Origin of the sequence: Brenneria sp. L4-2C, from assembly GCF_040240335.1 — a bacterium.
GTDB lineage: Bacteria > Pseudomonadota > Gammaproteobacteria > Enterobacterales > Enterobacteriaceae > Brenneria.
The window spans coordinates 1-57671 of record NZ_JBEIAC010000022.1; the positions used below are offsets into that span (position 1 = coordinate 1).

A 57671-nucleotide genomic window follows, 5' to 3' on the forward strand; every position below is an offset into this window, starting at 1 on the left:
TTCTTCCCGCTGCCGCTCGACTTGCATGTGTTAGGCCTGCCGCCAGCGTTCAATCTGAGCCATGATCAAACTCTTCAATTTAAGATTTGTTTGATTCGCTAAGTTAATAGCTGTGCTCAAAGAATTAATAACTGTTCATTCGTAATGAATTTACTGCTAGTCACTCTTCAAGACTTTTTTATATCGTTAGCCGATAGGTCTTGTGAGTGCCCACACAGATTGTCTGATTAAATTGTTAAAGAGCAGTGCCACATTATCCCGTGGCGCGGGCCGCATATACTATGCTTTTCCGCTGTGAAGTCAAGTGATTATTGCCTGGCTTCTTACTGTCGTCACAACCGCGTAATCGCCGTTGCCGTGTCAGTGGGAGCGCATTATAGGGACTTCTGCGCAGGCCGCAACTGGTAATTTGCATAAAAATGATTGAGTGCGTTTTTTTTCGGCGATCCGCCGGGAAAGGCAGCGTTATGTGGTCTTTTTAAGCGTTAAATAGCTCGAATTATGGGTAAAGCTCGCTATTTAACAGAGTTACGCACTATTAATTCCGGCGTCAACATCAGAACATTCGGCTCAGTATCGGGATGTTCCAAACGATACAATAATGCATCGACCGCCAGTTCGCCGAGTTCATCTTTAGGCTGATGGATTGTGGTAAGAGGTGGGGACATAAAGCGGGCCAGTTCAATATCATCATAACCGATAACGGCCATATCCTGAGGTACAGAGAGTCCGACCTGATATAGCGCATGATAAACGCCAACCGCCATCGCATCATTACCGGCAAACACCGCGTCGGGTTTCTCTGCCAACGATAATAACCGCTGCATCGCCCGGTAACCGGTTTCAAACTCAAAATCACCGAAAATTTCATATCCATCAGGAATCGGTAACCCAGCCTGTTGCATCGCCTGACGATACCCTTCAAGGCGATTATAGGCGGTGGTTTTATCTTTAGGCCCGGCGATACAGGCTATTTTTCGATAGCCGCGGGAAATAAGGTAGTTCGTTGCAAGCTCACCACCCAGCAGGGAATTATCTTTAATAACGTCAATTCCGACATCAAACGGCGCCCAATCCATCATGACCATAGGTATAGAAGGATAGCGGCTTATCATATCGGGCAAAGGACGATGGCTTTCGGTACACATCAGCAGCACGCCGTCGACTCGTTTTTGCAGCAATGTTTCCAGACTGCGGCTCATGCGATCGCTGTCACCCTCAGTATTACACAGGATCAGACTGTAGCCGCGTTCATAACAACTTCGTTCAACGCCACGAACCACCTCGGCGTAAAAAGGGTTGCTGCTGGCCGTCAGCAGCATGCCGATCGTTTGAGTTTGGTTTATTTTGAGGCTTCTGGCCAACGCCGAAGGCGCATAGTTAAGCTGTTCCACGGCCGCCATCACTTTGTCGCGAACCGCATCGCTGACGAAGCGATCATTGTTGATGACGTGGGACACCGTAGAAGTGGAAACACCCGCTAAGCGGGCGACGTCTTTCATGGTTGTCAAAGCTCACCCCTGCGCTTGCAAGAAAGCATCAATCTCTTCACGCCACGGGACGGAAGGCTGAGCGCCGGGACGAGTCACGGCGATTGCGGCGGCGGCATGCGCGAATTTAATCGCTGCCAGCATCGGCTGCCCTTCCAGCAACGCCGTCGCCAGCGCGCCATTGAACGTATCTCCCGCGGCGATCGTATCCACCGCGTGAACCGGATAGCCGGGAATACGTCGCCCCTCGCCCTTGTCACTCAACCACACGCCACGACGGCCTAATGTAATCAACACGGTTGCAATGCCTTTATCATGCAATACTTGAGCAGCGCGGGCAGCATCCTCTTCCGTGCTGACGCTAACGCCCGTCAGGCGTTGAGCTTCCGTTTCATTCGGCGTAATGATATCGACCAGAGACAGCAATTCATCGGGCAGTTCACAGGCCGGCGCGGGATTAAGAATAACCAGGGTATCATTTTCATGCGCGACTCTGGCGGCCATCGTCACGGTTGCCAACGGCGACTCCAACTGCATAAGCAAGGCGGAAGCATCAATGATTTTTTGCTGATGGCGGCGGAGGTAATCGGGCGTAACGGCCGCGTTCGCGCCGGCGTTTACCGCGATCATATTCTCGGCCTCGTCATTAACAAAAATTAAGGCCACGCCGGTCGTTTGATCGGGAACCGCCTCAACCGCCGCGACATCGATACGGTCTTCGCTTAACTGCCGACGAATTCTGGCGCCGATATCGTCATCGCCAAGGCAGGCGATAAAAGAAATATCCGCGCCGCTACGGCCGGCCGCCACCGCCTGATTCGCCCCTTTACCGCCAAACGCGACGCGATATTGCTTACCGATCACCGTTTCCCCGGGAGAAGGGAATTGCGCCAGATTAAGAATATGATCAGCATTTATACTGCCCAGAACCACCAGCTTACCCGTTTTCATCATGCTGAATCCCGATATGTTTATCATGCGCCGTCGTTAATTCGGCGGCGCTCGCCCCGCAGTTATTTACTTCGATTCTTTTGTTACCAGCGTCAGATCAACCGGAATAACGGCCTGTACTTTTTCGCCTTTCAGCGTTTTATCCGCGGTTTCAACGCCAATCACCCCAATCTGCTCAGGACGTTGCGCAACCGTTGCCGCCAGTTTGCCGGACTCAACGGCTTTCACGCCGTCCTCGGTGCCGTCAAATCCGACCACCAGCACATCGGTTTTACCTGCGGTTTGCAACGCCCGCAGCGCGCCGAGCGCCATTTCGTCATTCTGAGCAAACACCGCCTGCACATTGGGATGCGCCGTCAACAGGTTCTGCATAACGTTCAACCCCTTAGTGCGATCGAAGTCGGCCGGCTGACTGGCCAGAACGGCGAATTTATTATTTTCGGCCGATTGCATAAAGCCCGCGCCGCGCTCACGCGCCGCGGAGGTGCCGGCAATCCCTTCCAACTGAATGATTTTGGCGCCTTCACCCACTTTTTTCGCAATAAAATCGCCCGCGCTCTTACCGCCAAAGGCGTTATCGGACGCAACGTGACTGACGACCTCGCCACTGTTGGCCACGCGATCAAGCGTAATGACCGGAATTTTCGCCTGATTGGCCAGTTTAATCGCATTACCTACCGCATCGGAATCCGTCGGATTAATCAATAACACCTTGGCGCCGCGCACCGTCAGATCCTGAACATTAGCCAGCTCTTTCGCCGGATTATTCTGGGAATCCAGCACCACCAGTTGATATCCCAGTTTATCGGCCTCTTTTTGCGCTCCGTCTTTCATTGACACAAAGAACGGATTATTCAATGTCGATACCACCAGAGCAATCGTATCTTTGGCTAATGCATTCGTACTGACCGCCGCACTCAGCGCAACGGCAGAAACCAGAGTCGCCAGTTTTTTCATATTCATAGCTCAATTCCTGTGTGAATAAGGGTTATTTACCGCTTTTGTTATCTACCAAAACCGCCAGTAAAATGACGACAGCCTTGACGATCATCTGGTAGTAAGAGGAAACGCCTAATAAATTCAGTCCGTTGTTAAGAAATCCGAGGATCAGCGCGCCAATCAGCGTGCCGACGATCCGACCTTTACCGCCGGCCAGGCTCGTTCCGCCCAGCACCACCGCGGCGATGGCGTCCAGTTCATAGCCCGTTCCGGCGGTAGGCTGAGCCGACGATAAACGCGCCACTTCGATAATTCCCGCCAGGGCGGACAGCAGCCCGCACAGGGAATAGACGATGATTTTGATTTTATCCACGCTGATGCCCGACAGCCGGGTAGCGGCCTCATTGCCGCCAAGCGCATAGATGTAACGGCCTAACCGGGTGTGATGCAGCATGTACCAGGCCGCGGCAAAAACGATGGCCATAATCCAGATCGGCGTGGGGATACCTAACGGGCGGCCAATGCCAAACCAGCCAAAGGTATCGGCGGCCTCGGAAAAACCGGTATTGACCGGGCTGCCGTTGGTATAAACCATGGTGACGCCGCGCAGCAGCAGCATCATCACCAGCGTGGCGATGAACGCCTGAACCTTTCCTTTCGATACGATGACGCCCGTGCCGGCGCCGATCGCCGCACCTAACGCCAGCGCTCCGACGACCGCGAACAGCGCATTAACCTCAAGACCGACAATCGACGCGGCGACTGCGCCGGTCAACGCCAGTAAAGAGCCGACGGAAAGATCGATGCCTGAGGTGAGAATAACCAGCGTCATTCCCACCGCCATAATGGCATTCACCGAGGTTTGCTGGAGAATATTGAACAAATTGTTCAGGGTGAAAAAATTAGGGCTCATGGCGGAAACCACGGCAATAAGGATCAGCAAAGCAATCAGCGATTTTTGCTCTAACAGCCACTCTTTGCTGAACCAGCGTTTTGCCGTGATGGATTGGGTACTCATATCTGACTTACTCCTGCTCTACGCCGTATCGCTTACCAACGGCCGCGGCCATCAGCGCTTCCTGGGTTGCCTGCTCTGTCGAAAACTCGCCGCTTAAACGACCTTCATGCATGACAATAACGCGGTCGCTCATCCCCAATACTTCGGGCATTTCGGACGACACCAAAATGATGCTCAGTCCTTCTTGTTTGAACTGATTGATTAATTGATAGATCTCTTTCTTCGCCCCCACATCGACCCCGCGCGTCGGCTCATCCAGGATCAACACATTCGGACGAGTCATTAAACCGCGAGCGATGGCGACTTTTTGCTGATTGCCGCCGGACAGCAGCCCGATAGGCTGCTCCATTGACGGCGTTTTAATATTGAATAAGCGGATAAAATCGCTGACGGCCAGTTGCTCTTCGGGATGTTTGATTTGTCCGCCGCGACGACTGAAATAACGCAACGCGGTTAACGACATGTTCTCTTTAACCGACATGCCTAATATCAGCCCGTCACGTTTTCGGTCTTCGGAAATATAAACAATGCCGTTCGCCAGGCCATCCTGCGGCGTACGGGCCGCCACTTCCCGGCCATCCAGCTCTACATAGCCGCCGGTGCGCGGCAGCGCGCCATAGAGAAGCTTCATTAATTCGGTGCGCCCGGCGCCCATTAAGCCCGCCACGCCAAGAATTTCGCCTTTGCGCACGCTAAAGCTGACATCATCGACGCCCGGCCCGGAAAGGTTTTTCACCAGCAGGCGAACCGCTCCCGGCGCCTGATTCAGTCGAGGGTATTGTTCTTCAAGCTTGCGTCCCACCATCATTTCGATGAGCCGTTCTTCCTGCAACTCGCCGACCGGACGTTCACCGATAAACTGACCGTCGCGGAATACGGTGACGTCGTCGCATATTTCGAAAATTTCTTTCAGACGATGGGAAATATAAACAATGCCGCGCCCCTGAGCCTGTAGCTCTTTAATTACGCTGAATAACGACGCGGTTTCGGTATCGGTCAGGGCATCGGTAGGCTCATCCATAATGATGACTTTCGATTCAAAGCTCAGCACCTTGGCGATCTCCACCATTTGCTGATCGCCAATGGACAGGTCGCCCACGGCGCGTCGACTGTCGTAACGCAGATTCAGGCGTTTGAGAAGTTTATCCGCTTCCTGGTACATCTTTTTCCAGTCAATGCGGCCAAAGCGGTTGGTAAATTCACGGCCGAGGAAAATGTTTTCCGCGATAGTAAGCTGAGGAATCAGGTTAAGTTCCTGATGAATAATGCCAATCCCGGCTTCCTGCGAAGACCTGGGGCCGTTGAAGTCCACTTCCTTTCCCAGAAAATGTACGCTGCCGGCATCTTTGCTGTAGATACCGGTCAGCACTTTCATCATGGTGGACTTGCCGGCGCCATTTTCTCCCACCAGCGCCATCACCTTCCCCGGATAGACGTTTAATGCCGCGCCGGAAAGCGCCTTAACGCCGGGAAACGATTTGTTAATGCCTTGAAGTTGCAATAAAGGTTGCATTGAAGCCTCAGAACGTTACGCCGGCGCAAAGGATGACATTGGCATAGGGGGAACATTCCCCGCTGCGAATGACGGCCCGACTTTTTCCGCTTTGGATTTTAAAATCTTCATGGCTGACATAATGCAATTCAATTAAGTTTCCCTGGTGTCGCTCAAGTTGTTTTAACTGTTCAAGTAACGCGTTGTGGAGTCGCGGATTTTTTTCGACCATCTCTTTTGCAAGAATCGCGGCCTCAACCTGCATCTCGCTGGTGACGACCGCCACGACCTGCAAAAACGCGGGAACGTTGTGCGTCAACGCCAGATCGACACGAACTGTCGTATCAGGAATCGGCAAGCCCGCATCACAAATAACAACCCGATCGGTATGTCCCAAACGGGAAATTACGGAAGAAATATCAGCATTCAGCAATACGGCTTTTTTCATTTTTCACTCCACAGCGAAACGTTTCGCTGATGGTTATTTTAGGAAGAGAGCCTCAAGGAAGGCAAAGAGGAAATAACAAAAATGTGATCGTTATCGAAACGTTTCGTTAGCGGAATGGTAAAACGGCGAATGGCGGAGGGTTACATCAAATGAAAAGGCTTGGCTAAATATCACGGAAAACTGGGGATAAGGGAGCCCATCCCCAGTCTTCCGATCCTTAAACGATGGGCATCAGCGTTCGCTTACTGAATTTTCTTTACCTGTTTGACATCCAGCTCGGCCGAATTGAAGCCCTTATCGAGCTCGCCTTGCAGTTCAACCTTGTCCTGCGGCGTGATGGTTTGTCCGTTCCAGTATTTATCATCGATTTCAACCGTGATGGTGCCGGTATCATCGCGGAACAGATAATCCTCATCGCCGACGCGCTGCTCGATGTTGCCTCGCAACGTCACCCAGCTGTCGTCTTTCAGATCTTTCGCTTTCGCGACCGTGGTTACACTGCCGTTAGGGCCTGAAAACCCGCCCTGGGCAGGCTGATGTTGCGCCGTTTTAGCATTCGGATCCAGAAATCCGCCGCCGCTCTGGGCGGCGAAAACCGGCGCGGAACATAACGCAGCGATAGCGAATACAGCGGCTGTCTTTTTCATAGTATCGTTTCCTCATTTCTCGCTTGTCGTCGTGCAGTAAAACTGCGCGTTGTTTGTCTGACGCGACGAGTAAAACAAAATGTTCTTAACAGAATCTTAAGGATAGTTCAGTTTCTCTTATATTTATCAATCCTGTGGATCGCCGCCCGTTTATGGCTTTTTCGGTTGTCAATCCGGCGCGTTAAACCGTATAACATCACCCTATGCAAATAGGGTGGGCGGTGATGAGAATACTGTTGATAGAAGACGATCGTCTGATTGGCGACGGCATCAAGGCCGGACTGATTAAGCTGGGCTTTAGCGTCGACTGGTTTATGCAGGGCAACGCCGGACGGAGCGCGCTGCAAGCCGCGCCCTATGACGCGGTGATCCTTGATTTGAGTCTGCCGGAAATAGACGGGCTGGATATCCTGCGCCAGTGGCGTCAGTCCGGACACGATGAGCCGGTATTGATCCTCACCGCGCGGGACGCGCTGGAACAGCGCGTTACCGGCCTGCAATCGGGCGCCGACGACTATCTGTGCAAGCCTTTTGCCCTGGCGGAGGTCGCCGCGCGCTTGCAGGCGTTAATCCGCCGCCGGCACGGTCAATTACAGCCCACGCTGACCCACGGCGCGGTATCCCTTGAACCGGGTTCCCGCACCGTTACCTGCAATAATCAACCGGTGGCGCTTAAATCCCGCGAGCTGGCGCTGCTTGAGCTGTTCTTAATGAATCCCCAACGGGTGCTGACTCGTTCGCAGTTGGAAGAAAAGCTCTACGGATGGGACGACGACGTTTCCAGCAACGCCGTGGAAGTGCATATTCACCACCTGCGCAAAAAACTGGGCGGCGAATTTATCCGCACGGTACACGGCGTCGGCTATATTCTGGGGGCGGCGCCATGACGCGCCTCAGCCTGCGTTTACGCCTGATCGCCGGTTTTGTCCTGCTGACGCTGCTTTGCTGGGGCGCCGCCGGGATCCTGTCGTGGCATCAAACCCGCGAGCATATCAACGAGCTGTTCGATACCCAGCAGATGCTGTTCGCCAAGCGGCTGGCTACCATGCATCCGGATGAAATCGTGGTGGATTCTCCCGCCCTGCCGAAAACCAAGAGTCTGGCGCGCGAAAGGCGCGGGGAACAGGAGGACGACGCGCTGGCTTTCGCCATTTTTACCCGCGACGGGCGAATGGCGCTGAATGACGGCGAGAACGGCAAAGATTTTATCTTCGACTACACGCAAAACGGCTTCACCAACGGCAAGCTGCGCGATGATAACGACCGCTGGCGCATGGTATGGCTGGCGACGGCGGATAATCGTTATGTGGTGGTGGTCGGCCAGGAGTGGGAGTACCGTCAGGATATGGCGCTGGGGCTCGTCAAGACCAACCTCCTGCCCTGGCTGTTTGCCCTGCCGGTTATGTTGCTGTTGATGTTCTGGCTGGTTTCCCGCGAACTGTCGCCGCTAAAACGCCTTGCCACGCAGCTTCGCCGGCGTCCGCCGGAAGATGACGCTCCGCTGGATACCCATGCCGTTCCGCAGGAAGTGCGCCCGCTGGTGAATGAACTGAATAGCCTGTTCGTGCGCATCGGCGAGATGCTGCTGCGCGAGCGCCGCTTTACCGCGGACGCCGCGCATGAATTACGCAGCCCGCTGGCCGCGCTGAAGGTACAGACGGAATTGGCGCAGTTGGCGCACGATGACGAACCCGTGCGTCGCCATGCGCTGAATAATCTGGACGAGGGAATCGATCGCGCCACGCGGCTGGTGGATCAGTTGTTAACGCTGTCGCGGCTTGACTCGGAATCGTTCGCCGATGGGCAGCAGCCGGTGGAACTTCAGGCGTTGCTGCAACAAATGGTTATCGACCATTACCATAAAGCGCAAGCGGCAGGCATTGAACTGAAGCTGGAAGTCCCGAAAGCGTCTATTATCCGCCAGGGACACCCGCTGCTGTTGACGCTGCTGATCCGCAATCTGCTTGATAACGCCATTCGCTACAGCCACCAGGGCGGAACGGTAACGCTGACGCTCACGACGCAAAGTATTCTGGTTAACGATGAGGGGCCAGGCATCGACGATGCGATATTGGCGCGGGTCGGCGAGCGCTTTTTTCGTCCTCCGGGACAGGAGAAGTCCGGCAGCGGTTTGGGATTATCCATTGTAAAAAATATCGCCCGTCTGCATGGCATGCAGGTTCATCTGATCAACCGCCCGCAAGGCGGCCTGACGGCGTCGGTGAGCTGGTAAAAGCCGGGCAACACGGGGATGGACGTTCCCGCCCCCGTTTTCCCGACATCGCCGCAATGAATCAGGCTAAATTTCCACCTGAATACCCAGTTCAATCAGCCGGTTAGGCGGAATTTCGAATTGATCGGCCGCTCGCAGCGCATTACGGCTAAGCATCATAAACAGCTTGCCGCGTAATCGCAGATACCAGGGACGTTTCCCCATCGTCAGCGACTCGTTGGACATAAAAAATGAGGTTTCCAGCATTTCGCAGGTTAATCCATCCAGCCAACAGCGATGAAACACCTCTTCCACGTTCGGCGTTTCGCGCCAGCCATAGTTGGCGACAACGCGCCAGAATGTCGGCGAAAGCTGCTCCACCGCAACCCGACGCGCATTCAGCACATAAGGCGCATCTTCGGTTTTCATGGTCAGCAGTACCACCCGCTCATGCAATATCTTGTTATGTTTAAGATTATGCAGCAACGCAAACGGAATGACGTGCGTGGCGCGCGACAGATAAACCGCCGTACCCGGCACTTTCAACGGGGGACTTTTCTCCAGCGAAGCGATCATGGCATCCAGTGAATTGCCATGTTCATTCAGGCGACGCAATAGTCTGAAACGCTCGCTTTTCCAGGTCGTCATGATGATGAACATCACCATCCCCAGCGTCAGCGGCAGCCAGCCGCCGGAGAAAATTTTCATCACGTTGGCCAAAAACATCGGTACATCAATAAGCAGTAATCCAATCAGCAATACCCATACCAGATAGCGATGCCAGTGCCAGTTATGTATTGCCACGGTGCAGGACAGGATACTGGTCAGCACCATGGTGCCGGTTACCGCGATGCCATACGCCGCCGCCAGATTGCTCGAATGCTCGAAGCTGATAATCACGATCACGACGGCAACGTATAACAGCCAGTTAATCGCCGGGATATAAATCTGTCCGGACTCCATGTCGGAAGTATGAACAATGCGCATGGGCGGAAGATACCCCAGGCGCACCGCCTGACGAGTCAGTGAAAATACGCCTGAAATGACCGCCTGAGAGGCGATAATCGTCGCCAGGGTCGCCAGAACCAATAAGGGAATCAAGGCCCAGTTGGGCGCCAACAGAAAGAAGGGGTTTTTTATCGCTTCCGGGTTTTTAAGCAATAAGGCGCCCTGACCGAAATAATTCAGCACCAGCGAGGGAAGGACAACGGTAAACCAGGCCAGACGGATGGGGAATTTACCGAAATGCCCCATGTCCGCATAGAGCGCCTCTACGCCGGTAATGGCCAACACCACCGCCCCCAGTGCAAAAAACGCCACCATTTTATATTCAATAAAGAAGTGAATGGCCCACAGGGGGTTCAGCGCATGCAATACCTGCGGGTTATCCATGATGCTGCGTACGCCCAAAACCGCCAGCGTAAGAAACCAGATCATCATTACCGGCGCAAACAGCTTGCCGACGCTGCCGGTGCCATGCTTTTGAATAATAAAAAGCAAAGTCAGAACAACGATGGATACCGGAACGATATAGTGTTCCATCGACGGCGCGGCGATCTCGATCCCTTCTATTGCGGACATCACCGATATTGCCGGGGTGATCACCACCTCGCCGTAGAAGAAACTGCCGCCAATCAGTCCCATAATCACCAGCACCGAGGTGATTCGATAGGAGGTGTTTCGCCCGGCCAGCGACATCAGGGTGAGTATTCCGCCTTCGCCGGCATTATCGGCTCGCATGACATAGGTCAGATACTTGAGGGAAACAACAATGATCAACAACCAAAATATCAAGGAAAGAAAGCCAAAGACGGCGTCCGGTTCAACACCAAAACCAAACTGCCCGGATAAGCACTCCCTGAGCGTATAAAGAGGACTGGTCCCGATATCGCCATAAACCACCCCTATCGCAGCCAGCGTAACCGCCGGCAGCGAACGTTTATGTTCTGAGCTCATAAAACTTATCTTCTTTTATCAATCCGTTAGCGAATACAGTTTTGCTGCATCAGGCTCGCCCAAAAACGCACAGTATGCACAAATAGCAGCAAAATCCCATTTTTATATTGTTTAAGAAACATCCTGAAAAAGGTCGTTTATTGATTAACCAGCCCAGAGGTGTCAATAATCAGTCTCTTTCCGCTAACAAAATTCTGTGATCTTCCGTTTATTATTAGTATTGTTTTTACGCCAACAAAACCTTGGGAACAATCGATTAATTATGGTTCAATCCGCCACTTTGGCTGAAAGAATTTCACGCCTCAGCAACGCGCTAGAGCATGGCCTGTATGAACGGCAACATGCCATTCGCCTGTGTCTGCTGGCCGCGCTCAGCGGAGAAAGCGTTTTTTTGCTGGGGCCGCCGGGCATCGCCAAAAGCATGATCGCCCGGCGTCTAAAATTCGCCTTTCGCCATGCGAATGCGTTTGAATACCTGATGACGCGTTTTTCCACGCCCGAAGAAGTGTTCGGCCCCTTGTCTATTCAGGCATTGAAAGATGAAGGCCGTTACCAGCGATTAACCGAGGGATACCTGCCGGAAGCAGAGATTGTCTTTCTGGATGAGATCTGGAAAGCGGGTCCCGCCATCTTGAACACCTTGCTGACCGCCATTAACGAGCGTCGTTTCCGTAACGGCAATAGCGAAGACCCGATACCAATGCGTCTGTTGGTTACCGCGTCCAATGAATTACCCGAAGCTGACGGCAGTCTGGAAGCCTTATATGACAGGATGCTTATTCGCCTGTGGCTGGATCGCGTCCAGGAGAAACATAATTTCCGCGCCCTGTTGGTGAATAACGGCGGCGCGCATGAAAACCCGGTCAGCCCGTCCGTCAGCGTCACGGATGAAGAATACCAGCAGTGGCAGAAGGAAATTGACCATGTCGCCTTGCCGGAAAACTGCTTTGAACTGATTTATCAATTACGCCAGAAGCTTGATGCCACGGAGCAGGCGCCTTATATCTCTGATCGACGCTGGAAAAAAGCGCTGCGTTTACTCCAGGCCTGCGCGTTTTTCAGCGGTCGGGAAAGCATCGCCCCGGTTGATATTATCCTGCTGAAAGATTGCCTTTGGCACGACAGGGACTCCCTGGTATTGATCGCGCAGCAGCTCGAACAGGTGGTGACCGAGCAAGCCTATCAACAGAAAAGCCTGCTATTTCGTTTACAGCAGCTAAACATGAAACGTCAGCAATATCAGATGCGGCAGAGTGAATTACAGGCGCTGACGCTGGAAAAACACGGTCATATACTGGGCCGGAAATTCCACTACTCTTTGCCGGAAACGCTGACGACGGATGCGATCAGTCTGGTTTTGCAGCGGCCGTTAGTGCTCAACGACATTGACGTCACGCATCTGGTTATTGATAAAAACGCCCTGCAAAGCTGGCTGCAAAAAGGGGGAGAAATACGCGGAAAACTGAACGGCATCGGTTTTACCCGACATCTGGATCTGGTGGTGGACGATCGTTGCCATCTGACCATCCGCGATATCAGTCTGCAATCGTCCATCCTTTCGCTGCCGGAAAAACGCGACAGCGCCTTACCGGCCGAAATCGTTGATGAATATGACAATCTGACGATTCAATTACGCGAACAACGGCGTTTATTTAACCAGCATCAGCCTTGCCTGTTCGTACCCGCGGAGTGGCTGGCGAAAATCGAAGCCAGTTTGCAGCATGTTGCCGAACAAATTCAGCAATCAGTGCAGGACTAAACGCCGATGATCACGCTGGAATCACTGGAGATACTGCTGGCGATAGACGAAAACGAGCTATTGGACGATATGATAGTGACGCTTTTGGCTACCCCGCAGTTGGCGGTTTTTTTTGAAAAATCCCCCAGTCTGAAATCCGCGCTGCTTAACGATATTCCCAACTGGAAAGAAACCTTGAAGCAGCGCCTGCGCACGACCCAGGCGCCGCCGGAACTGGAAACGGAATTCAACTGCTTTCAACGCGCCCAGGCGGCGGATGATCAGGCGTTTCAGACGCGTCTGCCGCGGATCATGGAGATGCTGAGCACCGTTGAATCGCCGTTTCTGACGCAGGCCGATCGGCTGATACACCAACCAGAACTCTCGCCGGGACAAAAAATCAGTCGCGGATTACATACGCTGTTTCTGCAACGCTGGCGGCTGAGCCTGACGCTGCAAACCGTTTCCCTCCACCACCAGATTATGGAGCAGGAGCGGGAGATCCTGCTGGATGAACTACAGCAACGACTGACGCTGAGCGGTAAACTGGAACCCGTCCTGGCGGAGAATGAACATGCGGCAGGACGCTTATGGGATCTCAGCGCCGGGCGGCTGATCCGCACCGATCGGCAAATCCTGCTGGATTTTGCCGCATTTCTGCAACGCCAACCCACATTACAACGTCTGGCCGAACGGTTGGGGCGCAGTCGGGAGACGAAATCGATACTGAGTCAGGATGCGCCAAAGGAAACGTTCAGGGTGATGATCCGCGAACCGGAAACCGTGCCGGAGCAAGTCAGCGGCATACACCAAAGCGACGATATCCTGCGCCTGTTGCCGGTGGAAATGGCGTCAATGAATATCGTTGAACTGGAATACGAGTTCTATCGCCGGCTGCTGGAACATCGTCTGTTAACCTACCGCTTGCAGGGCGATAGCTGGCGCGAAAAGCTCAGCGAGCGACCGGTTATTCATCAACAAAACGAGCAACAACCGCGCGGGCCGTTTATTGTTTGCGTGGATACTTCCGGCTCCATGGGCGGGTTTAACGAACGCTGCGCGAAGGCCTTCTGTTTGGCGCTACTGCGCGTCGCGCTGGCTGACGGACGTCGTTGCTACATCATGCTGTTTTCAACCGGTATTGTGCAATATGAGCTGACCGGCGAAAACGGACTCGAACAGGCGGTTCGCTTCCTGAGCCAGACCTTTCGCGGCGGCACCGATTTAAGCGCCTGTTTATCCACGCTGTTGCGCAAGATGGAGGACAAGCAGTGGCGCGATGCCGATGCGGTGGTGATTTCAGACTTCATTGCTCAGCGTCTGCCCGATGAGGTGATCAATAAAGTAAAACTTCGCCAGCGGCTGCTACAGCACCGCTTTCATGCCGTTGCGATGTCCGATCACGGCAAACCCGGCATTATGCGCATTTTCGACCACATCTGGCGTTTTGATACCGGGTTAAAAAGCCGCTTAATACGACGCTGGCGGCGCGGATAACCGTTTCCTTCCCATACCAGGCTGAAAGATGGCGGGGATGGCTGATTCAGCGTATAAATAAAGCGTATCCTTGATTGAAATTCTTCTATATAAATGACCTTTTCAAGGTTAATCCATTACTTTAAAACGGTATTAAATGAAAATTTCTGGAGAAAACGTGTCGGACACCTATCAGATCGACAATCTCGATCGCGGCATACTCTCAGCGTTAATGGACAATGCCCGAACGCCTTATGCCGAACTGGCGAAACAGTTTTCCGTCAGTCCGGGGACAATCCACGTCCGGGTGGAAAAAATGAAACAGGCGGGGATCATCAAGGGTACGCGACTGGATATCAGCCCGAAACAGCTGGGCTATGACGTTTGCTGTTTTATCGGCATCATTTTGAAAAGCGCGAAAGACTACCCATCAGCGTTGGAAAGGCTGAATAACCTGGAAGAAGTGGTGGAAGCTTATTACACCACGGGTCATTACAGCGTTTTTATTAAAGTCATGTGTCGTGATATCGACGCCCTGCAACATGTACTTATCAACAAGATCCAAACAATTGATGAAATACAATCCACTGAGACGCTGATCTCCCTGCAAAACCCCATCATGCGGACGATCGCGCCTTAACGCCCTTTTTCTATACCCCTATTATCCACAGGTAGATCCCAGCCAGATCACAGCGTACAATGTCCCGTCTTTTATCAGATGGGATCCGGTATGGCAGACATTACGCTAATCAGCGGCAGTACTTTGGGCAGCGCCGAATATGTGGCGGAACATTTAGCTGAATGCCTGGAAAAGGATGATTTCTCGAGCGAAATACTGCATGGCCCACAGCTGGATGAGCTGCCGGATAGCGGATTATGGCTGGTGGTGACCTCAACCCATGGCGCAGGTGAACTCCCGGACAATCTGCAACCTTTATTTGAGCAGTTGGAGCAGCGTAAACCCGATCTCTCCCAGGTGAGTTTCGGCGCAATCGGCATCGGCAGTAAAGAGTACGATACGTTTTGCGGCGCGATCCTGACCGCGGATCGAATTCTTACCCAACTCGGCGCTAAAAGGATCGGCGATATACTGCGGATCGACATCACTCAGCATGAGATTCCTGAGGATCCCGCCGAAGAATGGTTGGGATCCTGGGTTAATTTACTCAAATAAGGTGAAATAATCAGCAGTTGAATGTGGATAACTATGCTTATTTCAGGTGTGAAAGCGGTAGTTATCCCAATAACAACTGCTGATCGTTTTTTGTCCTGTGCATAACCGGCCATTAAGATCCCAGCTTATACGGTGCAGGATCACCGATCATTCACAGCTAATGATCTTCATTAATTCCTTGATCCTTAATGTGAATAATCACTTATCCACACGAATGGACGATCCTAATAAGAGATCTAATAAAGAGATCTTTAAATAAAAAGATCTTTCTTTAATTAGCGACGATCCAACGCGCTTGGTCGTTTGCTTAAAGTTGAGTAGAATCCACCTCCCCAGAGCTAGTAACGATCGTTCGCAACTATTCATTCGCAACAATGCGAGGAGCAGTACCATGTTTTATCCAGATCCTTTTGACGTCATCGTGATCGGCGGCGGTCATGCAGGTACCGAAGCGGCAATGGCTTCCGCCCGCATGGGACGACAAACCCTTCTGCTGACGCATAATATTGATACGCTGGGACAAATGTCTTGTAATCCGGCGGTCGGCGGTATTGGGAAAGGCCATCTGGTTAAAGAGATCGATGCCATGGGCGGCTTGATGGCGCGCGCCGTCGATCAAGCCGGTATTCAGTTTAGGATACTAAACATCAGTAAAGGTCCCGCCGTGCGCGCCACACGCGCTCAGGCGGATCGCGTTCTTTACCGTCAGGCGATCCGCACGGCGCTGGAGAACCAACCTAACCTGATGATCTTTCAGCAGGCGGTGGACGATCTTATCGTTGAAAACGATCGCGTGGTCGGCGCGGTCACCCAGATGGGGTTGAAGTTCCGCGCCAAAGCCGTCGTCCTGACCGTCGGCACTTTCCTTGACGGCAAGATTCATATCGGGCTGGATAATTACAGCGGCGGACGCGCCGGCGATCCGCCGTCCATTCCGCTGGCTCGGCGTTTGCGTGAATTGCCTCTGCGGGTTAATCGCCTGAAAACCGGCACGCCGCCGCGCATTGACGCCAGAACCATTGATTTCAGCGTACTGCAACAGCAACACGGCGACGATCCCATGCCGGTGTTTTCATTCCTGGGGCAGGCAAGCCAGCATCCGGCGCAGATGCCTTGTTATATCACCCATACCAATGAAAAAACTCATGAGGCGATCCGCAATAATCTGGATCGCAGCCCGATGTATGCCGGGATCATTGAAGGGATCGGCCCGCGTTACTGTCCTTCCATCGAAGATAAAGTCATGCGTTTCGCCGATCGCAATTCCCACCAGATCTTTCTGGAGCCGGAAGGGTTGACCAGCAATGAGATCTATCCCAACGGAATTTCAACCAGCCTGCCGTTCGACGTGCAGTGGCAAATCGTCCGCTCCATGACCGGAATGGAAAATGCGCGCATTGTTCGCCCCGGCTATGCCATCGAGTATGATTTCTTCGATCCGCGTGATTTGAAAACCACGCTGGAGAACAAATTTATCCATGGGTTGTTCTTCGCGGGTCAGATTAACGGCACCACCGGTTATGAGGAAGCGGCGGCGCAGGGGATGCTGGCCGGCTTGAATGCCGCCCGTCTGGCGTTTGATCAGGAAGGATGGTCGCCACGCCGCGATCAGGCCTATCTGGGCGTGCTGGTGGACGACCTTTGTACGCTGGGAACCAAAGAACCCTACCGCATGTTCACTTCCCGCGCCGAATATCGCCTGATGTTGCGCGAAGATAATGCCGACCTGCGTTTAACCGAAATTGGCCGTGAACTGGGCATGGTGGACGATTATCGCTGGGCCCGCTTTAACGAGAAGCTGGAGCGCATTGAAAAAGAGCGTCAACGGTTACGTGATATCCGGATCCATCCGCAATCAGCGCAGCTGGAGCAGGTCAATGCGTTGCTGAAAACGCCGCTTTCACGCGAATCGAACGGCGAGGAACTGCTGCGTCGTCCCGAAGTGGACTATGAGATGCTCACCAAACTGCCGTTGTTCGCCCCGTCGTTGACGGACGAACAAGCGGCCGAACAGGTTGAAATCCAGGTTAAATACGAAGGCTATATCGCCCGTCAGCAGGACGAAATCGAGAAACAACTGCGTAACGAGAACACGCTGCTGCCTGCGGATCTGGATTATCGTCAGGTCAACGGTCTGTCCAATGAAGTGATCGCCAAACTTAACGATCACAAACCCGGTTCGATCGGTCAGGCGTCCCGTATTTCCGGTATTACGCCCGCCGCGATCTCTATTCTGCTGGTGTGGTTGAAAAAACAAGGTCTGCTGCGTCGCAGCGCTTGAGACTAGGTTATCTTCAGGACTGGCGATAAAAGGCTATCGCCCGCGTATGCTTTCCGCTGGCCGTTTGCGCTCCGTTACCCCGCGCGGCGGCCGGCCGCCATCACGTGAGCGTTGTCGCCAGTCTGCTATTCACATAAATAATTCCAGGATCTTATTGTGCATAACATACTCGATCATCTGCTGAACGCTGCCGGTATTGTGGTTTCTGATAAGCAAAAAGACTTATTAATACAGTATGTTGAGATGCTGAATAAGTGGAATAAGGCCTATAACCTGACCTCCGTGCGCGAGCCTGGGCAAATGCTTGTCAGGCACATTATGGACAGTATCGTGGTCGAGCCTCATTTGCAGGGGCAACGTTTTATTGATGTGGGAACCGGGCCAGGATTGCCGGGCATACCGTTGGCGATCGTGCGTCCCGGGGCGCATTTCACCCTGCTCGACAGCCTGGGAAAACGCATTCGCTTTTTACGTCAGGTGCAGCACGAATTACAGCTTGAAAATATTTCGCCGGTACAAAGCCGTGTCGAAGATTTTCCTGCCGATCCGCCCTTTGATGGTATAGTCAGCCGTGCATTCGCTTCTCTACAGGATATGGTCAAGTGGTGTCGCCATCTTCCCGCCAGACCGGACGGTCGTTTTTATGCTCTGAAAGGCGTGTTGCCTGAAGAAGAGCTTGCCGCTTTGCCGGCGGGTATCGCATTAGATCAGGTTATTCGTTTATCGGTGCCTGAATTGGAAGGCGAGCGTCATCTGATTGTACTTAAACAAAATTAATTTTGCGTTTTATCAAAGAATTCATAACTAATTATCCTGCTATCGGTTATTCACATACCTGGTTATGTTATGCGCGCTGTGATGATTAACGATCACCAATATTTCACATATGCCGGTTTTGTTTTTGAAAGATTTATTTTCATGCTTCATCGGTTCAGATGGAAAAGCCGCTGGTTGCAAAAAAACATGCCGATTTTTTTGTTAAATTAGTAAAAGAAAAATATCAAAAATGTCAACAAGTGGTTTGCGCGATGTGTATGGCCGGTTTTTTATAAACCTTTTTTTAACTAATTGAATTTAAAAAACATGAATAGCTTTCTTTGCTAAAGACAGCAAATGATGTTGTTCGCTATAAAATGTTAAAAAACGCTTTTATGTGAGGTTTATCACAGAATGGGCGCCTTTAGAAATTAATTGCAACACATCATCGTGCCTGTGGTTATTAGCGAAAATGAGGTTCTGGAAAGAAATTTAAATAATTGTTCACCTTTTCGCTACTTATCGATTGAATTCGCAGGTATGACCCGTATAATTTGCTCGTTTTTTGCTGCTTGACTCAGGCGTATAAAGGCAGTTTTATACGTCTTCAGCATGCCTCTGAAAGGTACGGAGAAAACAAACGTTATGTCTGTGTCCCTTTACAGTGGAAAAGCGGCTTTGAGGTTGCTGTTATTGCAGTCAGCCGCCTTTATCCTGTTGAGTCTGGCCTTTGCCGCTCACAGTGTTGAATTCGGGGTTTCCGCATTGGGCGGCGGGCTGGCGGCCTGGTTGCCAAACGTCTTGTTTGTGCTGTTTACCTTGCGTCATCAGTCAGCGAAACCGGCAGAGGGACGCGTTGCCTGGTCGTTTGCGATTGGTGAAGCGCTTAAAGTATTGATCACCATCGCTCTATTGGTGGTAGCGTTAGGGGTGTTCAAGGCGGCATTTTTCCCGCTTGGCCTGACTTATTTATCGGTGCTGGTTATGCAGATAGTGGCGCCGGCCATCGTTAACCGTTACCGTAACTAACAACAAAAAGGGTAAGAGACATCATGTCTGCATCAGGAGAAATCTCTACTCCCCAAGAGTATATCGGTCACCACCTGACACATTTGCAGGTGGGAACGGGGTTCTGGTCGATTAACATTGATTCGATGTTTTTCTCTATCGCTCTTGGGGTCCTCTTTCTGGTTGTCTTCCGCCAGGTTGCTAAAAAGGCGACCAGCGGCGTGCCAGGTAAATTGCAAACGGCCGTCGAGCTGATCATCGGCTTTGTCGATAGCAGCGTGCGCGATATGTACCATGGCAAAAGCAAGCTCATTGCTCCCCTGGCGCTGACCATTTTCGTCTGGGTATTCCTGATGAACCTGATGGATCTGCTGCCCATCGACTTTCTGCCGCAGGTGTGGGCCGCTATCTATGGCGCGCTTGGCCACGATCCGGCGCATGCCTATCTGCGCGTGGTGCCGTCTGCGGACGTGAATATCACCCTCTCGATGGCGCTCGGCGTTTTCATTCTTATCTTGTTCTACAGCATCAAAATGAAGGGTGTCGGCGGGTTTGTGAAAGAACTGACCATGCAGCCGTTTAATCATCCAGTCTTTATTCCTGTCAACCTGATTCTTGAAGGTGTCAGCCTGCTGTCTAAACCGGTTTCTCTTGGTTTACGACTGTTTGGCAACATGTATGCGGGTGAGTTGATCTTCATCCTGATTGCCGGCTTGCTGCCGTGGTGGTCACAATGGGTGTTGAATGTGCCTTGGGCCATTTTCCACATTTTGATCATTACGCTTCAGGCTTTTATTTTCATGGTTCTGACGGTTGTTTATCTCTCGATGGCATCTGAAGAGCATTGATTTTCTTACAACACAATAACGTTTTAACTGAAACAAACTGGAGACTGTCATGGAAAACCTGAGTGTGGATCTGCTGTACATGGCTGCCGCGTTGATGATGGGTTTGGCGGCTATCGGTGCTGCGATCGGTATCGGCATTCTGGGTGGTAAATTCTTGGAAGGTGCTGCACGTCAGCCTGACCTGATCCCGCTGCTGCGTACACAGTTCTTTATCGTTATGGGTCTGGTCGACGCCATCCCGATGATTGCTGTTGGTCTGGGGCTGTATGTGATGTTTGCGGTGGCCTAAGCAGAAAATGTGTTCTGCTGGGGTTGAGACATCAAATTTTTTAACTTTGAAAGAGGCATTGTGCTGTGAATATTAATGCAACAATCCTCGGCCAGGCCATTGCGTTCGTCCTGTTTGTCTGGTTCTGCATGAAGTATGTATGGCCGCCGATTATGGCAGCCATCGAGAAGCGTCAGAAAGAAATTGCTGACGGTCTGTCTTCTGCTGAACGTGCCAAGAAAGATTTGAGCCTGGCGCAGGCCAATGTGACGGATCAACTGAAAAAAGCCAAAGCGGAAGCCCAGGTCATCATTGAGCAGGCCAATAAACGTCGCGCTCAAATTCTGGACGAAGCCAAGGTTGAAGCGGAAGCTGAACGTAACAAAATTGTGGCGCAGGCGCAGGCTGAAATTGAAGCTGAACGTAAACGCGCTCGTGAAGAGTTGCGTAAGCAAGTCGCCATATTGGCTATTGCCGGTGCCGAGAAAATTATCGAACGTTCCGTGGATGAAGCTGCTAACAGCGACATCGTTGATAAACTGGTCGCTGAACTGTAAGGAGGGAGGGGCTGATGTCTGAATTTATCACGGTAGCTCGCCCCTACGCCAAAGCAGCTTTTGACTTTGCGGTTGAGAACCAGGCCGTAGATCGCTGGCAGAATATGTTGGCGTTTATGGCTGAAGTCGCGAGCAATGAAGAAATTTCCGAGCTGTTGTCCGGCGCTATCGCACCGACGGAGCTGGCGAAAACCTTCATTGCCGTTTGCGGCGATCAACTCGATGAAGCCGGTCAGAACCTGATTAAGGTCATGGCCGAGAACGGACGTTTACCGGTGCTTCCAGAAGTGCTGGAACAATTTATTCAACTGAGGGCGGAACAGGATTCGATAGTCGATGTCGATGTCGTTTCCGCCAATACGTTGAATGAGCAGCAGTTATCGAAGATCGCTGCTGCGATGGAACAACGTCTGTCACGCAAAGTGAAGCTGAATTGCAAAATTGATAAGTCTGTCATGGCCGGCGTGGTTATCCGCGCGGGCGACATGGTGATAGACGGCAGCATTCGTGGTCGTCTGGAACGTCTGGCAGACGTCTTGCAGTCTTAAGGGGACTGGAGCATGCAACTGAATTCCACCGAAATCAGCGAACTGATCAAGCAGCGCATTGCTCAGTTCAATGTAGTGAGCGAAGCTCACAATGAAGGTACTATTGTTTCCGTCAGCGACGGGATCATCCGTATTCACGGTCTTGCCGATGTCATGCAGGGAGAAATGATTTCTCTGCCGGGCAACCGTTATGCGATTGCACTGAACCTGGAGCGCGACTCCGTTGGTGCGGTGGTTATGGGTCCGTATGCGGATCTGGCCGAAGGCATGAAAGTAAAATGCACCGGCCGTATTCTTGAAGTTCCGGTCGGTCGCGGTTTGCTGGGGCGTGTTGTCAACACCCTGGGCGCGCCGATTGACGGCAAAGGTCCGCTGGATCACGATGGCTTCTCCGCTGTTGAAGCGATTGCGCCCGGCGTTATCGAGCGTCAATCCGTCGATCAACCGGTTCAGACCGGGTATAAATCCGTCGATGCGATGATCCCCATCGGCCGTGGTCAGCGTGAGTTGATCATCGGCGACCGCCAAACCGGTAAAACCGCGTTGGCGATCGACGCCATCATCAACCAGCGCGACTCCGGCATCAAGTGCGTCTATGTCGCTATCGGCCAGAAAGCCTCCACCATCTCCAACGTGGTGCGTAAACTGGAAGAGCACGGCGCGCTGGAAAACACCATTGTGGTGGTCGCTACCGCGTCGGAATCCGCCGCGCTGCAATATCTGGCGCCGTATGCCGGATGCGCCATGGGTGAATACTTCCGTGACCGCGGCGAAGATGCGCTGATTATTTATGATGACCTGTCTAAACAGGCCGTTGCTTATCGTCAGATTTCTCTGCTGCTTCGCCGTCCGCCAGGTCGTGAAGCTTATCCGGGCGACGTTTTCTACCTCCACTCCCGTCTGCTGGAACGTGCCGCGCGCGTCAACGCCGAATATGTTGAGGCTCTCACCAAGGGTGAAGTTAAAGGCAAAACCGGTTCTCTGACCGCGCTGCCGATCATTGAAACCCAGGCGGGCGACGTTTCCGCGTTCGTTCCGACCAACGTAATTTCGATTACCGACGGTCAGATCTTCCTGGAGTCCAACCTGTTCAACGCCGGTATCCGTCCTGCGGTTAACCCGGGGATTTCCGTCTCCCGCGTCGGCGGCGCCGCACAGACCAAGATCATGAAAAAACTGTCCGGCGGTATTCGTACCGCGCTGGCGCAGTATCGTGAACTGGCGGCGTTCTCGCAGTTTGCATCCGATTTGGATGATGCAACGCGTAAGCAGTTAAGCCACGGTCAGAAAGTGACCGAGTTGCTCAAGCAGAAACAGTATGCGCCGATGTCGGTTGCGCAGCAGTCTCTGGTGCTGTTTGCCGCGGAACGTGGTTATCTGGAAGACGTTGAACTGGCGAAAATCGGCAGCTTTGAAGCGGCGCTTCTGGCCTATGCCGATCGCGAGCATGGCGAACTTCTGCAACAAATCGACCAGTCTGGTGCTTATAACGATGAGATCGAGGGGAAATTGAAAGATATCCTCGATACTTTTAAAGCAACTCAGTCCTGGTAACGCCCGGTGGCCTGCTGCAAAGCAGGCCGCAAGGCTTTGAGGAGAAGCAAAGATGGCCGGCGCAAAAGAGATACGTAGTAAGATCGCAAGCGTCCAGAACACGCAGAAGATCACCAAAGCGATGGAAATGGTCGCCGCTTCCAAAATGCGTAAATCGCAGGATCGTATGGCGGCCAGCCGTCCTTATGCAAAAACCATGCGCAATGTGATTGGTCACCTTGCGTTGGGAAATCTGGAATATAAACACCCTTACCTGGAAGAGCGTGACGTGAAGCGCGTTGGGTATCTGGTGGTGTCTACTGACCGCGGCCTGTGCGGCGGGTTGAATATCAACCTGTTTAAAAAGCTGCTGGCGGAGATGAAATCCTGGAATGAGAAAGGCGTAGATGTTGATTTGGCGCTGATTGGCTCCAAAGCGGTCTCTTTTTTTGGTTCAGTAGGCGGAAATATTGTTGCTCAGGTCACCGGCATGGGGGATAACCCTTCGGTGTCGGAATTGATCGGTCCGGTGAAAGTCATGCTGCAAGCGTATGACGAAGGTCGCCTGGACAAGCTGTATATCGTGGGCAACAAGTTCATCAATACCATGTCCCAGGAACCCCTTGTGCTTCAACTGTTGCCGTTGCCGCCTGCGGATGACGGCGAGTTGAAGAAAAAATCCTGGGATTATCTGTATGAACCCGATCCTAAGTCGCTGCTGGATATCCTGCTGCGCCGTTATGTGGAGTCTCAGGTTTATCAGGGCGTCGTAGAAAACCTGGCCAGTGAGCAAGCCGCTCGAATGGTAGCGATGAAAGCCGCTACCGATAATGGCGGTAGTCTGATCAAAGAGTTGCAGTTGGTATACAACAAGGCTCGTCAGGCCAGCATCACCCAGGAACTCACTGAAATCGTCGGGGGAGCCTCCGCGGTTTAAACCAGGTTTACGAATTACGTATTGTCGAATTACGTAGAGGATTCAAGATGGCTACTGGAAAGATTATCCAGGTAATCGGCGCCGTGGTGGACGTCGAGTTCCCGCAAGATGCCGTACCGAAAGTGTACGATGCGCTTGAGGTAAAGAACGGCGCTGAAAAATTGGTGCTGGAAGTTCAGCAGCAGTTAGGCGGCGGCGTTGTTCGCTGTATCGCAATGGGGTCTTCCGACGGCCTGCGTCGCGGGTTGGATGTCACCAACCTGGAACACCCGATTGAAGTACCGGTTGGTAAAGCAACGCTGGGTCGTATCATGAACGTACTGGGCGACCCGGTTGACATGAAAGGCGATATCGGCGAAGAAGAGCGTTGGGCGATTCACCGCGCGGCGCCAAGCTACGAAGAACTGTCCAACTCACAGGAACTGCTGGAAACCGGCATCAAGGTTATCGACCTGATGTGTCCGTTCGCCAAGGGCGGTAAAGTGGGTCTGTTCGGCGGCGCCGGCGTGGGTAAAACCGTCAACATGATGGAGTTGATCCGTAACATCGCGATCGAACACTCCGGTTATTCCGTGTTTGCCGGCGTGGGCGAACGTACTCGTGAAGGTAACGACTTCTACCACGAAATGACCGAATCCAACGTACTGGATAAAGTTTCGCTGGTGTACGGCCAGATGAACGAACCGCCGGGCAACCGTCTGCGCGTGGCGCTGACCGGCTTGACCATGGCGGAAAAATTCCGTGAAGAAGGTCGCGACGTACTGCTGTTCGTCGATAACATTTATCGTTACACCCTGGCCGGTACGGAAGTCTCCGCGCTGCTGGGACGTATGCCTTCAGCGGTAGGTTATCAGCCGACGCTGGCGGAAGAAATGGGCGTGCTGCAAGAACGTATCACCTCCACCAAAACCGGTTCCATCACCTCCGTGCAGGCGGTTTACGTGCCTGCGGATGACTTGACCGACCCGTCTCCGGCCACCACCTTTGCCCACTTGGATGCCACCGTGGTACTGAGCCGTCAGATCGCGTCTCTGGGGATTTATCCCGCGGTTGACCCGCTGGATTCCACCAGCCGTCAGTTGGACCCGCTGGTTGTCGGTCAGGAGCACTACGACGTTGCGCGCGGCGTGCAGTCTGTTCTGCAACGTTATCAGGAACTGAAAGATATCATCGCCATCCTGGGTATGGACGAACTGTCTGAAGAAGACAAATTGGTCGTATCCCGTGCGCGTAAGATCCAGCGCTTCCTGTCGCAGCCGTTCTTCGTGGCGGAAGTGTTCACCGGTTCTCCGGGTAAATATGTATCGCTGAAAGATACCATTCGCGGCTTTAAAGGTATCATGGACGGCGAATACGACCACCTGCCGGAGCAGGCGTTCTACATGGTTGGTTCCATTGAAGAAGCAATGGAAAAAGCCAAGAAACTGTAACGCCTTGTAGGAGGGTGATATGGCTGCTATGACTTACCATCTGGATGTCGTTAGTGCGGAACAGGAAATGTTCTCCGGTCTGGTGCAAAAAATCCAGGTAACGGGGAGCGAAGGCGAACTGGGGATTTATCCGGGACACGCGCCTCTGCTCACTGCCATTAAGCCCGGTATGGTTCGTATTGTTAAACAGCACGGTGAAGAAGAGTATATCTACCTTTCCGGCGGCATCCTCGAGGTGCAGCCGAATATGGTAACCGTACTGTCAGATACCGCCATCCGTGGACAGGATCTGGACGAAGCGCGTGCGTTGGAAGCGAAACGCAAAGCCGAAGAGCATATCCGTAGCTCGCATGGCGATGTGGATTACGCTCAGGCTTCCGCCGAGCTGTCGAAAGCGATTGCCAAGCTGCGCGTTATCGAACTGACCAGAAAAGCGATGTAACAGATAAGCGTTTGATAAAAAGCCAGTCGGTTTATACCGGCTGGCTTTTTTTATGGCGGTCTGCCCCCTGCGGGCCGTCGCAAGCGACGTTGAAAATCGCTCCCGGCGATTTTTTATGCCTGAACGTGACTAAAAATAAGGAGTGATTCTGTGTTATAACAGGCTTACTTTTTGTCTATTATTTTGATTGTCCGCCAATCAGTTTTCGTCAGGATGCTTATGTCGAACAGCGCAATGAGCGTGGTTATCCTTGCAGCAGGGAAAGGAACCCGCATGTATTCCGATCTTCCTAAAGTTTTGCACCCGTTAGCGGGCAAACCGATGGTTCAGCATGTTATTGATGCGGCGATGACCATCGGCGCGCAACATGTCCATCTGGTTTATGGGCATGGGGGGGATTTATTAAAGCAAACGCTGTCCGATCAGGCATTGAACTGGGTGTTGCAGGCCGAGCAATTGGGTACGGGTCACGCTATGCAGCAGGCGGCGCCGTATTTTGCCGATGATGAAGATATTCTCATGCTGTACGGCGATGTGCCGTTGATTTCACCGGCCACGCTGCAACGTCTGTTACAGGCTAAACCGCAGGGCGGCATCGGGTTATTAACCGTGAAGCTGGACGATCCGTCTGGTTATGGACGCATTGTGCGCGATAATGGCGCGGTCGTCGGGATTGTCGAACATAAAGACGCCAACGATGAACAGCGGCGAATTAATGAAATCAATACCGGGATTCTGGTTGCCAACGGCAAAGATTTACGGCGCTGGTTAAGCCGGTTGAATAACGATAATACCCAGGGCGAATATTACATCACCGATATCATTGCGATGGCTGCCGCGGAAGGGCGCAGCGTGGTTGCGGTTCACCCGGCGCGTTTAAGCGAAGTGGAAGGGGTGAACAACCGCCTGCAACTTGCGTCTCTGGAGCGGGTTTACCAGCGAGAACAGGCCGATAGGTTATTGCTGGCGGGCGTGATGTTGCTTGATCCCTCGCGTTTTGATCTGCGTGGTGAATTGCGTCACGGGCGGGATGTTACTATTGACGCCAACGTGGTGCTGGAAGGACAGGTTACGCTGGGCGATCGGGTTAAAATCGGCGTGGGCTGCGTGATTAACAACGCGGTTATTGGTGATGATTGTGAAATCAGCCCATACTCGGTGTTGGAAGACGCGGTGCTGGAAGCCAATTGCACCATCGGGCCGTTTGCCCGCCTGCGTCCCGGCGCCGCGCTGGAAGAAGGCGCGCACGTCGGCAACTTCGTTGAGCTGAAAAAAGCCCGCCTGGGCAAAGGTTCGAAGGCCGGTCATCTGAGCTATCTCGGTGATGCGGATATCGGCGCCGGGGTTAACATCGGGGCGGGAACCATTACCTGTAATTATGACGGCGCCAACAAGCATAAAACGATCATCGGCGATGATGTGTTTGTCGGATCGGATACCCAACTGGTGGCGCCGGTTGAAGTGGCGGCAGGCGCGACTATTGCCGCCGGCACGACGGTAATGAAAGACGTCGATGGCGCGCATCTGGTCTACAACCGTAAAGAACAGAACCAGAAAGCGGGCTGGCAGCGGCCGGCGAAGAACAAATAATCGATTTTTAGCCTTCGCCGGCGGCGGAGGCTGTTTTGCCCTGTGTTTTGATGCTCGATCAGAAAAAGCGCAGGGCAAAACATAATAATCCCCACTCTCTACAAGGCTCGGGGAACCCGGAAAAACCGGAACAATCAGGTCAAAGACATCCCAGGTGACACAATATGTCACTTTTAAAGGAATACCATCGATGTGTGGAATTGTAGGCGCTGTTGCGCAACGTGATATCGCAGAAATCTTGTTGGAAGGTTTACGTCGTCTTGAATACCGTGGCTATGACTCGGCGGGTCTGGCCGTGGTGAATAGCGAAGGGCAGGTCGCCCGTTTGCGGCGTTTGGGAAAAGTTCAGATTCTGGCTCAGGCGGCCGAAGAACACGCGCTGAATGGCGGCACCGGGATCGCTCATACCCGTTGGGCGACGCACGGCGAACCTTCGGAGGCCAATGCGCATCCCCATGTTTCTGAAAATATTATCATCGTCCATAACGGTATTATCGAAAACCATGAACCGCTGCGCGAACTGATGATTGAGCGCGGCTACCATTTTGTTTCGGAAACCGATACCGAAGTGGTTGCTCATCTGGTGCATTTCGAACAGAAACAGGGCGGTTCGCTGGTTGACGTGGTTAAACGCGTCATTCCGCAACTGCGCGGCGCTTATGGCATGGTGGTACTGGACAGCCGCGATCCCAGCGTATTGGTGGCCGCGCGTTCAGGCAGTCCCTTGGTTATTGGGCGCGGGATGGGGGAAAACTTCATCGCGTCCGATCAACTGGCGCTGCTGCCGGTGACCCGCCGCTTTATCTTCCTGGAAGAGGGCGATGTGGCTGAAATCACACGTCGCGACGTGCGCATTTTTGATAAAGCCGGCAACCTTGCCGAACGTGAAGAGATCGAGTCAAAAGTCAATTACGATGCCGGCGACAAAGGCGCTTACCGTCATTACATGCAAAAAGAGATCTACGAACAGCCGATGGCGATCAAGAACACCCTTGAAGGGCGTTTCAGCCATGGCGAGGTCAATCTCTCCGAATTGGGTCCGCAGGCGGATGCACTGCTGTCGAAAATCGAGCATGTGCAAATCATCGCCTGCGGCACCTCCTACAATTCCGGTATGGTTTCGCGCTATTGGTTTGAAGCATTGGCGGGGATCCCCTGCGATGTGGAGATAGCATCAGAATTCCGCTATCGCAAACCGGCGGTGCGTAAAAACAGCCTGATGATTACCCTGTCGCAGTCGGGAGAAACCGCCGATACGCTGGCGGCGCTGCGTTTATCCAAAGAGCTGGGGTATCTGGGCTCGCTGGCTATTTGTAATGTGGCGGGATCGTCTCTGGTACGTGAATCCGATCTGTCGTTGATGACCAAAGCCGGCGTTGAAATCGGCGTGGCTTCAACCAAAGCGTTTACTACCCAGTTGACCGTGCTGTTGATGCTGGTGGCGCGTATCGGTCGCCTGCGCGGTATGGATGCCCAGGTCGAGCAGGGTATTGTGCATAGCTTACAGGCATTGCCGGCGCGTATTGAGCAAATGCTGTCGCAGGACAAGCTTATCGAATCGCTGGCGGAAGGTTTCTCCGATAAGCATCATGCGCTGTTCCTGGGGCGTGGCGATCAGTATCCCATCGCCATGGAAGGGGCGCTGAAGCTGAAGGAAATCTCTTACATTCATGCTGAAGCTTATGCCGCAGGCGAACTGAAACACGGCCCGTTGGCGTTGATTGACGCCGATATGCCGGTCGTGGTGGTGGCGCCGAACAATGAACTGCTGGAAAAACTGAAATCCAATATTGAAGAGGTGCGCGCCCGCGGCGGTGAGCTGTACGTGTTTGCCGATGAGGATGCCGGGTTTACCAGTAGCGAAAATATGAAAATTATTCCGCTGCCGCATATCGAAGAAGTGATTGCGCCGATTTTCTACACCGTGCCGCTGCAATTGCTGGCTTACCATGTCGCGTTGATCAAAGGCACCGACGTCGATCAGCCGCGTAACCTGGCCAAGTCTGTTACGGTGGAATAAACCGAAACGCTGTCATGTATAACATTAAGTCCGGCAAAGTATTGCCGGACTTTTTTATTGGCTGGATAACTTATTCGGCAGGCAGAAAAGAAATGTCCATGTAGTATTTTTTTTCATTGTTCCTGTCGACGTAAACGGTCACGGTATTGCGGTCAATGTCGCGCTCCGGGTTATAAAAGAGGTTGGCGCTGTAAAAGGTTTTCGTCTGATTGGCGCTGTCGGTAAACTGGGCGACAATCCGGTACGGATGGACGCCGTTCACTTCCAGCATGCTGTTTTGCCGTACTTCGGTTATTTTCGCGGTGACGGGTTTTCCGGTGCGCTTGAGCATTTCGCCCATGGCTTGCTTTCTGCGCATCAGATAAAGCGGCACGCTCCCGACGAGGGTAAAGGTTAGCCCCATGATAGCCATCATAAAGGGGGCGAAATAAAACAGGAACGTCGACTGAGGGTTAATTTTGGCGTTACCGGGGTTGTCCGGATCGTACAGTACGTCAACCACTTCGCCATAGCTATCGGCATAGCTGCTGCTGCCCATATCGGAACGAAAGGTTATCTTTTTTCCGTCGGGGCCAAAGAAACCGACGATAGGGTAATAAGATGTGGATGAAGACGATGATGAAGATGAGGATTTCTTTACGCTGCGATCGAGGTCGACGATCACGCCTTTAGCGCTGACGGCGCTTTGCTTGAAATTGTAATCCTTGATGAAAAGATAACCGCTCCCGCCAAGAATCATGATACCGATCACAAAAAAACACATTAGTACTTTTTTCATATTTAGCCGACGCTCCTTGTTTTAAATTGTCTGTTTTATCAATTGCTCCTGTTCAGGCGGGATTCTGTAGAAAAAAGGCGCTCATTTCAAATTATTTAGCCGCACGACCGGCTTAAGGAGGATAAATTACGTGAATCCGGAGTCTGTTTCCCCGTGGCGACAAGACGTGAAATCGTATCTTTTATAGTACTATTAACATGTTAGAATGCCCGCTAACTTTCGGTTTTATCAAAACAGATCATCATGAACAATAAACAACACTATTTGGATATTGCCGCAGGAAAAGGGAAGGCCGCGCCTTCTACCATGGTTATTTTTTCTTCTGAAGCGCTGAACTATCCGTTATTGGAAAAGAATTTAGCGGCGCAGCGCTTCTTTACCGACGGAGAGGCGAGCTACGCGGAGGATGAGCGGGACGGCTTTGTTTACACCTGTCGCCACGGAGACGATGTTCTGACGTTTCGTATTCAAATACTGGATCGCTCAGAGGAAGATGAGGTTAAGCCGTATTACTCAACCGATCCTCTCTCACCCGAACGGCTTGCCGAAGTCAACGCTGCGCCGCAGGCCGTGTTGGTGGAGTGCGTATTCGAGCAGCATCCGCTGATCGCCTACCGTTATCAACTGAGGATACTGCACCTGTTGGCGCCGGATTTATTACTTGGTATCGATGTTTCCGCCGCGGACAAAGCCTTTACGCCTGAATGGCTGCGCTTCCAACTGGAAGACGATGTGTTGCCGGATGTAGAGAACCTGTACACGATCCACGCTATTTACGACTCGCAAAACAACCCGCCCACCACCTTTTGGTTCCATACTCACGGGCTTACCCGCTGCGGCATAACCGAAGTGGAGCTGGTTATCCCGCATATGCTGAATTCCTATTACGGTATTCCCGAACTGTTCAGAAACTTCGCCAATAACTGTATCGAAGACCGGCAGATTGCGTTTAACGAACCGATTTTGTGTGGACAAACGCAGGCCGGGTATGAATATGTGGTGGCGCTGCCTTTTGAAGAAGGGCTGCGCCACGTCAATCAATCAATACCGGTTGATCAACTCAGACCGCTTGAAGAGATGCATTACGATCTGACCGATGCGCCGCAAGGCGAATTTCTGGGCGACCGGGCCGACCGGGATGACATTCATCAGACGCCATCCTGTATGCTGTTCCGCGTAACGGAAGAAAATCCGGTGCTGGAGACGTTCTTTAAGGGATTTGAAGAACAGAATGCCATCATGTTCTGGCGGACCAACGCCGAGACGAATGAAATGTCGCGCAAGGCTAAGTTGCGCTGGCACTACTTTGGCCGGATGTTCGAAAACTATGCGGTGTGCGCGGAGCCGAGTAAAAAAGGCTTTTTTGCAAAACTGCTTAAAAAATCAGACGAGCCGCGGCAGGAAAGCGAATGGCGCTTTCTGGTCAAATGCGGGATACCCTATGGCGAACCCGCGGAGGGCGAGCGTGAGCATATGTGGTTTATACCTGAGTCGATGAACGGCGACGCCTTTACCGGCAAATTAATCAACCACCCTTTCTATATTGACGAGATGAAAGAGGGGGGCCTGTACCCGCTCGATTTGGGGTTGATTACCGACTGGGTGATTTATTACCAGGATGAGAAATATACGCCGGATACCATCTATAAACTATTGCATGGCAATGGTCAGACTCATTAAAAGGGCTGACCTAAAGCAAACATCCGTCTTGTGGCGACCTGATTGGCGGGTTTCCATAAGGCGGATTTTTTATTTTTCCCATGCCGCTTTTCTTCCTATCTTGGTTTGTGTTATTGCTGAAAGGTTGGTAATGACAGATTTTTGTCAGATTATGTCTATTTTGTGTAAAATAGTTTGAGTGATGCGTTAATTCTTGCATTGGCATCAGGCGTCGGTATTTTTAGGTCGTTCAATGTTTATCAATTGATAGGGATTTTATGAAAAAACAGCTTATTTTCTTAGGGCTTGCCTTTGTTTTAGCGTTGACCGGTTGTGCCCGCACCGCTCCCGTGGCAAATGTGACCAAACCGATTACGGCAAATTACACCAGCGATCAGGTAAGAAAGGCCATTCTTCAGGCTGGTCTGGAACGTGAATGGGTAATGACGCCCGTTTCTCCGGGCGTTATCAACGGCCGCATCGATCAGCGTGGCCATGTTGCCGATATTCGTATTAATTACTCACCAACCAGTTATTCAATCAATTACGTCAGCAGTCAGAATCTATTGGCGAGCGGTGGGAAAATTCACCGCAATTATAATCGTTGGATAAATAACCTGGACCGTGAAATTCAATTAAATCTGGCGGGACAGCAGATTAAGTAATTTTTACCAGCCGAATAGGCGCTATTCGGCTGTTTTGTTTTTTTCGCTTAGTAGCGTTTGCCACCTCAAAGGAAATCATCTTGTCCTACGGATATGACAAAGATAATGTCAGCGCGTTGGACGCTATTACCGAAGCTCAGCGTATTGCTTTCGCGCCGATGCTGTTTCAGGCGGCTATCAACCTGCGTAATCACGGTATTCTGGCGTTTCTGGATAAGAGCGGTCATCAAGGAGCAAGCCTGGATGATATCGTCAATATCACCACGTTAAGCCGCTATGCGGTTGAACTGCTGCTGGACGTCGGCCTTAGCGGACGCATTGTCATTCAGCGCGATGGCGGCTACTTTTTGTCCAAAATAGGCCACTATCTGCTTAACGATCGCATGACCCGCGTCAATATGGACTTTACTCAGGACGTTTGTTACCAGGGGATGTTTTATCTTGATGAAGCGCTGGCGAAAAATAAGCCCGCGGGATTAAAGGTTTTCGGCGAGTGGCCGACTATCTACCCTGCTTTGAGTCAGTTGCCTCCTAAGGCAAAAAAGAGTTGGTTCGCTTTTGATCATTTCTACTCCGACGCTGCATTCGATGCCGCCTTGCCGCATATTTTTCGGCAAAATCCGCGGCACCTATACGATGTGGGGGGAAATACCGGCAAGTGGGCGCTACGCTGTTACGACTACGATCCCGACGTGCGGATTACCATTCTTGATCTGCCTGAACAGATAGCGCTGGCGACGTCAAATATTGCAGATACAGGAAAATCCGATCGTATTAGCGGCGTGGCGGTGGATATGCTGGCGGATGGTCCTTTGCCGGGCGAGGCGGATATTTGGTGGATGAGCCAGTTTCTCGACTGTTTTAGCGAGGCGCAAATCGTCGCCATTCTGCGCAAAATCGCGCTTTCGATGAAAGCGGACGCGCGCGTCTGTATTTTGGAGATTTTCTGGGATCGCCAACAGTGGGAAGCCGGGGCTTTCAGCCTGAACGCTTCTTCTCTCTATTTTACTTGTCTTGCCAACGGCACCAGCCGTTTTTATGCAGCCCGGCGCTTTTTGCCGCTGGTGAACGCCGCGGGATTTGTCGTGGAGCGGCAGGTTGACGGCCTGGGTATCGGTCACACCCTGCTTATCTGTAAAAAGCAATAAACAGCGACGGTAGTGATATGGCATGCGTGCTGCTGGTTTATGTAACACCGGAAGAACAATAGTATGAAACTCGCTTTTTCAATCCTGGATTGGCAGGCCGGCGCACCGGGGCTTAGCGATATCGACGACTGGCGGCGCTGGGCGATGCTGACGGCGGCGATAGACGCCGACCGGCCGCTGGAAAAATGTCGCCAGTTGCCGATGATGACGGCGCGCCGGTTAAACAGCGGCAGCCGTCTGGCGGTGGATTGCGGATTAGCGCTGCTGCGCCGTCAGGCCGTCGAAGCGGTTGTTTTTACCTCGCGTCACGGCGAGCTGGAACGTAATCTGCGAATTCTGCTGGCGTTGTCGCGCAATGAAAATATTTCCCCGACCGATTTTGCCATGTCGGTTCACAATGCGGCGGTAGGAAGTCTGACCATTGCCGCCGCGGCGCCGCTGGTATCGACATCGCTGGCGGCGGGCATTGACTCTTTCCAGCAGGGATTGGTTGAGGTCGCGGCGCTGCAGGCGGCCGGTTATCAGAACGTTCTGCTGGTGGATTTCGACGGCGCGATCCCCGAGTTTTATCATTCGCATATTCCGTCGTGGATGCCTCGCTATCCTTATGCCGTTGCCCTGCTGTTGGGCCGCGGCGAGGAGGTCAGCTGTCAATCGTCGCCCGCGGCGCAGCGTGAAGAGCCGGAACTACCACAAAGCCTGCGGTTTTTGCATGCGTTTCTGGCGGGCGAGTCCGCGTTCAATATCCGCGGTGAACGGCTCAACTGGCAGTGGGAGCGGCGCGATGTCTGAGTCTTCATTGATATTGCGTTCATCATCACGTTTAAATCGTTTATGGCGATTAGTGATGACCGGCGGCTGTTTTGTGATGTTTGGCCTGGGCGGTTTACTGTTGTCTCTGGTGTGGTTCAATTTGCTGCTGATTCAGCGCGACGCCCTTCGCCGCCGCCAGCTGGCGCGCCGCAGCATATCGGCCAGTTTTCGCTTCTTTTTGCGCATCTTGCGTACGCTGGGGGTGCTGGATTACAGAATCGACGGAATTGAAACCCTGCGAACCGATCGCGGCTGTCTGGTGGTCGCCAACCACCCGTCGTTAATTGACTACGTGTTGCTGGCCTCGGTGATGCCGGATGTGGATTGTCTGGTTAAAGCCGAGTTGCAGCATAATCTCTTTATTCGGGGGGTTATCCGCTCGGCAAATTATCTGCTCAACAGCCAGTCCGAGACGCTGCTGCCCGATTGCCGGCAAAGGCTGGAGAACGGGGATGTGATTGTTATTTTCCCCGAAGGCACGCGCACGCGTTACGGCAAGCCGCCGGTGTTGCAACGCGGCGCCGCCAATATCGCCGTGCGCTGCGGCTGTGATTTGCGCATCGTGCATATTCGCTGTAGTCAGAGGATGTTGGATAAGCAAAGTCGTTGGTATCATATTCCGCCGGAGAAACCCTATTTCACGGTCAGCGTACGCGAACGCATCGACAATAAGACTTTTATGGCGTCGGAAGACCCGCATCCTCTGGCTGCGCGTCGTCTGAATCGCCTTTTGCAACAATCTTTAACACCAGAAGAAATATAATTATTTGGGAAAAGGCATGGAAAATATATTTATTGAAATTAAACAGATGATTATTGAATCTCTGAATCTTGAAGACGTTAGCGTCGATGAAATTGAAACCGATGCGCCGCTGTTCGGCGATGGCCTCGGTCTGGATTCCATCGATGCCCTTGAGCTGGGGCTGGCGGTAAAAAATCGCTATGGCGTGGTACTTTCCGCGGAAAGCGAAGAGATGCGTCAGCACTTTTTTTCCGTTGCGACCCTGGCCGCTTTCATTAACACTCAGCGCGCAGTGGGTGCCTGATAATAGAATAACGAGTCAATGATGGATAAAAACGAAATTTATCAGGAAATTACCGGCCTGCTGGTCAAACTGTTCGAGCTGGAGGCGGATGACATCAAGCCGGAGTCGCGCCTGTATGAAGATCTTGAACTGGACAGTATCGACGCGGTGGATATGGTGGTGCATCTGCAAAAGCGCATCGGCCGCAAAATTTCGCCGGAAACCTTTAAATCGGTGCGTACGGTGCAGGACGTGGCGGATGCGGTGGAACGCCTGATTAATGAAGGCTAACCATGCGGGCGGGCGATGCGAACGCTGATAAACGGCCTGAGCTGGCTGATGACGCTGGCCTGGCCTTTTCTGGTGTGGTTCAGCGTTACCCGCCCCGATCATCGCTGGCTGCTGCCGGTGCTGGCGCTGACGTTTATTTTGCGCTTCGCCACCTTGCGGGACGATAACCACCTGTTCAGGGGAACGGGGCTGCTGCTGGCGGCAACGGGGGCGGTGCTGTCGCTTGCCGGTTTGCTGCTGCGCGACGGCCAATGGTTATTGTGGTATCCGGTGGCGGTCAATGCCGCGCTGTTGCTGCTGTTTGGCGGCTCCCTGCATAGCGGAATGCCGCTGGTGGAGCGCCTTGCCCGTTTGCGGGAGCCGGAACTCCCGGCGCGGGCCGTCGCCTATACGCGCCGCGTAACGCAGATCTGGTGCCTGTTTTTTATTGTTAACGGCGCAATCGCCGTACTGACTTGCCTGGTCGGCAATGTTCATTGGTGGGCGTTATGGAACGGCATGGTCAGCTATCTGCTGATGGGACTATTGATGGGGGGCGAATGGCTAGTACGCCAGCGGGTGAGAAGAGAGGCATGAGCCGCGTTACCCCCCGGGCTATCGGCGACTGGCTGAACGGCGATGACGATGCGCAGCGCATTGTCGCCGGCAATGGCGCGCGCGCCTTCACGCTGGAGATGTTGAAACGGCAGGTGGCGCAACTGTGCCAGCAGCTGCTTGGCCGCAAAGAGTCGCGCTGGGCGCTGTGTTTTGAGGACAGTTACCATTTTACCATCGGGTTACTGGCGGCGCTGCATGCGGGAAAGGTTCCGGTTATTCCCGGACACTGCCGGCAGTCGGTGCTGCAGGAGCAGGCCGACGAATTCGACGGCCTGCTGACCGATGCCTCAATCAATCTGTCCTGCCCCCTATTTAAGGTAACCGCCGACGATCAAGGCAGCGACGCCGCCCTGCCCGAGATCGCGGATGACGCCCGCATCGTGCTTTTTACCTCCGGATCGACCGGCAAACCGCGGCAGGTGGTGAAACCGGTGCGCTGTCTGGATGAGGAGTCGCGCTGGCTGGCGCAATGCTGGGGGGAGCGATTGCAAGGCTGTTGCGTTGTCGCCTCGGTGACCCACCAGCATATGTATGGGCTCACCTTCCGCATCTGGCTGCCGATGGCGCTGGGCCTGCGTTTCGACAGTCGGCAACTGCTGTATACCGAACAGCTAACCGCCCAGGACCGGCAACGGCGCTATGTTTTTATCAGCAGCCCGGCTTTTTTGCGGCGCATCGACCGTTCGCTCGCCCCTCCGTCCTGTCGGTTGATCGTTTCCGCCGGCGGCGTCCTGCCCTGGACGAACGCCGAGGCGGCGCAGCGCTGGTTTGCCGCCCCGGTTGATGAAATATACGGCAGCACGGAAACCGGCGTGCTGGCCTGGCGCTCCCGCCGGGCTGAAAACACGCCGTGGCAACTGTTCGCCGGCGTGTCATTGTCGCCTGACGGGCAGGATAACTGGTGGGCGCGCTCGGCGCTGATCCCGCATCCGGCGGGGCAGAAACTGGATGACAGGCTGGCGTTTGACGACGTGGGGAACTTTCAGCTCTGCGGGCGGCACGATCGGGTGGTTAAAATAGAAGATAAGCGCATCTCCCTCAGCGAGATCGAGCGGCGTTTGCTCGATCTGCCGGAAATCGCCGACGCCGTCGCGCTGCCGATCGCGCGCCCCGAGCGCAGCGGCATCGGCGTGGTGCTGGTGCTGACCTCGCCGGCGCTGGCCGCCGATCTGCCGCGGCTCAAGCGCCAATGGCGGCATCAGCTGCATCAATGGCTGGAGCCGCTGGCGATGCCGCGTTTCTGGCGCGTCGTCGAGGTTATTCCCCATAACAGCCAGAGCAAACGCGCCTGGCCGCAGATACAGGCGTTATTTCATGCTACCCGTTGAGCTTTCCCGGCGGATCGCGTTGCCGCGGGCCGAGCTTACCCTGCTGGCGGCGGCGGATCTGTTGTGGTTTAAAGGCCATTTTCACGGTCTGCCGTTATTACCCGGTGTGGCGCAGCTGGACTGGGCGTTGCATTACGGCGTTGAGCTGCTGGCGCCGGGCTGGCGGTTTTCGGCGGTGGAAAACATCAAGTTCCAGCAGCCGATTCTGCCCGGTTACGCCCTGCGTCTGGCGTTGGCGTGGCATGCCGGCAAGCAGTGTCTCGCTTTCAGCTACCATATTTTGGGGGATGAGACGGAGAGAGCCGCCAGCAGTGGAAAAATCAAACTATGCCGGAATTAAGCCCATGTCAGTGAATGGCTCGTTCTCACCCTGCGTGGTGATCCCCTGCTATAACCACGGCGCCATGATGCGCGACGTCATAGTGCGCCTGGCGGCGCTTTCCCTGCCGATTTTCATCGTCGATGACGGCAGCGCCGCGCCGACGCAAAGCGTGCTGGAGCAGTTGGCCGCGGAAAACGACGGCGTCGTTCTGCTGCGTCTGGCGCAGAATGGCGGCAAAGGGGCGGCGGTAATCCGCGGTCTGGAGGCCGCGGCGCAGGCCGGGTATAGCCATGCGCTGCAGGTGGACGCCGACGGACAGCACCGGATTGAGGACGCGCCGCGCCTGCTGGCGCAGGCGAAGCGTTATCCCGACACTCTGATCTCCGGCCGGCCGGTTTACGACGAGTCGGTGCCGAAATCGCGCCTCTACGGGCGCTATATCACCCATATCTGGGTGTGGATTGAAACGCTCTCGCTTTCCCTGCAGGACAGCATGTGCGGATTTCGGGTTTACCCGGTCGACGCCGCCTTGTCCCTGATCGCCCGGCAGCCCGTAGGCCGTAGGATGGATTTCGATACCGAAATCATGGTGCGGCTTTACTGGGCGGGAACGCCCAGTCGCTTTGTCGAGACGGCGGTGATCTATCCGCACGACGGACTGTCTCATTTCGATGCGCTGCGCGATAACCTGCGTATCTCCCGCATGCACGCCCGGCTGTTTTTCGGCATGCTGCCGCGTATCCCCGCGCTGCTGAAGCGTCGCCGCCAGGCGCACTGGTCGAGCGTCGGCGAGCGCAAGGGGTTGCTCGGTATGCGTTTTATGCTGGCGGTTTATCGGCTGCTGGGGCGCGGGGCGTTTACCCTGTTTCTCTGGCCGGTGATCGCCTTTTACTGGCTTACCGGCAGCGCGCAGCGCCAGGCGTCGCAGGCGTGGCTGCGTCAGGTAACCGATTACGCGCGTCGGCATGAGGTGGCTTTGCCTAAACCGCTTAACAGCTATCGCCATTTTCTGCGTTTCGGTCAGGCGATGCTGGATAAAATCGCCAGCTGGCGCGGGGATTTACGCTGGGGTAAAGAGATTGATTTCGCCCCCGGCGCCCGTGAGACCATTGAACGGGGGCGACAACGCGGGCAGTTGATCCTGGCGTCCCACCTTGGCGATATCGAAGTCTGCCGGGCGCTGGCGCAGCAGGTGAGCGGGCTGGTGATCAATGCGCTGGTATTCACCGAAAACTCGCGGCGTTTTAAACAGCTGCTGGAAGAGATAGCGCCGCAGGCGGGGGTGAACCTTATCCCGGTCAGCGATATCGGCCCGGACACCGCCATATTGCTGCAACAAAAGCTGGATGCCGGCGAGTGGGTGGCGATCGTGGGCGACCGCACGGCGGTAAACCGCCAGCGCGGCGGGACGCGGCGCGTGGTGTGGAGCCGTTTTCTCGGCCGCGAGGCGCCTTTTCCCCAGGGGCCTTTCGTGCTGGCGGCGGCGTTGCGTTGCCCGGTACTGCTGATGTTCGTGCTGCGTGAAGGTCGGACGCTGCGCGTTTACTGCGAACCCTTTGCCGACCCCCTGGCGCTGCCGCGGGACGCCCGTCAGCAAGCCTTGCAGCAGGCGGTCGATCGCTATGCCGAACGCCTGGCGCACTATGCGCTGAAGTCCCCCCTCGACTGGTTTAATTTTTTTGATTTCTGGAGCCTGCCGGATAACAGGCCGGCCGCCGGGAAAAAGGAGTAACAGTGTTAAACGATCCCCGTTTAAGCCATGAGGTAGAACTGACGGTCTCTTTCCATGACTGCGATCCCATGGGCGTGGTCTGGCACGGCAACTATTTTCGCTTTTTCGAAGTGGCTCGCGAGGCGTTGCTCAGCAAGTTCAACTACGGCTACCGCGAGATGAAGGCTTCCGGCTATGTCTGGCCGGTGGTGGATACGCGGGTGAAGTACCGCGCGACGCTGACCTATGAACAGCGTATCCGCGTACGGGCCACCGTCGATGAAGTGGAAAACCGTCTGCGCATCGTCTACCAGATTTTCGACGCGCAAAGCGGCCGGCGCACCACCACCGGCTATACGATTCAGGTGGCGGTGGAGGAAGGGAGCCGCGAGCTGAGTTTTGTTTCTCCCCCCATTTTATTTGAGCGCCTCGGAGTGACGCCATGATACGAATAATGGTTGCGGTTTTACTGCTGTTGAGCGGCGCGGCGCAGGGCGTCACGCTGGACGAGCTGCAACAGCGGTTCAGCAGTCAGCCGGTGGTGCGCGCCGACTTTACCCAGTTGCGCGCCATCAAGGGCATGGCGAAACCGCTTAAATCCAGCGGCCAGCTGTTAATCGCCCAGGACAAGGGGCTGTGGTGGCACCAGGCCATGCCGTTCTCCCTGACCATGGTGCTGGATGATACGCGCATGGTGCAGGTGATGAACGATCAGCCGCCGCAGATCGTCACCGCGGAAAACAATCCGCAGATGTTTCAGTTCAATCACCTGCTGCGCGCCCTGTTTCAGGCCGATCGCCGCGTGCTGGAGCAAAACTTCGCCATCGGCTTCAGCGATCTCGGCCAAGGGCGGTGGCGGCTGGCGCTGACGCCGAAAACCTCGCCGCTGGATAAGCTGTTCAACGCCATCACGCTGAACGGCGGCGAGTTTCTCGACGCTATCGAACTGGACGATCGCCAGGGCGATATGACCAGAATTACCCTGAGCAATCAACGGCTCACACCCAGGACGTTAAGCGATGACGAGCAGCGGCGTTTCGTTTTCTAACCGGGTGCGCCGGGCGGCCGTTTTCTGGGGAATGTGCTGTATTGCGCTGATCGCCGCGCTGCTCTATCTGTTGCCGAAGGCGCAGATCAACAGCAGCGTGCTGGCGCTGCTGCCGCAGCAGTCGATGGGCGCCATTCCCCCCGAACTGCAGCAGGGGTTTATGCAGCGCCTCGACCGGCAAATGGTGTGGCTGGTGACGTCCGGCGAGCGGGCGGACCCGGCGGTGGCCGAGTGGTGGCTGCAACGGCTGCGGGCGCTTCCCGAGCTGCAAAACGTTAAAGGCCCGATTGACGCCGATCGGCAGCAGCAATGGGGAAAGTTCGTATTTGAACATCGCAACGGGCTGGTTGATCCCGCCGCGCGCGCGCGGCTGGAAAACGGCGGCGGCGCGCAGGCGGACTGGGTGCTGGCGCAGCTTTACTCGGCGTTCGCCGGGGTAAGCGGCAACGAACTGCGTCACGACCCGCTGATGCTGGTGCGCGGCTCGCAGCTGGCGATGCAGCAAAACGCCAGCCGGCTGGGGCTGTCGCAGGGCTGGCTGAGCGCTAAAGATGCGCAGGGTCGCAGCTGGTATTTCCTGCACGGCGAGCTGCGCGGCGGTTCGTTCGATATGCAGCATAACCGCCAACTGGTGGATAAGCTCGAGGAGCTCAAGGCGTCGCTTCACGCGCGGTTCCCCGCCGCCGAGGTGCTGACGCGCGGTACGGTGCTGTTCAGCAACCATGCCAGCCAGCAGGCGAAGCATGATGTCTCCACCCTGGGCGCGGCGACGGTGGCGGGGGTATTGCTGCTGATTTTCTCGGTGTTTCGCTCCCCGCGGCCTTTGCTGCTGTGCGCGTTGTCGGTGGGGATTGGCGCGCTGGCGGGAACGGTGTTTACGCTGCTGCTGTTCGGCGAGCTGCATCTGATGACGCTGGTGATGAGCATCAGCATTGTCGGCATTTCGGCGGATTACACCCTCTACTACCTGACCGAGCGCATGGTGCATGGCGGCAGCGTTTCGGCGCTTGAGAGCCTGAGAAAAGTGCTGCCCGCTTTGCTGCTGGCGCTGGGGACGGCGGCGATCGCCTATCTGATGATGGCGCTGGCGCCGTTTCCCGGTTTACGGCAGTTGGCGGTATTTGCGGCGACGGGGCTGACGGCGTCCTGCCTGACGGTGGTGTGCTGGTATCCTTTTCTGGTCAGGGGCCTGCCGGTACGACCGGTTCCCGCCATGGTGCCGATGGGGCGCTGGCTGGCCGCCTGGCGGCGTAACCGCAAGCTTCGCTGGGGGCTGCCGCTGGCGCTGCTGATTATCTCCGCGGCCGGGCTGCTGCGGCTGGAGGTGAACGATGATATTTCGCAGCTTCAGGCGCTGCCGGCGGCGCTAATGCAGCAGGAGAGACAGATAACCGCGCTGACGGGACAGAGCGCCGATCAAACCTGGTTTGTGGTCTACGGCGACAGCGCGCAGCAGACCCTGCAGCGGCTGGAGCAACTGGCGCCCAAACTGCGCGACGCGCAGCGGAACGGGTGGTTAACCACCTACCGCCTGCTGCCGCTCTCTTCGCTGCGGCAGCAGCAGTACGACGCGCAGCTGATTGCGGCGGCGGCGCCTGCGGTGATCGGACGTCTTAACGAGGCGGGCGTGGAGGCGGCGCCGCCAAATGTTCAGCCGATGCCGGTAACGCCCGAAACCTGGCTGAACAGCCCGATAAGCGAAGGGTGGCGGCTGCTGTGGCTGTCGCTGGCGCAGGGAAAAAGCGGGGTGCTGGTGCCGGTCGGCGGCGTCGGCGACAGCGCCGCGTTGGCCCAGTTGGCGACAACGCTGCCCGGCGTGGCGTGGATTGATCGCAAAAGCAGCTTTGATGAGCTGTTCGGTTTTTACCGCGTGATGCTGGGCTGGCTGTTGGCGGCGGCGCTGGCGGCCATTGCCCTGAGCTATGTCCTGCGTCTGGGGCTGCGCCGCGGGCTGCTGAGCGTGGTGCCGTCGCTGCTGTCGCTGGGCGGCGGTCTGGCGGCGCTGGCGCTGAGCGGCCATACGCTGAACCTGTTTTCATTGCTGGCCCTGGTGCTGGTGCTGGGCATCGGCATTAACTACACGTTGTTTTTCAGCAACCCGCGCGGTACGCCGATGACCTCGCTGCTGGCGGTTACGCTGGCGATGTGCGTGGCGCTGTTGACGCTAGGCATGCTGGTGTTCAGCAGCACGCCGGCCATCGGCAGCTTTGGCATTGTGCTGTGCAGCGGTATTTTTACCGCTTTTCTGCTGGCGCCGCTGGCGTTGCCTGATTCAAAAGGGAAAAGAAAATGACATTTTTACGATGCGGGCTATTGCTGGTCGGCGCGCTGTTGCTGAGCGGCTGCGCCGGCAAGCATGACGACAACCGGCCGCAGGCGTGGCTCAAGCCGGGGGTGAAAGTGACGCTGCCCGCGCCGGGCATTACGCCGGCCGTCAATGAGCAACAGCTGTTGACCGGAACCTTCGGCGGCAAGCGGCAGTCGCTGCTGGTGATGCTAAGCGCCGACGACAAACAGCTCTCTCTGGTCGGGCTCTCCTCAATCGGTATTCGCCTGTTTCTGGTGACCTATGACGCGCAGGGCATCCGCACCGAGCAGTCCATCGTGCTGCCGCAGATGCCGCCGGCCAGCCAGGTGCTGGCGGATATTATGCTCAGCCACTGGCCGATAGCCCTATGGCAGAAACAGCTTCCCGCCGGCTGGACGCTACGGGATAATGGCGACAGCAGGCAGCTGCGAGATAATCGCGGCAATTTGATTACGGAAATTCGTTATATGACGCGCAACGATCGGCGTGAGCCCATCAGCGTTCAGCAGTTCGCCTTTGGTTACCATATCGTTATTCAACATCTGGACGGCTAGCATGATTTACATTAACGCTGTGGGTGCGCTTAACGCCTTGGGCAACACGCTGGATGAGATAGCCGACAACCTGGCCGGCGGCGTCGCGCCGGGCATGCGCCCCGACAGCGGCTGGCTGGTGCAGGAGAAAGCGTGCTGGACCGGCAACGTCGATGCGGATTTGCCGGCGATACCGCCGGCGCTGGTCGAGCACGACAGCCGTAACAATCGACTGTTGCTGGCGGCGCTGGCGCAAATCCGTCCGCAGGTGGATAAGGCCATCGCCCGGTTTGGCGCCGATCGCGTCGCCGTGATCCTGGGGACCAGCACCTCGGGTCTGGACGAAGCCGACCGCTACGTCAGCAGTAATCTGCCGGGCTATCGTTATGCGCAGCAGGAGCTTGGCGATCCCTCGCGTTTTCTGGCCGCCTATCTGCGGCTGAACGGCCCGGCCTATACCCTTTCCACCGCCTGCTCTTCCAGCGCCAGGGCGCTGATCAGCGGGAAACGGCTGATTGACGCCGGGCTGGCGGATGCGGCGATCGTCGGCGGCGCGGACACGCTGAGCCGCATGCCGCTCAACGGATTCGACAGTCTGGAGTCCCTGTCGCCGACGCGCTGCCAGCCGTTCAGCGAGCGGCGCAACGGGATTACCATTGGCGAAGGGGCCGCCTTGATGCTGATTAGCGGCGAGCCTGACGGCGTATCGCTGCTCGGCGTCGGCGAATCTTCCGATGCGCACCATATGTCGGCGCCGCATCCCGAAGGGGAAGGCGCGGCGCGGGCGATCCGCATGGCGTTGGCGCACGCCGGGCTACGGCCCGAGGATATCGGCTATATCAATCTGCACGGCACGGCGACGCGCCTTAACGATCGGATCGAGGCGAAAGTGGTGCAGTCAATCTTTGGCGAGCGCGTGCCTTGTAGTTCCACCAAGCACCTGACCGGCCATACGCTGGGCGCGGCGGGTATTTGCGAGGCGGCGATCTGCTGGCTGCTGCTGACGCGCGATCTTCCCTTGCCGCCGCAGGATTTTTCACAGGGCGCGCGGGATGAAACGCTGCCGCCCTGCGGTTTGCTTAGCGAGTCGGGACGACTGGCGCGGCCGGTGATTCTGTCCAACTCCTTTGCGTTTGGCGGCAATAACGCCTGCCTGATTGTGGGGAAAGCCCATGGCTGACTATCTGCCGGCGGCGAGCTATCTGCCCCACGAATCGCCGATGGTGCTGGTGGACGAGGTGATCCACGTCGATAATGAACGCGCCCTCTGCCGGGTGGCGGTGAGCCGCGACGGCATTCTGGCGCCTTTTCTGGATAGCGCGGGGCATCTGCCCGCCTGGTTCGGCATTGAAATCATCGCCCAGACGATTGGCGTGTGGGCGGGCTGGCACGCTCGCCGAAACCATGATCAAAAACCGCGTCCCGGCATGCTGCTGGGCGGGCGGGGCTATCGCTGCCGACAGGCGTTTTTTCCCGCCGCGTCGCAGCTTGATGTGAGCGTGACCCTATTGATGCGTGATGAAAAAATCGGCTGTTTTGACGGCGAAATCAGGATTAACGGTGAAAAATACGCCTCCGGCAGGCTCAATACCTATCAGCCCGACGACCACGAATTAAAGCAACTTTTAGCACAGGGAAAAGAGTCATGACGCATAGCGTGTTAGTGACCGGCGCCAGTAAGGGGATTGGTCGAGCCATCGCCCTGCGTCTGGCGGCGGATGGTTTTACCGTCGCGGTGCATTACCACCGCGACAGAGACGGCGCTGAAGATACGCTGCGCCGCATCTTCGACGCCAACGGCGCCGGCCGTATCCTCGGGTTCGATATCGCCGACCGGGAGGCGTGCCGCGCGGTTATCGGGCAGGATATCGAGGCGCACGGCGCCTATTACGGCGTGGTCAGCAATGCCGGCATTACCAGCGACGGCGCCTTTCCCGCGCTGGACGACCACGCCTGGGACAGCGTGATCCACACCAATCTCGATAGCTTCTATAACGTGATCCACCCCTGCGTGATGCCGATGATCGGCCTGCGCCAGGGGGGACGCATCATCACCCTGTCCTCGGTTTCCGGGATCATGGGCAACCGCGGGCAGGTTAACTACAGCGCGGCGAAGGCCGGGATTATCGGCGCTTCCAAGGCGCTGGCCGTCGAACTGGCGAAGCGGAAAATTACCGTCAACTGCATCGCCCCCGGCTTGATCGATACCGGCATGATTCAAATGGAGCCGGTAGCCGTTGAAGAAGCGATGAAAATGATCCCCATGAAACGCATGGGGCAGGCGGATGAGGTGGCGGGGCTGGCGAGCTATCTTATGTCCGATATCGCCGGATACGTAACGCGTCAGGTGATTTCTATTAACGGAGGGATGCTGTGATGCGTCGTGTGGTGGTAACGGGAATGGGCGGCGTGACCGCGTTTGGCGAGTCCTGGCAGCGCGTGTCCGACGGCCTGCGCGCCGGGCGCAATGCGATACGCAAGATGCCGGAGTGGGGGGTGTACGACGGCCTGAATACGCAGTTGGGCTCGCCGATTGATGATTTCACGCCGCCGGAGCACTACACCCGTAAACGCATTCGTTCCATGGGGCGCGTCTCGCTGATGGCGACGCGCGCCACCGAGCTGGCGCTGCAACAGGCGGGTCTGCTGGAGCATCCGGTATTGACCAGCGGGGAAACCGGCATCGCCTACGGCTCGTCGACGGGCAGCACCGGGCCGGTGAGCGATTTCGCCACCATGCTGACGGAAAAACACACCAACAATATTACCGGCACCACCTACGTACAGATGATGCCGCACACCACGGCGGTGAACGCCGGGCTGTTCTTCGGCCTGCGCGGCCGCGTTATCCCCACCTCCAGCGCCTGTACCTCCGGCAGCCAGGCGATTGGCTACGCCTGGGAAGCGATTCGCCACGGCTACCAGACGGTGATGGTCGCCGGCGGCGCGGAGGAGCTGTGTCCTTCGGAGGCGGCGGTGTTTGACACTTTGTTCGCCACCAGCCAGCGCAATGACGCCCCGCACACTACGCCGTCGCCTTTCGACGCCGGGCGCGACGGGCTGGTGATCGGCGAGGGCGCGGGGACGCTGGTGCTGGAAGAGCTGGAGCACGCGCAGGCGCGCGGGGCGACCATTTACGCCGAGCTGGTGGGGTTCTATACCAACTGCGATGCGGCGCACATCACCCAGCCGCAGCGTGAAACCATGCAGATTTGTATCGAGGGTTCACTGCGCTGCGCGGGGCTGAGCGCCGGCGATATCGGTTATATCAATGCGCACGGCACGGCGACGGATCGCGGAGACGTGGCGGAAAGTCTGGCGACGGCGGCGGTTTTCGGCGACGCGACGCCGATCTCTTCCCTGAAAAGTTATTTCGGCCACACCCTGGGCGCCTGCGGCGCGCTGGAAGCCTGGATGAGCATTGAAATGATGCGCGAAGGCTGGTTTGCCCCCACACTCAACCTGCGGCAGCCGGCGGAAGACTGCGGTGCGCTGGATTATATTATGGGCGAGCCGCGTTATATCGACACCGACTATGTGCAGTCCAATAACTTTGCCTTTGGCGGCATCAATACCTCGCTGATTTTCCGCCGCTGGAGGTAAATTGGGATAACGGGGCAACCGATCCGTCAGGCAAAGTTGCTGACAAACCCTTCATCTCCACCGTCATCCTCGGGCGCACGTTTCGCGGGCGTGTGTCAGAACGTATAGGTAATGGCGGCCGCGCCGGTTACCTGATTACGCCGAAAAACGATCGGGCTGTCTGCGGCGTGATCGCCGAGCCATGTATAGCCCGCGCTAAATGAGGTTCCCCAGTGTTCGGAGAACTGATGGCTCCACGTCAGACTGGTGTCGACGCCGTAAAATCCGCCGGCGGCGTTGAAACGATGATAGCCTGAGCGGGCGCTTTGCCGCTTATTCACGCCGTAAAAGGTATTCATGTAGCGATGGTCGCCGAATAACGCGGCGGTCTGCCATGCCAGCGTATCGCTGTCGTTCTGAATGGGGATTAAGGTGAATGACGTTCGGTACTGCCCCCCCTGGCCGTCGCTGAGCGGCAGCGCGATCTTCCCCTCCACAGAAATCCAGGGCGCTATCGTCCATCCTACGGCGATGGAGGTATTGACGGCGGCGTTAATGTTTCCCATGCCTTTCAATTTGTCGGAGCCCTCCCGCCAGCTGGCGTCTTTGTCTGAGCGGCCGAGGGTATAGCCCAGCGTATGCTCCAGATAAAGCCCGTTATCGCTCATCAGGTCGTACCCGATCCCTTGCTGGGAATCCAGGAAAAAGGCGCCGTATCGGGCCTGAATCAGCGGCATTACCTGCGTGGTTCGTTTATCCGAACCGCTGTAGCGCGGCGCGTTTTGCGCGCCGATGCCCACCGTTATGGTCGATTGCGGCGAGGTATCATCCTCATCGGCCCTGGCGACGGTTGTTGTACCGGCGGTCATAAAACAAAGCGTATACAACACGATATTATGGGTTTTCATCAAGCCACCTCACGAGTAAATTATTTAGCGGCCATTGTCGGCAATGGCCTGACTGGGGCGGGATTATGAAGCGGCATTATCAATAAATAGTCAGGAATTTATGAAGAAATGGTCAAGGACGTGAAATGCAGACAAGACGCATACTGATAATCGAAGATGATGCGGATGCGGCCGGCGTGCTGGATGCGTATCTGACGCGGGAGAACTACGAGGTGACCGTTGTCGGGGACGGTCTGGCCGGGCTGGAATATGCACAGCGCCAGAAGCCGGATCTGATCCTGCTGGATGTGATGCTGCCGGGGATGAACGGCACGGAGATCCTGGCGGCCGTGCGCCGGAAAAGCGATACGCCGGTTATCATGGTGACCGCGATGGGCGATGCGCCGGACCGAATCGGCGCCCTGCGTTACGGCGCGGATGACTATGTGGTCAAACCCTATAATCCGGGCGAAGTGGTGGCGCGCGTGCAGGCCGTGCTACGACGCTGCCGTTTGCAGGTTCGGGAAAATGAAGCGCTGCGCTGGGCAAGTCTGGAAGTCGATACTATTTCGCGCACGGCCTGTGTTACGGACGCCGGCGAGACGCCGCGTTATCTTGATTTTACGCCGACGGAGTTTTCCCTGCTGGCCACGGTAATGCGCGCGCCGACGCGGGCCTTTTCCCGCCAACATCTGCTGGAACACTGTTTGCCGGAAAGCGATGCGCTGGAGCGCGTGGTGGATACGCATATGTACAACCTGCGTAAAAAACTGGAAAGCGCGGGTATCAGCAATGTGTTGCTGAATGTGCGCGGCGTGGGATACCGGTTCCGGCAGCCATGAAAAACGTCGAGCATCATTCACTGTGGCGCTGGATATGCGTCCGCATCCTGGCGCTGGCCATCGGCACGGTGATTGTTATCGCGCTGTGCATGTGGTTGCGTTTCGCCATTCAGAATCTCTGGGTGCTTCACCACATGCCGGCCGAGCTGCGGCAAGAATTTGAGGTACTGCGTCAGAACCCGGATCTTAACTTGGCCCGCTTTCACCAGATTGTCGATACCTGGTGGGGGGTAAGCTATTCGGATCCGTCGATCACCTCCGCCGACTGGATTTTAGTCGGCGTGCTGGTGGTGGTCATGATCCCGTTTATTGTGGTTATGGGGCTAAGGACGGCGCGCCCGCTTTCCGTTCAGTTCAGCCGCCTGGCCTCGGCTTCCGAAGCGGTGACCCGGGGCGAGTTCGGCATGCAGGCCGAACTGGTGGAAAAAACGCCGACGGAAATGGCCCGTTTCGCACGGGACTTCAATGCCATGACACGGCAACTGGCGCGTTATGAGCGCGAGCTACGGGCTTCGCATGTGGCGATGGCGCACGAATTGCGTTCGCCGCTGACCGCGGCGATAGGGCGGTTGCAGGGAATGCTTGACGGCGTATTCAGCGCCGACCCGCAACAGCTCGGGATGGTGATGAAGCAACTGCAAAACCTGAATCGTCTTATTGATGAGCTGCGCCTGCTTTCGCTGGCCGAGGCGGGCAGGCTGGTGCTGGAGCGTCGGGAACTGAACCTGACGGAACTGCTGCGGGAACGCGCCGCCTGGCTTAAACCGCAGACGGAAAAAGCCGGCATGGCGATCCGTATTGTGACTGACGAACCTTGCATGTACCTTGGCGATGCTTTTCGTCTTGGACAGGTTTTTACCGTCCTGATGGAAAACGCGCTGCGTTATGCCGGCGCAGGCAAGCAATTAACGATAGCGATACGGCGCGGGGAAAGCGCTTACGACATCACCTTTCAGGATAATGGCCCCGGCGTGGATGCGGATTTCTTATCCGCCATGTTCGAGCGTTTTAGCCGGGCGGACTCTTCAAGAGCCCGTCATTCCGGCGGCAGCGGCCTCGGCCTGTCGATAGCGCGCGCGATCTGCATGGCCCACGGCGGCGCGATCAGCGCCAGTCTGCCGGCGGAGAAGGGGTTGCTGATTACGCTGCGCCTGCCTAAAGCCTGTCGGGCGGAATGCTAAAATCGCCGCCCTTGATGATATCTTGACGAAACGTACAAGGAATCTCGACATTCCATGCGTTAAATGACGCCATCTTGATTTAGGAAACGCGTCATGTCAGAAAATTACGTCACTCATGCGCGCCACGCGCTGCATCGGCTTATCGTACCGATTCGTCGTTTTACCCTGCCGCCTGTTCTGTCTCTGCTGTGCATCGCGCCGCTGCTGCTTGCCGGCTGCCGCGACGCCGAGCCGCAGCATAACGTAGCGCCCCGTCCGGTACGTTATGTCTCGGCGCCGCAGCCCTCGTCCGGCACGCCGCCGGTTCGCACCGGGGAAATCCGCGCCCATGATGAAATCGCTCTGGGCTTTCGGCTTGATGGCCGCATCCTCACTCGTCAGGTCGACGTGGGCCAACGCGTCGTCAAAGGACAGGCGCTGGCCACGCTGGAGAGCGATACGGCGCGTAATCAGCTCGGCAGCGCGCGGGCTGAACTGGATAGCGCCCGCGCGGCGGAACGGGTGGCGGCGTTAACCCTTAATCGAATGAAGTCGCTGATGCCGTCCGGCGCCATTGCCCGGGTGCAACTGGATACCGCCACGTCGGACTGGCAGTCGGCCGTCTCCCACCGTCAGAGTAGCGAAGCGGCGCTGAAAAATGCGCAGGATAATCTGACGTGGACCCAGCTCGCCGCGCCGCAGTCCGGGGTGATTACCCAGGTCAGCGCCTCCGCCGGTCAGGTCGTCAGCGCCGGACAAGTCGTTTTTACTCTCGCCGCCAGTGACGGGCGCGACGCCGTATTCGACGTCGCCGATCCGCAAGCGATCGAGAACAACCGAAACGGGCGGTTTACGGTTTCCCTGCTCGCCGAACCGTCAGTGCAGGTAAGCGGCCGACTGCGCGATATCAGTCCGCAGGCCGACGCTCAGACCCGAACCTGGCGGGTGCGCATCGCGCTTGATAACCCGCCGGCGGCGATGGCGCTGGGCGCCAGCGTTGAGGGTGAAATGCCGTTATCCGGGCCGGGAATGATCGCCATCCCCGCATCGGCGCTGACCCAGACCGGCGACAGCGCGGCGGTATTTGTGGTGGACGATAGCCGGCAGATCCATCTGCGTCCGGTAACGCCCGGCAGGTACACCGCCGCGTCGGTCTTTATCGCCCACGGCATTCAGCCGGGGGAGAAGGTGGTGACGGCGGGCGTCAGCAAGCTGCGGGAAGGTGAAACGGTTACTCTCGGGGAGGAGGCGAAATGAAGGCCGCCGATCTGAAATCGTCATTCAACCTCTCCGCATGGGCGCTGAAGAATCAGCAACTGGTGACTTTTTTTATGCTGCTTATCATGGGCGCGGGAATTCTCAGCTATCAGCAGTTGCCGCGTAATGAAGACCCGGCCTTCACCATTAAAACGGCGGTGGTGTCCACGCAGTGGTCCGGCGCGACCATCGACGACACCGTCAATCTGGTGACGGACACGCTGGAAAAGAAACTCCAGGAAACGCCTTACCTCGATTACGTCGAGAGCGAAACCCGCGCCGGTCAGTCGACCATTTTCGTCAATCTCAGGGATGATACGCCGCCGGAAAAGGTGCCGGATATCTGGTATCAGGTACGTAAAAAAATGCAGGATATCGTCGTTTCGCTCCCGCAAGGGGTTCAGGGACCCGCGGTGAATGACGAATTTGACGACACTTTCGGCACGATTTACGGTTTTACCGCGGAAGGGTTTACCCAGCGCGAACTGCGTGACCGGGTCGACGAGGTCCGGCTTAGCCTGATGATGTTGCCGGATATCGGCAAAATCAGTCTGCTGGGCGAACAGGAAGAACAAATCGTCATCGCTTTTTCTCCACGCAAACTCGCCGGCATGGGGTTGGATCTGCAACAGGTGACCGATGCGCTTAAGGCGCAAAACGAAGTGGTGCCGGCGGGAACCTTGAGAACCGATCGGGAGAATATTGCGTTACGGGTCAGCGGCGCGCTGGGTTCGGTGGAAAGTCTGCGCGCCGTCACATTGCATATTGACGGACACTATATTCCGCTGACCGACATCGCCGCCGTCAGCCTCCAGCGCGCGGAACCGCCGGCGCCGATATTCAAGGTCAATGGTCAACCGGCCATCGGCCTGGCCGTGTCAATGGCGCCCACCGGCAATATGCTGCGCTTTGGCGAGGCGCTTAACGCGCGGATGGCGGAGATACAGGCGCAACTGCCGCACGGTATCGAGGTGACCAATGTCGCCGATCAATCCGCCGTCGTGAAACAGGCGGTGAGCGGCTTTGTCCGGGTATTGATCGAAGCGGTGGTGATTGTGCTGGCGGTGTCGTTCGTGTCGTTGGGGCTGCGAGCCGGTCTGGTGGTGGCGGCCGCGATCCCGCTGGTGCTGGCGATGACTTTCGCCGGCATGATGCTGGCGGGTATTGGTTTGCAGCGTATTTCGCTGGGCGCGTTGATTATCGCGCTCGGGCTGCTGGTGGATGACGCCATGATCACCGTTGAAACCATGGTGGCGCGCCTTGAGGCCGGCGATAATCGCTGGCGCGCCGCCACCTGCGCGTTTGAAACCACGGCTTTCCCGATGCTCACCGGCACGCTGGTCATGATCGCCGGTTTTATTCCGGTTGGTTTCGCCGCCTCCAGCGCCGGCGAGTACTGCTTTTCCCTGTTTGCGGTCGTATTGATGGCCTTGCTCTGTTCATGGGTGGTGGCGATCCTTTTCTCGCCGCTGACCGGAACCTGGCTCTTGCCCGACACGCTCAAATCCCATGCCGGCGAAAAAGGCCGGCAGCCGGGGCGGCTGATGCGTTTTTATCGCCGCCTGTTGGCGTGGGTGCTAGGCCACCGGCTGGCGACGCTCGGTCTGGCGCTGGCGTTCTTTGCGCTGTCGGTCTTCGGCACCACCTTTATGCAGGGCGAATTCTTCCCGTCTTCCGATCGTCCCGAGTTGCTGGTCAGTCTTTCCCTGCCGGCCAATAGCGCGCAGTCGGAAACGCAACGGCGGACATCCCTGCTCGAAAAAACGCTGGCGGGCAATGAAAACATCGATCATTACTCGACTTATGTCGGCACCGGCGCAATACGTTTCTATCTGCCGATGGATGTGTTGTCGGACAATGAAAATATTGCGCAATTAGTGGTGGTGGCGAAAGATCTGGCGGCCCGCGACCGGCTAATACGGCAGTTGAACGAGACCCTGGCCCGGGAGTTCGGCGACATCACCACGCGTGTTTCGCCGCTGGAGTTGGGGCCGCCGGTGGGCTGGCCGGTGAAATATCGCGTCAGCGGCCCGGATTATCAAAAGGTGCGCGAGTTGGCCCGGAAACTGGCGGGCGTCATCGGGAAAAATCCGGCCGCGCGCGAAGTGAATCTGACGGCCGGCGAGCCGGAGCGGGTCATTACGCTGCGCGTGAATCAGACCGAAGCGCGCGCGGCGGGCGTTTCTTCAACCACGCTGGCGGAAACGCTGAATACCGTCTGGTCCGGCAGCGTGATGACCACCGTGCGCGATCGTAACCGTCTGATTGATGTGGTGCTGCGCGGCAATGACGCCGAGCGGCTGGATACCGGCAGCATCGAGTCTCTGATGCTGACCACGTCAGGCGGGCAGAAAGTGCCGTTAAGCCGCGTCGCTACGCCGGTCTGGCATGTTGACGATCCGGTTGTTTGGCGGCGCCAGCGGCTGCCTTTTATCACCGTTCAAACGGATTTGGCGCCCGGTATGCGCGCCGAAGGCGTATCGCAGGCGCTGCTTCCCGCTGTTGATGCGTTGCGCGCCGAACTGCCGCCGGGTTATGGCATTGAAGAAGGCGGTACGGTAGCGGAATCAGACCGAGGCAATAGTTCCGTCTACACCGTGTTGCCGGTTACGCTTGGCGCGATGCTTATTCTGCTGATGATCCAGTTGCAGACGTTTTCGCGCATGCTGCTGGCATTGCTGATGGCGCCTTTCGGCCTGCCGGGGATTGTCGCGGCCATGCTGCCGACAGGCACGCCAATGGGTTTTGTGGCGTTGCTTGGCATTATTGCGCTGGCCGGGATGATTATTCGTAACGCGGTTATTCTCATCAGCGAAGTCGACAGCAACACGCGTCAGGGGCTGGATCGCGAAGACGCGATCATAAAAGCCGCGCAACACCGCGCCAGACCGATACTGTTGACCGCTTGCGCCGCCATTCTGGGGATGATCCCGATTTCACATCAGGTATTCTGGGGGCCGATGGCCTACGCCATCATCGGCGGGTTAATGTTCGCTACGTTGGTGACGCTGACCGTATTGCCGGCGTCGCTCAGTCTTGTTATGCAGGCCGAAAAAACGGCGTTGCGCAAGCCGGAAATGGCATAGCCTGCTTTCTCCTCCGCTTTGTTTTTTCTTGTGACCGGGCCGTTATTTCAGCGGCCCATCGCTGCGATTTTGGGTTTGTCATAAAACTGTCACATTACATACATTTTACTGTCACTCAACTGTCCTATTTTTCCTCCTGCACACTACACTCTGATTAATTACGGCTCCGGGTCGACATTTTTGCTATCCCACAGGAGGGATTATGAAACTTATGCGTACCACTATCGCCGGTATTGTTGCGGCAACGTTTTCTTTGACGGCGGTTTCCGCTTTCGCCGCCGTCAATCTCACTGGCGCAGGTGCGACATTCCCCGCGCCGGTCTATGCCAAATGGGCTGACTCCTATCAAAAAGAAACCGGTAATAAAGTTAACTATCAGGGCATCGGCTCATCAGGCGGCGTAAAACAGATTCTCGCCAAGACCGTCGATTTCGGCGCGACGGATGCGCCGCTGTCCGACGATAAGCTGGCGCAGGATGGTTTGTTCCAGTTCCCGACGGTTATCGGCGGCGTGGTGCTGGCGGTGAACATTCCCGGCATCAAATCCGGCGATCTGACGCTGGATGGCAAAACGCTGGGCGACATCTACCTGGGCAAAATCAAAAAATGGAACGACCCCGCCATTACCAAGCTGAATCCGAATGCCAAACTGCCGGATCAGGATATCGCAGTGGTGCGTCGCGCGGATGGTTCCGGCACGTCTTTCGTCTTCACCAGCTATCTGGCGAAGGTGAATGCGGAGTGGAAGGAAAAAATCGGCGCCGGCTCCACGGTTAACTGGCCGACCGGTCTGGGCGGCAAGGGCAACGACGGCATCGCCGCGTTCGTTCAGCGTCTGCCCGGCTCCATTGGCTACGTCGAGTACGCGTACGCCAAGCAGAATAATCTGGCTTACACCAAACTGGTTTCCGCAGACGGCAAAGTGGTCAGCCCGACCGGGGAAAGTTTCAGCAATGCGGCCAAAGGCGCGGACTGGAGCCAATCTTTCGCTCAGGATCTGACTAACCAGAAAGGCGATGACGCCTGGCCTATCACCTCAACGACGTTCATTCTGGTGCAAAAAGCGCAGCCGAAAGCCGAACAGGGTACGGAAGTGTTGAAGTTCTTTGACTGGGCTTATCAGAAAGGCGGTTCTCAGGCTACGGCGCTGGATTACGCTATTCTGCCGGATGAAGTCGTTGAGCAGATTCGCGCGGCCTGGAAGACGAATGTGAAAGACAGCAGCGGTAAATCGTTGTATTAAAGATAACGAGAAAAAGCATTGCGTTAAGAAGAAGTGTACTAAAATCGTACTACGTTCCTTGTGTTTGGTAGCAAGGCCATTTCGCTGAGTGCGGCAAGGTATAAAAGGGGAGGAGAGGACATCTCCTCCCCATCCTTGGCTGCCACTTTTGTTATCAAGCATCGTTAAATTAAGAAGAGAGACGCATGGCTGAGTACAAGCCAACTATCAAAGCCCCCGGAAAGCACGGCGATATCATTTTTGGCGCGCTGGTAAAATTGGCCGCGCTGGTGACGCTGATGTTGTTAGGGGGCATTATTGTTTCCCTGATTGTGGCTTCCTGGCCCAGTATCGAGAAATTCGGTTTTTCTTTTCTGTGGACCAAGAACTGGGATGCGCCTGCCGAGCAGTTCGGCGCGCTGGTGCCGATTTACGGCACCATTGTCACCTCGTTGATCGCGCTGATTATCGCCATACCGATCAGTTTTGGTATTGCGCTGTTTTTAACCGAATTGGCGCCGGGATGGCTGAAACGCCCGCTGGGCGTCGCGATTGAGCTGCTGGCCGCCATCCCCAGTATCGTTTACGGTATGTGGGGGTTGTTCGTTTTCGCGCCGTTATTCGCCAAATATTTTCAGCAGCCGGTCGGCAATGTGCTGTCCGGCATTCCGATTGTCGGGTCGCTGTTCTCAGGCCCGGCATTCGGCATCGGCATTCTGGCGGCGGGGGTGATTCTGGCGATCATGATCATTCCTTATATCGCGGCGGTGATGCGCGATGTGTTTGATCAAACGCCGGTGATGATGAAAGAGTCCGCCTACGGCATCGGCTGCACCACCTGGGAGGTTATCTGGCATATCGTTCTGCCGTTCACCAAAAACGGGGTGATAGGCGGCATTATGCTGGGATTGGGGCGCGCGCTGGGCGAAACCATGGCGGTGACCTTTATTATCGGCAATACCTACCAGTTGGACAGCGTATCGCTCTATATGCCCGGCAACAGCATTACCTCGGCGCTGGCGAACGAGTTCGCCGAGGCGGAATCCGGTCTGCACACCGCGGCGCTGATGGAGCTGGGGCTGATCCTGTTTGTTATTACCTTTATTGTTCTGGCGTGCTCAAAATTAATGATTATGCGTCTGGCAAAGAATGAGGGGACGCGCTGATGTCGGCATTAGGTATGGAACAACACGAAAAGTCTCTGCTGCGTTCACGGCAGAAAATGCAGTCGTGGCGGCGGCAGAAAAACCGTATCGCCCTGTGCTTATCGATGGTCACCATGGCGTTCGGCCTGTTCTGGCTGGTGTGGATCCTGTTTTCAACCATCAGCAAAGGGATTGACGGCATGTCGCTGGCGTTATTTACCGAAATGACGCCGCCGCCGAACACGGAAGGGGGCGGTCTGGCGAACGCCATTGTCGGCAGCGGTCTGCTGATCCTGTGGGCGACCGTTTTAGGCACGCCGCTTGGCATCATGGCCGGTATCTATCTGGCTGAGTACGGCCGCAAGTCATGGGTCGCCGAAGTGATTCGCTTTATTAACGATATCCTGTTATCCGCGCCGTCAATCGTGGTGGGGCTTTTTGTCTATACCCTGGTGGTGGCGAAAATGGAGCACTTCTCGGGTTGGGCCGGGGTGATTGCGCTGGC

At 55.6% G+C, this 57671-nt stretch carries 55 protein-coding genes and 1 rRNA gene (1 of these 56 running past the window's edge); 45 read left to right on the forward strand and 11 right to left on the reverse strand.

What is annotated here, in order from left to right; all coding sequences use genetic code 11:
- From ABRZ26_RS21435 to ABRZ26_RS21470, 8 genes are all read right to left on the reverse strand, one after another.
- A 16S ribosomal RNA gene (locus tag ABRZ26_RS21435) occupies nt 1-81 on the reverse strand; the annotation flags it as partial.
- A 434-nt stretch (nt 82-515) separates the two neighbouring features.
- Nucleotides 516-1511 carry a ribose operon transcriptional repressor RbsR gene (rbsR, locus tag ABRZ26_RS21440; RefSeq protein WP_319606142.1) on the reverse strand — a complete coding sequence of 332 codons (996 nt, stop codon included), beginning with the start codon at nt 1509-1511 and terminating at the stop codon, nt 516-518.
- A gap of 3 nt (nt 1512-1514) precedes the next feature.
- On the reverse strand, nt 1515-2441 hold the full coding sequence (rbsK, locus tag ABRZ26_RS21445) for a ribokinase (protein ID WP_319606211.1): 927 nt from the start codon (nt 2439-2441) through the stop codon (nt 1515-1517).
- Between the two features lie 66 nt (nt 2442-2507).
- Nucleotides 2508-3404, reverse strand: a complete 897-nt coding sequence (gene rbsB, locus ABRZ26_RS21450) for a ribose ABC transporter substrate-binding protein RbsB (protein WP_319606143.1) — start codon at nt 3402-3404, stop codon at nt 2508-2510.
- 25 nt (nt 3405-3429) lie between these two features.
- Nucleotides 3430-4398 carry a ribose ABC transporter permease gene (rbsC, locus tag ABRZ26_RS21455; protein ID WP_319606144.1) on the reverse strand — a complete coding sequence of 323 codons (969 nt, stop codon included), beginning with the start codon at nt 4396-4398 and terminating at the stop codon, nt 3430-3432.
- 7 nt (nt 4399-4405) lie between these two features.
- Complete coding sequence (gene rbsA, locus ABRZ26_RS21460; protein WP_319606145.1) at nt 4406-5911, reverse strand: ribose ABC transporter ATP-binding protein RbsA; 1506 nt, start codon at nt 5909-5911, stop codon at nt 4406-4408.
- Between the two features lie 7 nt (nt 5912-5918).
- On the reverse strand, nt 5919-6338 hold the full coding sequence (gene rbsD / locus ABRZ26_RS21465; RefSeq protein WP_319606146.1) for a D-ribose pyranase: 420 nt from the start codon (nt 6336-6338) through the stop codon (nt 5919-5921).
- Nucleotides 6339-6580: 242 nt separating this feature from the next.
- Nucleotides 6581-6985, reverse strand: a complete 405-nt coding sequence (locus ABRZ26_RS21470) for a YgiW/YdeI family stress tolerance OB fold protein (protein WP_319606147.1) — start codon at nt 6983-6985, stop codon at nt 6581-6583.
- A gap of 224 nt (nt 6986-7209) precedes the next feature.
- On the opposite strand from ABRZ26_RS21470, the gene qseB reads away from it, so the two are divergent.
- Complete coding sequence (qseB, locus tag ABRZ26_RS21475) at nt 7210-7872, forward strand: quorum sensing response regulator transcription factor QseB (protein ID WP_319606148.1); 663 nt, start codon at nt 7210-7212, stop codon at nt 7870-7872.
- On the forward strand, nt 7869-9218 hold the full coding sequence (qseC, locus tag ABRZ26_RS21480; RefSeq protein ID WP_319606149.1) for a quorum sensing histidine kinase QseC: 1350 nt from the start codon (nt 7869-7871) through the stop codon (nt 9216-9218). The genes qseB and qseC overlap by 4 nt, the downstream gene beginning before the upstream one ends.
- Nucleotides 9219-9284: 66 nt before the next feature.
- Here qseC and kup read toward each other — a convergent pair whose 3' ends face one another.
- Nucleotides 9285-11153 (reverse strand): low affinity potassium transporter Kup, encoded by a 1869-nt coding sequence (kup, locus tag ABRZ26_RS21485; RefSeq protein ID WP_319606150.1) that lies wholly within the window; start codon nt 11151-11153, stop codon nt 9285-9287.
- 262 nt (nt 11154-11415) lie between these two features.
- Between kup and ravA the strand changes: the two genes are divergently transcribed.
- From ravA to glmS, 17 genes are all read left to right on the forward strand, one after another.
- On the forward strand, nt 11416-12912 hold the full coding sequence (gene ravA / locus ABRZ26_RS21490) for an ATPase RavA (RefSeq protein WP_319606151.1): 1497 nt from the start codon (nt 11416-11418) through the stop codon (nt 12910-12912).
- 6 nt (nt 12913-12918) lie between these two features.
- A complete protein-coding gene (viaA, locus tag ABRZ26_RS21495; protein ID WP_319606152.1) occupies nt 12919-14388 on the forward strand; it encodes an ATPase RavA stimulator ViaA in 1470 nt (489 codons plus the stop codon).
- A 136-nt stretch (nt 14389-14524) separates the two neighbouring features.
- Entirely contained in the window at nt 14525-15007 is a 483-nt protein-coding gene (asnC, locus tag ABRZ26_RS21500) for a transcriptional regulator AsnC (protein WP_319606153.1), read from the forward strand.
- A 90-nt stretch (nt 15008-15097) separates the two neighbouring features.
- Nucleotides 15098-15541: an FMN-binding protein MioC gene (mioC, locus tag ABRZ26_RS21505; protein WP_319606154.1), complete on the forward strand. Its 444-nt coding sequence runs from the start codon at nt 15098-15100 to the stop codon at nt 15539-15541.
- Nucleotides 15542-15932: 391 nt separating this feature from the next.
- Nucleotides 15933-17822, forward strand: a complete 1890-nt coding sequence (gene mnmG, locus ABRZ26_RS21510) for a tRNA uridine-5-carboxymethylaminomethyl(34) synthesis enzyme MnmG (RefSeq protein WP_319606155.1) — start codon at nt 15933-15935, stop codon at nt 17820-17822.
- Nucleotides 17823-17978: 156 nt separating this feature from the next.
- A complete protein-coding gene (rsmG, locus tag ABRZ26_RS21515; protein ID WP_319606156.1) occupies nt 17979-18599 on the forward strand; it encodes a 16S rRNA (guanine(527)-N(7))-methyltransferase RsmG in 621 nt (206 codons plus the stop codon).
- A gap of 624 nt (nt 18600-19223) precedes the next feature.
- On the forward strand, nt 19224-19607 hold the full coding sequence (gene atpI / locus ABRZ26_RS21520; RefSeq protein WP_319606157.1) for a F0F1 ATP synthase subunit I: 384 nt from the start codon (nt 19224-19226) through the stop codon (nt 19605-19607).
- A gap of 23 nt (nt 19608-19630) precedes the next feature.
- Nucleotides 19631-20434: a F0F1 ATP synthase subunit A gene (gene atpB, locus ABRZ26_RS21525; RefSeq protein ID WP_319606158.1), complete on the forward strand. Its 804-nt coding sequence runs from the start codon at nt 19631-19633 to the stop codon at nt 20432-20434.
- 49 nt (nt 20435-20483) lie between these two features.
- The gene (atpE, locus tag ABRZ26_RS21530; RefSeq protein ID WP_005976545.1) at nt 20484-20723 is read left to right on the forward strand and encodes a F0F1 ATP synthase subunit C; all 240 of its coding nucleotides are present in this window, start codon (nt 20484-20486) and stop codon (nt 20721-20723) included.
- Nucleotides 20724-20788: 65 nt separating this feature from the next.
- A complete protein-coding gene (gene atpF, locus ABRZ26_RS21535; RefSeq protein ID WP_319606159.1) occupies nt 20789-21259 on the forward strand; it encodes a F0F1 ATP synthase subunit B in 471 nt (156 codons plus the stop codon).
- A gap of 14 nt (nt 21260-21273) precedes the next feature.
- Nucleotides 21274-21807: a F0F1 ATP synthase subunit delta gene (gene atpH / locus ABRZ26_RS21540; protein WP_319606160.1), complete on the forward strand. Its 534-nt coding sequence runs from the start codon at nt 21274-21276 to the stop codon at nt 21805-21807.
- A gap of 12 nt (nt 21808-21819) precedes the next feature.
- Complete coding sequence (gene atpA, locus ABRZ26_RS21545; RefSeq protein ID WP_319606161.1) at nt 21820-23361, forward strand: F0F1 ATP synthase subunit alpha; 1542 nt, start codon at nt 21820-21822, stop codon at nt 23359-23361.
- A gap of 52 nt (nt 23362-23413) precedes the next feature.
- Entirely contained in the window at nt 23414-24277 is an 864-nt protein-coding gene (atpG, locus tag ABRZ26_RS21550) for a F0F1 ATP synthase subunit gamma (protein ID WP_319606162.1), read from the forward strand.
- 47 nt (nt 24278-24324) lie between these two features.
- Nucleotides 24325-25707 carry a F0F1 ATP synthase subunit beta gene (gene atpD, locus ABRZ26_RS21555; protein ID WP_319606163.1) on the forward strand — a complete coding sequence of 461 codons (1383 nt, stop codon included), beginning with the start codon at nt 24325-24327 and terminating at the stop codon, nt 25705-25707.
- Nucleotides 25708-25735: 28 nt separating this feature from the next.
- Nucleotides 25736-26149, forward strand: coding sequence for a F0F1 ATP synthase subunit epsilon (locus tag ABRZ26_RS21560; protein WP_319606212.1), 414 nt, complete (start codon nt 25736-25738; stop codon nt 26147-26149).
- A gap of 219 nt (nt 26150-26368) precedes the next feature.
- Entirely contained in the window at nt 26369-27739 is a 1371-nt protein-coding gene (gene glmU / locus ABRZ26_RS21565; RefSeq protein WP_319606164.1) for a bifunctional UDP-N-acetylglucosamine diphosphorylase/glucosamine-1-phosphate N-acetyltransferase GlmU, read from the forward strand.
- Nucleotides 27740-27929: 190 nt separating this feature from the next.
- Nucleotides 27930-29759: a glutamine--fructose-6-phosphate transaminase (isomerizing) gene (gene glmS, locus ABRZ26_RS21570; RefSeq protein WP_319606165.1), complete on the forward strand. Its 1830-nt coding sequence runs from the start codon at nt 27930-27932 to the stop codon at nt 29757-29759.
- 70 nt (nt 29760-29829) lie between these two features.
- On the opposite strand, the gene ABRZ26_RS21575 is transcribed toward glmS, so the two are convergent.
- A complete protein-coding gene (locus tag ABRZ26_RS21575; protein WP_319606166.1) occupies nt 29830-30537 on the reverse strand; it encodes a DUF3592 domain-containing protein in 708 nt (235 codons plus the stop codon).
- 243 nt (nt 30538-30780) lie between these two features.
- Between ABRZ26_RS21575 and ABRZ26_RS21580 the strand changes: the two genes are divergently transcribed.
- The 19 genes from ABRZ26_RS21580 to ABRZ26_RS21670 all read left to right on the forward strand — a co-directional run bounded on the left by ABRZ26_RS21580 (nt 30781) and on the right by ABRZ26_RS21670 (nt 47588).
- The gene (locus ABRZ26_RS21580) at nt 30781-32217 is read left to right on the forward strand and encodes a DUF4026 domain-containing protein (RefSeq protein WP_319606167.1); all 1437 of its coding nucleotides are present in this window, start codon (nt 30781-30783) and stop codon (nt 32215-32217) included.
- Between the two features lie 257 nt (nt 32218-32474).
- Nucleotides 32475-32861 (forward strand): hypothetical protein, encoded by a 387-nt coding sequence (locus ABRZ26_RS21585; protein ID WP_319606168.1) that lies wholly within the window; start codon nt 32475-32477, stop codon nt 32859-32861.
- 80 nt (nt 32862-32941) lie between these two features.
- Nucleotides 32942-34009, forward strand: coding sequence for a methyltransferase (locus ABRZ26_RS21590; RefSeq protein ID WP_319606169.1), 1068 nt, complete (start codon nt 32942-32944; stop codon nt 34007-34009).
- 63 nt (nt 34010-34072) lie between these two features.
- A complete protein-coding gene (locus ABRZ26_RS21595) occupies nt 34073-34801 on the forward strand; it encodes a beta-ketoacyl synthase chain length factor (RefSeq protein WP_319606170.1) in 729 nt (242 codons plus the stop codon).
- The gene (locus ABRZ26_RS21600; protein ID WP_319606171.1) at nt 34794-35585 is read left to right on the forward strand and encodes a lysophospholipid acyltransferase family protein; all 792 of its coding nucleotides are present in this window, start codon (nt 34794-34796) and stop codon (nt 35583-35585) included. Before ABRZ26_RS21595 ends, ABRZ26_RS21600 begins: the two co-directional genes overlap by 8 nt.
- Nucleotides 35586-35601: 16 nt before the next feature.
- Nucleotides 35602-35868, forward strand: coding sequence for a phosphopantetheine-binding protein (locus tag ABRZ26_RS21605; protein ID WP_249245181.1), 267 nt, complete (start codon nt 35602-35604; stop codon nt 35866-35868).
- Nucleotides 35869-35886: 18 nt separating this feature from the next.
- Nucleotides 35887-36138 carry an acyl carrier protein gene (locus tag ABRZ26_RS21610; protein WP_071778500.1) on the forward strand — a complete coding sequence of 84 codons (252 nt, stop codon included), beginning with the start codon at nt 35887-35889 and terminating at the stop codon, nt 36136-36138.
- Between the two features lie 15 nt (nt 36139-36153).
- The gene (locus tag ABRZ26_RS21615; RefSeq protein ID WP_319606172.1) at nt 36154-36714 is read left to right on the forward strand and encodes a COG4648 family protein; all 561 of its coding nucleotides are present in this window, start codon (nt 36154-36156) and stop codon (nt 36712-36714) included.
- A complete protein-coding gene (locus ABRZ26_RS21620; protein ID WP_319606173.1) occupies nt 36711-38063 on the forward strand; it encodes an AMP-binding protein in 1353 nt (450 codons plus the stop codon). Before ABRZ26_RS21615 ends, ABRZ26_RS21620 begins: the two co-directional genes overlap by 4 nt.
- On the forward strand, nt 38050-38403 hold the full coding sequence (locus ABRZ26_RS21625; RefSeq protein ID WP_319606174.1) for an ApeI family dehydratase: 354 nt from the start codon (nt 38050-38052) through the stop codon (nt 38401-38403). Before ABRZ26_RS21620 ends, ABRZ26_RS21625 begins: the two co-directional genes overlap by 14 nt.
- 4 nt (nt 38404-38407) lie before the next feature.
- Complete coding sequence (locus ABRZ26_RS21630; RefSeq protein WP_319606175.1) at nt 38408-40117, forward strand: glycosyltransferase family 2 protein; 1710 nt, start codon at nt 38408-38410, stop codon at nt 40115-40117.
- Nucleotides 40118-40119: 2 nt separating this feature from the next.
- Nucleotides 40120-40542 (forward strand): acyl-CoA thioesterase, encoded by a 423-nt coding sequence (locus ABRZ26_RS21635; RefSeq protein WP_319606176.1) that lies wholly within the window; start codon nt 40120-40122, stop codon nt 40540-40542.
- The gene (locus ABRZ26_RS21640; protein WP_319606177.1) at nt 40539-41144 is read left to right on the forward strand and encodes a LolA family protein; all 606 of its coding nucleotides are present in this window, start codon (nt 40539-40541) and stop codon (nt 41142-41144) included. The genes ABRZ26_RS21635 and ABRZ26_RS21640 overlap by 4 nt, the downstream gene beginning before the upstream one ends.
- Nucleotides 41116-43437, forward strand: coding sequence for an MMPL family transporter (locus ABRZ26_RS21645; protein WP_319606178.1), 2322 nt, complete (start codon nt 41116-41118; stop codon nt 43435-43437). The genes ABRZ26_RS21640 and ABRZ26_RS21645 overlap by 29 nt, the downstream gene beginning before the upstream one ends.
- Nucleotides 43434-44006 carry a DUF3261 domain-containing protein gene (locus tag ABRZ26_RS21650; protein ID WP_319606179.1) on the forward strand — a complete coding sequence of 191 codons (573 nt, stop codon included), beginning with the start codon at nt 43434-43436 and terminating at the stop codon, nt 44004-44006. The genes ABRZ26_RS21645 and ABRZ26_RS21650 overlap by 4 nt, the downstream gene beginning before the upstream one ends.
- A 1-nt stretch (nt 44007) precedes the next feature.
- The gene (locus ABRZ26_RS21655) at nt 44008-45165 is read left to right on the forward strand and encodes a beta-ketoacyl-[acyl-carrier-protein] synthase family protein (RefSeq protein WP_319606180.1); all 1158 of its coding nucleotides are present in this window, start codon (nt 44008-44010) and stop codon (nt 45163-45165) included.
- On the forward strand, nt 45158-45634 hold the full coding sequence (locus ABRZ26_RS21660) for a hotdog family protein (protein ID WP_319606181.1): 477 nt from the start codon (nt 45158-45160) through the stop codon (nt 45632-45634). The genes ABRZ26_RS21655 and ABRZ26_RS21660 overlap by 8 nt, the downstream gene beginning before the upstream one ends.
- The gene (locus ABRZ26_RS21665; protein WP_319606182.1) at nt 45631-46362 is read left to right on the forward strand and encodes a 3-ketoacyl-ACP reductase FabG2; all 732 of its coding nucleotides are present in this window, start codon (nt 45631-45633) and stop codon (nt 46360-46362) included. Before ABRZ26_RS21660 ends, ABRZ26_RS21665 begins: the two co-directional genes overlap by 4 nt.
- A complete protein-coding gene (locus tag ABRZ26_RS21670; RefSeq protein ID WP_319606213.1) occupies nt 46362-47588 on the forward strand; it encodes a beta-ketoacyl-ACP synthase in 1227 nt (408 codons plus the stop codon). Before ABRZ26_RS21665 ends, ABRZ26_RS21670 begins: the two co-directional genes overlap by 1 nt.
- 95 nt (nt 47589-47683) lie before the next feature.
- Here the strand turns inward: ABRZ26_RS21670 and ABRZ26_RS21675 are convergent, their stop codons facing one another.
- On the reverse strand, nt 47684-48475 hold the full coding sequence (locus ABRZ26_RS21675; RefSeq protein ID WP_319606183.1) for a MipA/OmpV family protein: 792 nt from the start codon (nt 48473-48475) through the stop codon (nt 47684-47686).
- Nucleotides 48476-48600: 125 nt separating this feature from the next.
- Here ABRZ26_RS21675 and ABRZ26_RS21680 point away from each other — a divergent pair, with 125 nt between their 5' ends.
- The 7 genes from ABRZ26_RS21680 to pstA all read left to right on the forward strand — a co-directional run.
- Entirely contained in the window at nt 48601-49296 is a 696-nt protein-coding gene (locus ABRZ26_RS21680; protein ID WP_319606184.1) for a response regulator, read from the forward strand.
- Nucleotides 49293-50477 (forward strand): sensor histidine kinase, encoded by a 1185-nt coding sequence (locus ABRZ26_RS21685; RefSeq protein WP_319606185.1) that lies wholly within the window; start codon nt 49293-49295, stop codon nt 50475-50477. Before ABRZ26_RS21680 ends, ABRZ26_RS21685 begins: the two co-directional genes overlap by 4 nt.
- 93 nt (nt 50478-50570) lie before the next feature.
- Nucleotides 50571-51713: an efflux RND transporter periplasmic adaptor subunit gene (locus tag ABRZ26_RS21690; RefSeq protein ID WP_319606186.1), complete on the forward strand. Its 1143-nt coding sequence runs from the start codon at nt 50571-50573 to the stop codon at nt 51711-51713.
- Nucleotides 51710-54799, forward strand: a complete 3090-nt coding sequence (locus ABRZ26_RS21695) for an efflux RND transporter permease subunit (RefSeq protein ID WP_319606187.1) — start codon at nt 51710-51712, stop codon at nt 54797-54799. The genes ABRZ26_RS21690 and ABRZ26_RS21695 overlap by 4 nt, the downstream gene beginning before the upstream one ends.
- A gap of 202 nt (nt 54800-55001) precedes the next feature.
- Complete coding sequence (gene pstS / locus ABRZ26_RS21700; protein WP_319606188.1) at nt 55002-56042, forward strand: phosphate ABC transporter substrate-binding protein PstS; 1041 nt, start codon at nt 55002-55004, stop codon at nt 56040-56042.
- 185 nt (nt 56043-56227) lie between these two features.
- Nucleotides 56228-57187, forward strand: a complete 960-nt coding sequence (pstC, locus tag ABRZ26_RS21705; RefSeq protein ID WP_319606189.1) for a phosphate ABC transporter permease PstC — start codon at nt 56228-56230, stop codon at nt 57185-57187.
- Nucleotides 57187-57671, forward strand: partial view of a phosphate ABC transporter permease PstA gene (gene pstA / locus ABRZ26_RS21710; RefSeq protein ID WP_319606190.1) — the 5' portion only. The gene runs 406 nt beyond the window's last position; only the first 485 of its 891 coding nucleotides appear in the window; its start codon is at nt 57187-57189; the stop codon falls past the right edge of the window. The genes pstC and pstA overlap by 1 nt, the downstream gene beginning before the upstream one ends.

What these genes read in the sequence shown, in the direction of transcription:
- atpA (WP_319606161.1), top strand. Translation starts at nt 21,820, where the DNA reads ATGCAACTGAATTCCACCGAAATCAGCGAACTGATCAAGCAGCGCATT.
- ABRZ26_RS21690 (WP_319606186.1), top strand. Translation starts at nt 50,571, where the DNA reads ATGTCAGAAAATTACGTCACTCATGCGCGCCACGCGCTGCATCGGCTT.
- rbsA (WP_319606145.1), bottom strand. Translation starts at nt 5,911, where the DNA reads ATGCAACCTTTATTGCAACTTCAAGGCATTAACAAATCGTTTCCCGGC.
- atpI (WP_319606157.1), top strand. Translation starts at nt 19,224, where the DNA reads ATGTCTGTGTCCCTTTACAGTGGAAAAGCGGCTTTGAGGTTGCTGTTA.
- viaA (WP_319606152.1), top strand. Translation starts at nt 12,919, where the DNA reads ATGATCACGCTGGAATCACTGGAGATACTGCTGGCGATAGACGAAAAC.
- ABRZ26_RS21470 (WP_319606147.1), bottom strand. Translation starts at nt 6,985, where the DNA reads ATGAAAAAGACAGCCGCTGTATTCGCTATCGCTGCGTTATGTTCCGCG.
- ABRZ26_RS21615 (WP_319606172.1), top strand. Translation starts at nt 36,154, where the DNA reads ATGCGAACGCTGATAAACGGCCTGAGCTGGCTGATGACGCTGGCCTGG.
- asnC (WP_319606153.1), top strand. Translation starts at nt 14,525, where the DNA reads ATGAAAATTTCTGGAGAAAACGTGTCGGACACCTATCAGATCGACAAT.
- rbsD (WP_319606146.1), bottom strand. Translation starts at nt 6,338, where the DNA reads ATGAAAAAAGCCGTATTGCTGAATGCTGATATTTCTTCCGTAATTTCC.
- mnmG (WP_319606155.1), top strand. Translation starts at nt 15,933, where the DNA reads ATGTTTTATCCAGATCCTTTTGACGTCATCGTGATCGGCGGCGGTCAT.
- kup (WP_319606150.1), bottom strand. Translation starts at nt 11,153, where the DNA reads ATGAGCTCAGAACATAAACGTTCGCTGCCGGCGGTTACGCTGGCTGCG.
- qseC (WP_319606149.1), top strand. Translation starts at nt 7,869, where the DNA reads ATGACGCGCCTCAGCCTGCGTTTACGCCTGATCGCCGGTTTTGTCCTG.
- glmS (WP_319606165.1), top strand. Translation starts at nt 27,930, where the DNA reads ATGTGTGGAATTGTAGGCGCTGTTGCGCAACGTGATATCGCAGAAATC.
- ABRZ26_RS21660 (WP_319606181.1), top strand. Translation starts at nt 45,158, where the DNA reads ATGGCTGACTATCTGCCGGCGGCGAGCTATCTGCCCCACGAATCGCCG.
- ABRZ26_RS21695 (WP_319606187.1), top strand. Translation starts at nt 51,710, where the DNA reads ATGAAGGCCGCCGATCTGAAATCGTCATTCAACCTCTCCGCATGGGCG.
- ABRZ26_RS21595 (WP_319606170.1), top strand. Translation starts at nt 34,073, where the DNA reads ATGAAACTCGCTTTTTCAATCCTGGATTGGCAGGCCGGCGCACCGGGG.
- ABRZ26_RS21640 (WP_319606177.1), top strand. Translation starts at nt 40,539, where the DNA reads ATGATACGAATAATGGTTGCGGTTTTACTGCTGTTGAGCGGCGCGGCG.
- qseB (WP_319606148.1), top strand. Translation starts at nt 7,210, where the DNA reads ATGAGAATACTGTTGATAGAAGACGATCGTCTGATTGGCGACGGCATC.
- ABRZ26_RS21630 (WP_319606175.1), top strand. Translation starts at nt 38,408, where the DNA reads ATGTCAGTGAATGGCTCGTTCTCACCCTGCGTGGTGATCCCCTGCTAT.
- ABRZ26_RS21650 (WP_319606179.1), top strand. Translation starts at nt 43,434, where the DNA reads ATGACATTTTTACGATGCGGGCTATTGCTGGTCGGCGCGCTGTTGCTG.
- atpH (WP_319606160.1), top strand. Translation starts at nt 21,274, where the DNA reads ATGTCTGAATTTATCACGGTAGCTCGCCCCTACGCCAAAGCAGCTTTT.
- ABRZ26_RS21600 (WP_319606171.1), top strand. Translation starts at nt 34,794, where the DNA reads ATGTCTGAGTCTTCATTGATATTGCGTTCATCATCACGTTTAAATCGT.
- ABRZ26_RS21670 (WP_319606213.1), top strand. Translation starts at nt 46,362, where the DNA reads ATGCGTCGTGTGGTGGTAACGGGAATGGGCGGCGTGACCGCGTTTGGC.
- ABRZ26_RS21605 (WP_249245181.1), top strand. Translation starts at nt 35,602, where the DNA reads ATGGAAAATATATTTATTGAAATTAAACAGATGATTATTGAATCTCTG.
- ABRZ26_RS21575 (WP_319606166.1), bottom strand. Translation starts at nt 30,537, where the DNA reads ATGAAAAAAGTACTAATGTGTTTTTTTGTGATCGGTATCATGATTCTT.
- rbsK (WP_319606211.1), bottom strand. Translation starts at nt 2,441, where the DNA reads ATGAAAACGGGTAAGCTGGTGGTTCTGGGCAGTATAAATGCTGATCAT.
- ABRZ26_RS21655 (WP_319606180.1), top strand. Translation starts at nt 44,008, where the DNA reads ATGATTTACATTAACGCTGTGGGTGCGCTTAACGCCTTGGGCAACACG.
- atpB (WP_319606158.1), top strand. Translation starts at nt 19,631, where the DNA reads ATGTCTGCATCAGGAGAAATCTCTACTCCCCAAGAGTATATCGGTCAC.
- ABRZ26_RS21580 (WP_319606167.1), top strand. Translation starts at nt 30,781, where the DNA reads ATGAACAATAAACAACACTATTTGGATATTGCCGCAGGAAAAGGGAAG.
- ABRZ26_RS21610 (WP_071778500.1), top strand. Translation starts at nt 35,887, where the DNA reads ATGATGGATAAAAACGAAATTTATCAGGAAATTACCGGCCTGCTGGTC.
- rbsB (WP_319606143.1), bottom strand. Translation starts at nt 3,404, where the DNA reads ATGAATATGAAAAAACTGGCGACTCTGGTTTCTGCCGTTGCGCTGAGT.
- ABRZ26_RS21680 (WP_319606184.1), top strand. Translation starts at nt 48,601, where the DNA reads ATGCAGACAAGACGCATACTGATAATCGAAGATGATGCGGATGCGGCC.
- glmU (WP_319606164.1), top strand. Translation starts at nt 26,369, where the DNA reads ATGTCGAACAGCGCAATGAGCGTGGTTATCCTTGCAGCAGGGAAAGGA.
- pstS (WP_319606188.1), top strand. Translation starts at nt 55,002, where the DNA reads ATGAAACTTATGCGTACCACTATCGCCGGTATTGTTGCGGCAACGTTT.
- ABRZ26_RS21625 (WP_319606174.1), top strand. Translation starts at nt 38,050, where the DNA reads ATGCTACCCGTTGAGCTTTCCCGGCGGATCGCGTTGCCGCGGGCCGAG.
- pstC (WP_319606189.1), top strand. Translation starts at nt 56,228, where the DNA reads ATGGCTGAGTACAAGCCAACTATCAAAGCCCCCGGAAAGCACGGCGAT.
- mioC (WP_319606154.1), top strand. Translation starts at nt 15,098, where the DNA reads ATGGCAGACATTACGCTAATCAGCGGCAGTACTTTGGGCAGCGCCGAA.
- ABRZ26_RS21665 (WP_319606182.1), top strand. Translation starts at nt 45,631, where the DNA reads ATGACGCATAGCGTGTTAGTGACCGGCGCCAGTAAGGGGATTGGTCGA.
- atpE (WP_005976545.1), top strand. Translation starts at nt 20,484, where the DNA reads ATGGAAAACCTGAGTGTGGATCTGCTGTACATGGCTGCCGCGTTGATG.
- ABRZ26_RS21560 (WP_319606212.1), top strand. Translation starts at nt 25,736, where the DNA reads ATGACTTACCATCTGGATGTCGTTAGTGCGGAACAGGAAATGTTCTCC.
- ABRZ26_RS21685 (WP_319606185.1), top strand. Translation starts at nt 49,293, where the DNA reads ATGAAAAACGTCGAGCATCATTCACTGTGGCGCTGGATATGCGTCCGC.
- atpD (WP_319606163.1), top strand. Translation starts at nt 24,325, where the DNA reads ATGGCTACTGGAAAGATTATCCAGGTAATCGGCGCCGTGGTGGACGTC.
- ABRZ26_RS21645 (WP_319606178.1), top strand. Translation starts at nt 41,116, where the DNA reads ATGACGAGCAGCGGCGTTTCGTTTTCTAACCGGGTGCGCCGGGCGGCC.
- ABRZ26_RS21675 (WP_319606183.1), bottom strand. Translation starts at nt 48,475, where the DNA reads ATGAAAACCCATAATATCGTGTTGTATACGCTTTGTTTTATGACCGCC.
- ravA (WP_319606151.1), top strand. Translation starts at nt 11,416, where the DNA reads ATGGTTCAATCCGCCACTTTGGCTGAAAGAATTTCACGCCTCAGCAAC.
- rbsC (WP_319606144.1), bottom strand. Translation starts at nt 4,398, where the DNA reads ATGAGTACCCAATCCATCACGGCAAAACGCTGGTTCAGCAAAGAGTGG.
- ABRZ26_RS21620 (WP_319606173.1), top strand. Translation starts at nt 36,711, where the DNA reads ATGAGCCGCGTTACCCCCCGGGCTATCGGCGACTGGCTGAACGGCGAT.
- ABRZ26_RS21585 (WP_319606168.1), top strand. Translation starts at nt 32,475, where the DNA reads ATGAAAAAACAGCTTATTTTCTTAGGGCTTGCCTTTGTTTTAGCGTTG.
- atpG (WP_319606162.1), top strand. Translation starts at nt 23,414, where the DNA reads ATGGCCGGCGCAAAAGAGATACGTAGTAAGATCGCAAGCGTCCAGAAC.